At 73.0% G+C, this 57,104-nt stretch carries 46 protein-coding genes, 1 pseudogene and 1 riboswitch (2 of these 48 only partly in view); of the genes and pseudogenes, 11 read left to right on the forward strand and 36 right to left on the reverse strand.

Annotated features, from left to right (window positions below):
- From ilvN to ACF09E_RS16245, 4 genes are all read right to left on the reverse strand, one after another.
- Positions 1-193, reverse strand: the 5' portion of a protein-coding gene (gene ilvN / locus ACF09E_RS16230; RefSeq protein ID WP_266897003.1) for an acetolactate synthase small subunit. Its footprint begins 335 nt before the window's first position; 193 of the gene's 528 nt are visible here — the first part of the coding sequence; its start codon is at positions 191-193; its stop codon lies off the left edge, out of view.
- Between the two features lie 41 nt (positions 194-234).
- The gene (locus ACF09E_RS16235) at positions 235-2,085 is read right to left on the reverse strand and encodes an acetolactate synthase large subunit (protein ID WP_392205777.1); all 1,851 of its coding nucleotides are present in this window, start codon (positions 2,083-2,085) and stop codon (positions 235-237) included.
- Between the two features lie 215 nt (positions 2,086-2,300).
- Positions 2,301-5,141: a putative bifunctional diguanylate cyclase/phosphodiesterase gene (locus ACF09E_RS16240; RefSeq protein ID WP_392206110.1), complete on the reverse strand. Its 2,841-nt coding sequence runs from the start codon at positions 5,139-5,141 to the stop codon at positions 2,301-2,303.
- A gap of 808 nt (positions 5,142-5,949) precedes the next feature.
- Positions 5,950-6,915: a 2-hydroxyacid dehydrogenase gene (locus ACF09E_RS16245; RefSeq protein WP_392205778.1), complete on the reverse strand. Its 966-nt coding sequence runs from the start codon at positions 6,913-6,915 to the stop codon at positions 5,950-5,952.
- 75 nt (positions 6,916-6,990) lie between these two features.
- On the opposite strand from ACF09E_RS16245, the gene ACF09E_RS16250 reads away from it, so the two are divergent.
- From ACF09E_RS16250 to ACF09E_RS16260, 3 genes and pseudogenes are all read left to right on the forward strand, one after another.
- Positions 6,991-8,013 carry an aldo/keto reductase gene (locus ACF09E_RS16250; RefSeq protein WP_392205779.1) on the forward strand — a complete coding sequence of 341 codons (1,023 nt, stop codon included), beginning with the start codon at positions 6,991-6,993 and terminating at the stop codon, positions 8,011-8,013.
- 100 nt (positions 8,014-8,113) lie between these two features.
- Positions 8,114-9,256, forward strand: a complete 1,143-nt coding sequence (locus ACF09E_RS16255) for a PQQ-dependent sugar dehydrogenase (RefSeq protein WP_392205780.1) — start codon at positions 8,114-8,116, stop codon at positions 9,254-9,256.
- A gap of 14 nt (positions 9,257-9,270) precedes the next feature.
- Positions 9,271-9,357 (forward strand): annotated as a pseudogene (locus tag ACF09E_RS16260) (hypothetical protein); the annotation flags it as partial.
- 146 nt (positions 9,358-9,503) lie between these two features.
- Here the strand turns inward: ACF09E_RS16260 and ACF09E_RS16265 are convergent.
- The 15 genes from ACF09E_RS16265 to ACF09E_RS16335 form a co-directional block, all read right to left on the reverse strand.
- On the reverse strand, positions 9,504-12,557 hold the full coding sequence (locus tag ACF09E_RS16265) for an AAA family ATPase (protein WP_392205781.1): 3,054 nt from the start codon (positions 12,555-12,557) through the stop codon (positions 9,504-9,506).
- Between the two features lie 7 nt (positions 12,558-12,564).
- Entirely contained in the window at positions 12,565-12,762 is a 198-nt protein-coding gene (locus ACF09E_RS16270; protein ID WP_392205782.1) for a hypothetical protein, read from the reverse strand.
- Between the two features lie 172 nt (positions 12,763-12,934).
- Positions 12,935-13,516: a hypothetical protein gene (locus ACF09E_RS16275; protein WP_392205783.1), complete on the reverse strand. Its 582-nt coding sequence runs from the start codon at positions 13,514-13,516 to the stop codon at positions 12,935-12,937.
- Between the two features lie 48 nt (positions 13,517-13,564).
- Positions 13,565-14,122 (reverse strand): GNAT family protein, encoded by a 558-nt coding sequence (locus tag ACF09E_RS16280; protein WP_361849263.1) that lies wholly within the window; start codon positions 14,120-14,122, stop codon positions 13,565-13,567.
- On the reverse strand, positions 14,100-16,352 hold the full coding sequence (locus ACF09E_RS16285) for an MMPL family transporter (RefSeq protein ID WP_392205784.1): 2,253 nt from the start codon (positions 16,350-16,352) through the stop codon (positions 14,100-14,102). Before ACF09E_RS16285 ends, ACF09E_RS16280 begins: the two co-directional genes overlap by 23 nt.
- Before the next feature lie 201 nt (positions 16,353-16,553).
- Positions 16,554-18,632: a phosphocholine-specific phospholipase C gene (locus ACF09E_RS16290; protein ID WP_392205785.1), complete on the reverse strand. Its 2,079-nt coding sequence runs from the start codon at positions 18,630-18,632 to the stop codon at positions 16,554-16,556.
- A gap of 412 nt (positions 18,633-19,044) precedes the next feature.
- On the reverse strand, positions 19,045-20,556 hold the full coding sequence (gatB, locus tag ACF09E_RS16295) for an Asp-tRNA(Asn)/Glu-tRNA(Gln) amidotransferase subunit GatB (protein WP_392205786.1): 1,512 nt from the start codon (positions 20,554-20,556) through the stop codon (positions 19,045-19,047).
- A 16-nt stretch (positions 20,557-20,572) separates the two neighbouring features.
- Complete coding sequence (locus ACF09E_RS16300) at positions 20,573-20,806, reverse strand: hypothetical protein (RefSeq protein ID WP_392206111.1); 234 nt, start codon at positions 20,804-20,806, stop codon at positions 20,573-20,575.
- Positions 20,807-20,811: 5 nt separating this feature from the next.
- The gene (gene gatA / locus ACF09E_RS16305) at positions 20,812-22,308 is read right to left on the reverse strand and encodes an Asp-tRNA(Asn)/Glu-tRNA(Gln) amidotransferase subunit GatA (RefSeq protein WP_392205787.1); all 1,497 of its coding nucleotides are present in this window, start codon (positions 22,306-22,308) and stop codon (positions 20,812-20,814) included.
- Positions 22,309-22,313: 5 nt separating this feature from the next.
- Entirely contained in the window at positions 22,314-22,610 is a 297-nt protein-coding gene (gene gatC / locus ACF09E_RS16310) for an Asp-tRNA(Asn)/Glu-tRNA(Gln) amidotransferase subunit GatC (protein ID WP_015036350.1), read from the reverse strand.
- A 105-nt stretch (positions 22,611-22,715) separates the two neighbouring features.
- Positions 22,716-24,830: a putative bifunctional diguanylate cyclase/phosphodiesterase gene (locus ACF09E_RS16315; RefSeq protein ID WP_392205788.1), complete on the reverse strand. Its 2,115-nt coding sequence runs from the start codon at positions 24,828-24,830 to the stop codon at positions 22,716-22,718.
- Positions 24,831-25,163: 333 nt separating this feature from the next.
- Positions 25,164-27,344, reverse strand: coding sequence for an NAD-dependent DNA ligase LigA (gene ligA / locus ACF09E_RS16320; RefSeq protein ID WP_392205789.1), 2,181 nt, complete (start codon positions 27,342-27,344; stop codon positions 25,164-25,166).
- Between the two features lie 32 nt (positions 27,345-27,376).
- The gene (locus tag ACF09E_RS16325; RefSeq protein ID WP_392205790.1) at positions 27,377-28,393 is read right to left on the reverse strand and encodes a methionine synthase; all 1,017 of its coding nucleotides are present in this window, start codon (positions 28,391-28,393) and stop codon (positions 27,377-27,379) included.
- Positions 28,394-28,395: 2 nt separating this feature from the next.
- The gene (locus ACF09E_RS16330; protein WP_392205791.1) at positions 28,396-29,094 is read right to left on the reverse strand and encodes an SDR family oxidoreductase; all 699 of its coding nucleotides are present in this window, start codon (positions 29,092-29,094) and stop codon (positions 28,396-28,398) included.
- Positions 29,095-29,101: 7 nt separating this feature from the next.
- Positions 29,102-29,641 (reverse strand): TIGR00730 family Rossman fold protein, encoded by a 540-nt coding sequence (locus ACF09E_RS16335; RefSeq protein ID WP_392205792.1) that lies wholly within the window; start codon positions 29,639-29,641, stop codon positions 29,102-29,104.
- Between the two features lie 97 nt (positions 29,642-29,738).
- Here ACF09E_RS16335 and ACF09E_RS16340 point away from each other — a divergent pair, with 97 nt between their 5' ends.
- Entirely contained in the window at positions 29,739-30,527 is a 789-nt protein-coding gene (locus ACF09E_RS16340; RefSeq protein WP_392205793.1) for an alpha/beta fold hydrolase, read from the forward strand.
- A 23-nt stretch (positions 30,528-30,550) separates the two neighbouring features.
- On the opposite strand, the gene mnmA is transcribed toward ACF09E_RS16340, so the two are convergent.
- Positions 30,551-31,702, reverse strand: coding sequence for a tRNA 2-thiouridine(34) synthase MnmA (mnmA, locus tag ACF09E_RS16345; protein WP_392205794.1), 1,152 nt, complete (start codon positions 31,700-31,702; stop codon positions 30,551-30,553).
- A gap of 61 nt (positions 31,703-31,763) precedes the next feature.
- On the opposite strand from mnmA, the gene ACF09E_RS16350 reads away from it, so the two are divergent.
- Entirely contained in the window at positions 31,764-32,459 is a 696-nt protein-coding gene (locus ACF09E_RS16350) for an N-acetylmuramoyl-L-alanine amidase (RefSeq protein WP_392205795.1), read from the forward strand.
- A gap of 154 nt (positions 32,460-32,613) precedes the next feature.
- On the opposite strand, the gene ACF09E_RS16355 is transcribed toward ACF09E_RS16350, so the two are convergent.
- The 11 genes from ACF09E_RS16355 to ACF09E_RS16405 form a co-directional block, all read right to left on the reverse strand.
- Positions 32,614-33,777 carry a cysteine desulfurase family protein gene (locus ACF09E_RS16355; RefSeq protein ID WP_392205796.1) on the reverse strand — a complete coding sequence of 388 codons (1,164 nt, stop codon included), beginning with the start codon at positions 33,775-33,777 and terminating at the stop codon, positions 32,614-32,616.
- 235 nt (positions 33,778-34,012) lie between these two features.
- On the reverse strand, positions 34,013-34,897 hold the full coding sequence (locus tag ACF09E_RS16360; RefSeq protein ID WP_392205797.1) for a thioesterase family protein: 885 nt from the start codon (positions 34,895-34,897) through the stop codon (positions 34,013-34,015).
- A gap of 23 nt (positions 34,898-34,920) precedes the next feature.
- The gene (locus ACF09E_RS16365; protein ID WP_361854046.1) at positions 34,921-35,598 is read right to left on the reverse strand and encodes a trimeric intracellular cation channel family protein; all 678 of its coding nucleotides are present in this window, start codon (positions 35,596-35,598) and stop codon (positions 34,921-34,923) included.
- Positions 35,599-35,928: 330 nt separating this feature from the next.
- Complete coding sequence (locus tag ACF09E_RS16370; RefSeq protein WP_392206112.1) at positions 35,929-37,140, reverse strand: ABC transporter ATP-binding protein; 1,212 nt, start codon at positions 37,138-37,140, stop codon at positions 35,929-35,931.
- Positions 37,141-37,148: 8 nt separating this feature from the next.
- On the reverse strand, positions 37,149-38,252 hold the full coding sequence (locus ACF09E_RS16375) for an ABC transporter ATP-binding protein (protein ID WP_392205798.1): 1,104 nt from the start codon (positions 38,250-38,252) through the stop codon (positions 37,149-37,151).
- The gene (locus ACF09E_RS16380) at positions 38,249-39,247 is read right to left on the reverse strand and encodes an ABC transporter permease (RefSeq protein WP_361854052.1); all 999 of its coding nucleotides are present in this window, start codon (positions 39,245-39,247) and stop codon (positions 38,249-38,251) included. The genes ACF09E_RS16375 and ACF09E_RS16380 overlap by 4 nt, the downstream gene beginning before the upstream one ends.
- 114 nt (positions 39,248-39,361) lie before the next feature.
- Positions 39,362-41,128, reverse strand: a complete 1,767-nt coding sequence (locus tag ACF09E_RS16385; RefSeq protein ID WP_392205799.1) for an ABC transporter substrate-binding protein — start codon at positions 41,126-41,128, stop codon at positions 39,362-39,364.
- A 109-nt stretch (positions 41,129-41,237) separates the two neighbouring features.
- Positions 41,238-42,263, reverse strand: coding sequence for an ABC transporter permease (locus tag ACF09E_RS16390; RefSeq protein WP_392205800.1), 1,026 nt, complete (start codon positions 42,261-42,263; stop codon positions 41,238-41,240).
- A 364-nt stretch (positions 42,264-42,627) separates the two neighbouring features.
- Positions 42,628-43,419, reverse strand: coding sequence for an enhanced serine sensitivity protein SseB C-terminal domain-containing protein (locus ACF09E_RS16395; RefSeq protein ID WP_392205801.1), 792 nt, complete (start codon positions 43,417-43,419; stop codon positions 42,628-42,630).
- Between the two features lie 86 nt (positions 43,420-43,505).
- Positions 43,506-44,246 (reverse strand): enhanced serine sensitivity protein SseB, encoded by a 741-nt coding sequence (locus ACF09E_RS16400; RefSeq protein ID WP_361854064.1) that lies wholly within the window; start codon positions 44,244-44,246, stop codon positions 43,506-43,508.
- 180 nt (positions 44,247-44,426) lie between these two features.
- Positions 44,427-45,089: an AAA family ATPase gene (locus tag ACF09E_RS16405; protein ID WP_392205802.1), complete on the reverse strand. Its 663-nt coding sequence runs from the start codon at positions 45,087-45,089 to the stop codon at positions 44,427-44,429.
- A 151-nt stretch (positions 45,090-45,240) separates the two neighbouring features.
- A riboswitch (glycine riboswitch) is annotated at positions 45,241-45,339 on the forward strand.
- Positions 45,340-45,525: 186 nt separating this feature from the next.
- Between ACF09E_RS16405 and gcvT the strand changes: the two genes are divergently transcribed.
- The 4 genes from gcvT to ACF09E_RS16425 all read left to right on the forward strand — a co-directional run bounded on the left by gcvT (position 45,526) and on the right by ACF09E_RS16425 (position 49,936).
- On the forward strand, positions 45,526-46,650 hold the full coding sequence (gene gcvT / locus ACF09E_RS16410; protein WP_392205803.1) for a glycine cleavage system aminomethyltransferase GcvT: 1,125 nt from the start codon (positions 45,526-45,528) through the stop codon (positions 46,648-46,650).
- Positions 46,651-46,727: 77 nt separating this feature from the next.
- On the forward strand, positions 46,728-47,105 hold the full coding sequence (gene gcvH / locus ACF09E_RS16415) for a glycine cleavage system protein GcvH (RefSeq protein WP_361854072.1): 378 nt from the start codon (positions 46,728-46,730) through the stop codon (positions 47,103-47,105).
- A 24-nt stretch (positions 47,106-47,129) separates the two neighbouring features.
- Positions 47,130-48,389, forward strand: a complete 1,260-nt coding sequence (gene glyA / locus ACF09E_RS16420) for a serine hydroxymethyltransferase (protein ID WP_392205804.1) — start codon at positions 47,130-47,132, stop codon at positions 48,387-48,389.
- A 161-nt stretch (positions 48,390-48,550) separates the two neighbouring features.
- Positions 48,551-49,936, forward strand: coding sequence for an L-serine ammonia-lyase (locus tag ACF09E_RS16425; RefSeq protein ID WP_392205805.1), 1,386 nt, complete (start codon positions 48,551-48,553; stop codon positions 49,934-49,936).
- Between the two features lie 79 nt (positions 49,937-50,015).
- Here ACF09E_RS16425 and ACF09E_RS16430 read toward each other — a convergent pair whose 3' ends face one another.
- Together ACF09E_RS16430 and ACF09E_RS16435 are read right to left on the reverse strand one after the other, a co-directional pair.
- Positions 50,016-50,255 carry a hypothetical protein gene (locus ACF09E_RS16430; RefSeq protein ID WP_392205806.1) on the reverse strand — a complete coding sequence of 80 codons (240 nt, stop codon included), beginning with the start codon at positions 50,253-50,255 and terminating at the stop codon, positions 50,016-50,018.
- A 151-nt stretch (positions 50,256-50,406) separates the two neighbouring features.
- Complete coding sequence (locus ACF09E_RS16435; protein ID WP_392205807.1) at positions 50,407-51,729, reverse strand: FAD-dependent monooxygenase; 1,323 nt, start codon at positions 51,727-51,729, stop codon at positions 50,407-50,409.
- 220 nt (positions 51,730-51,949) lie between these two features.
- Between ACF09E_RS16435 and ACF09E_RS16440 the strand changes: the two genes are divergently transcribed.
- Together ACF09E_RS16440 and ACF09E_RS16445 are read left to right on the forward strand one after the other, a co-directional pair.
- The gene (locus ACF09E_RS16440) at positions 51,950-52,939 is read left to right on the forward strand and encodes an ABC transporter ATP-binding protein (RefSeq protein WP_392205809.1); all 990 of its coding nucleotides are present in this window, start codon (positions 51,950-51,952) and stop codon (positions 52,937-52,939) included.
- Positions 52,936-53,769 (forward strand): ABC transporter permease, encoded by an 834-nt coding sequence (locus ACF09E_RS16445; RefSeq protein WP_392205810.1) that lies wholly within the window; start codon positions 52,936-52,938, stop codon positions 53,767-53,769. The genes ACF09E_RS16440 and ACF09E_RS16445 overlap by 4 nt, the downstream gene beginning before the upstream one ends.
- A gap of 73 nt (positions 53,770-53,842) precedes the next feature.
- On the opposite strand, the gene ACF09E_RS16450 is transcribed toward ACF09E_RS16445, so the two are convergent.
- The 3 genes in view from ACF09E_RS16450 to ACF09E_RS16460 are tightly spaced (at most 12 nt apart) and all read right to left on the reverse strand, a layout consistent with a single transcriptional unit that may run on beyond the window.
- Positions 53,843-54,793, reverse strand: a complete 951-nt coding sequence (locus ACF09E_RS16450) for a thiopeptide-type bacteriocin biosynthesis protein (RefSeq protein ID WP_392205811.1) — start codon at positions 54,791-54,793, stop codon at positions 53,843-53,845.
- 12 nt (positions 54,794-54,805) lie between these two features.
- Complete coding sequence (locus ACF09E_RS16455) at positions 54,806-56,368, reverse strand: hypothetical protein (protein WP_392205812.1); 1,563 nt, start codon at positions 56,366-56,368, stop codon at positions 54,806-54,808.
- Positions 56,365-57,104: the end of a TOMM precursor leader peptide-binding protein gene (locus tag ACF09E_RS16460; RefSeq protein WP_392205813.1), read on the reverse strand. 1,207 nt of this gene lie beyond the right edge of the window; the window shows 740 of its 1,947 coding nt (coding positions 1,208-1,947); its start codon lies beyond the right edge, outside the window; it ends in the stop codon at positions 56,365-56,367. Before ACF09E_RS16460 ends, ACF09E_RS16455 begins: the two co-directional genes overlap by 4 nt.

Consider the following 57,104-nt stretch of genomic DNA (forward strand, 5'->3'; position numbering starts at 1 on the left):
GCTTGGTCACCTGCTCCAGGGGCAGGTCCTCGACACTGACCACGATGGTGATGCGGGAGATGTCGGGGTGCTCGGTGATGCCGACGGCGAGGGAGTCGATGTTGAAGCCGCGGCGCGAGAACAGGGCGGCGATCCGGGCGAGGATGCCGGGCGTGTTCTCGACGAGAACGGAGAGCGTGTGCTTGGTGGACATGGTCTGGGTCTCTTCCTTTTCGCTCTGCTTCGTTCCGCGCTTCAGTCGTCTTCGCCGTCACCGAAGTCGGGGCGAACGCCCCGAGCGGCCATGACCTCGTCGTTCGAGGTGCCGGCGGCGACCATCGGCCAGACCTGGGCGTCCTCGTGGACGATGAAGTCGATGACGACCGGACGGTCGTTGATGGCGTTGGCCTCGGCGATGACCTTGTCCAGGTCCGCCGGGTCCTCGCAGCGCAGGGCGACGCAGCCCATGGCCTCGGACAGCTTGACGAAGTCGGGGACGCGGGTGCCCTTGTTCGCCTGGACGTCGTCCGGACCGGAGTGCAGGACGGTGTTCGAGTAGCGCTGGTTGTAGAAGAGGGTCTGCCACTGGCGGACCATCCCGAGGGCACCGTTGTTGATGATGGCGACCTTGATCGGGATGTTGTTCAGGGCGCAGGTGGTGAGCTCCTGGTTGGTCATCTGGAAGCAGCCGTCGCCGTCGATCGCCCAGACCGGGCGGTCGGGCATGCCGGCCTTGGCGCCCATCGCGGCGGGCACCGCGTACCCCATCGTGCCCAGGCCGCCGGAGTTCAGCCAGGTGGCCGGGCGCTGGTACTCGATGAAGTGGGCGGCCCACATCTGGTGCTGGCCGACGCCCGCGGCGAAGATCGTGTCGTCGGGGGTGAGCTCGCCGATGCGCTGGATGACCTGCTGCGGCGAGAGGCTGCCGTCGTCCGGCATGTCGTAGCCGAGCGGGTAGGTCTCGCGCCAGCGGTTCAGGTCGCTCCACCAGGCGGTGTAGTCGCCCTTGTTGCCCTCGCTGTGCTCCGCCTGGACGGCCTGGACCAGGTCGGCGATGACCTCGCGGGCGTCACCGACGATCGGGACGTCGGCGGCGCGGTTCTTGCCGATCTCGGCCGGGTCGATGTCCGCGTGGACGATCTTGGCGTACGGGGCGAAGCTGTCGAGCTTGCCGGTGACGCGGTCGTCGAAGCGGGCGCCGAGGGCGACGATCAGGTCGGCCTTCTGCAGCGCGGTGACGGCGGTGACCGCGCCGTGCATGCCGGGCATGCCGACGTGCAGCGGGTGGTTGTCCGGGAAGGCTCCCAGCGCCATCAGGGTGGTGGTGACCGGGGCGCCGGTGAGCTCGGCGAGGATCTTCAGCTCGGCGGTGGCGCCGGCCTTGATGACGCCGCCGCCGACGTACAGGACGGGGCGCTTGGCCGCGCTGATCAGCTTGGCGGCCTCACGGATCTGCTTGGCGTGCGGCTTGGTGACCGGGCGGTAGCCGGGCAGGTCGGTCTGCGGCGGCCAGCTGAAGGTGGTCTTCGCCTGGAGGGCGTCCTTGGCGATGTCGACCAGGACCGGGCCGGGACGGCCGGTGGAGGCGATGTGGAAGGCCTCGGCGATGGTCCGCGGGATGTCCTCGGCCTTGGTGACCAGGAAGTTGTGCTTGGTGATCGGCATCGTGATGCCGCAGATGTCCGCCTCCTGGAAGGCGTCCGTGCCGATCGCCTTGGAGGCGACCTGGCCGGTGATCGCGACGAGCGGGACCGAGTCCATGTGCGCGTCGGCGATCGGGGTGACGAGGTTGGTCGCACCGGGTCCCGAGGTCGCCATGCAGACGCCGACCTTGCCGGTCGCCTGGGCGTAGCCGGTGGCCGCGTGGCCCGCGCCCTGCTCGTGGCGGACCAGGATGTGGCGGACCTTCTTCGAGTCCATCAGCGGGTCGTAGGCCGGGAGGATGCAGCCACCGGGGAGACCGAAGATGGTGTCCGCGCCCACCTCTTCGAGAGAGCGGATGAGGGACTGCGCGCCCGTGACGTGCTCGACGGCGGTGGCGGCCTGAGCGCCGCTACGGGGCCGCGGCTGCGGATGGTGCCCGGTGGCCTGGTCGGTCATCAGCATCTCTTCTCGAAGCAGAGGGTTTTACGAGGGTTTGGGACGGCTTGGGGGTGAGCCAGTGCAACAAAAAACCCCTCGTGCCGTGAGGCAAGCGAGGGGAGCGCGTCGGGTGCGTTTCAAGCGGGGCCTACCGGGGCCCTGCTTCAGCCGACGCGCTTTCCAAGTACGAGAATTCGGGTGCGCATGGCAATGACCCTCCCTCTCAGCCCTCACCACTGTCAAGTGGGTGGGACGGGCGTCTCATTATTTGAGCGGAACGGGGGACGGTTTCCGGCCCGCACGGGGACCGCTCCGGGCAGCGGGTACGCGTCCCGTACGAGCGCCCTGCGCAGCCGGTACTCGTCGAGCGGGCCCGAGAAGGCCATGCCCTGGGCGTGGCTGCAGCCCATCGCCCGCAGGGCGACGACCTGCTCCGGTACGTCGACGCCCTCGGCGACGGTCCGGATGCCGAGCTCGTCGGCGATGCGGAGCACCCCGCGGGTGATCTTGCGGAGGCGGGCCGACTCCACGACGCCCTCGACGAGGCCCCGGTCCAGCTTCAGTATGTCGACGGGAAGCCTGCGGAGGGCGTTGATCGCCACATGTCCGCTGCCGAATCCGTCGAGGGCGATCCGCACGCCGAGGCGGCGCAGGGTGATCAGGCGTTGCTCCAGGTCGTCGAGCGGGATCCTGGGGTCGCTGTCGGCGAGCTCGACGATCAGCGAGCCGGAGGCCAGTCCGTGCCGGGTGAGCAGGGCCTCGATCGAGCCGAGCGGCAGGGAGCGGTCCATGAGGCGGCGGGCGGAGATCCGGATGGCGACGGGGACGCGGTGGCCGGCTCCGGCCCGCTCGGCGGCCTGCTCGACGGCCTCCTCCAGCAGCCAGCGCCCGAGCTCGGCGGTGCGCTCGGCGTCGTCGGTGACCCGGAGGTACTCGGCGGGGGTGAAGAGGATGCCCTGGGCCGAGCGCCAGCGCGCCTGGGCGCTGACGGCCGCGATCCGGCCGGTGGCGAGGTCGACGACCGGCTGGTGGAGCAGGGCGAACTCGCCGTCGTGGAGGGCGGTCCGCAGCCGGGCGGCGAGCTCGGTCCGGCGGACCACCTCGGCCTGCATCTGGGGGGCGTAGAGCTCGACGCGGTCCTTGCCCGCCGCCTTGGCGCGGTACATGGCCAGGTCGGCGTTGCGCAGGAGGTCGCCGGCCTCGATGCCGGGCTCGGCGAAGGCCACGCCGATGGAGGCGGCGACCCGGACCTCGGTGCCGCCGTCGACGCGGTAGGGGCGGGAGAGGGTGAGGCGGAGCCGGTCGGCGATCTCCTGGACCTGCTGCCGGCGGGCCGCCTGGTCGCGGCCGCCGTCGCCGAGGATGAGGGCGGCGAACTCGTCGCCGCCGAGCCGGGCGGCCGTGTCGCCGGCGCGGACGGAGTCGTGCAGCCGGCGGGCGGCCTGGACGAGGAGGTCGTCGCCGGCCTGGTGGCCGAGGCGGTCGTTGACGCCCTTGAAGCCGTCGAGGTCGATGAAGAGCACGGCGGTGCCCACGTCGGAGGCTCGGCGGCCGCCGAGCGCCTGCCGGACCCGCCGGGTGAAGAGCGCCCGGTTGGGCAGGTCGGTGAGCGGGTCGTGCTCGGCGTTGTGCTGCAACTGGGCCTGGAGCCGGACGCGTTCGGTGACGTCCCGGCTGTTGAAGATCAGTCCGCCCTGGTGCCGGTTGACCGTGGACTCGACGTTCAGCCAGTCGCCCCGGCCGGAGCGGAAGCGGCACTCGATCCGGGTCGTGGGCTCCTTGGCGGGCGAGGCGGCGAGGAAGCGCCGCACCTCGTGCACGACGGCGCCGAGGTCCTCGGGGTGGATCAGCGAGGCCAGCTCGGAGCCGATCAGCTCCTCGGCGTCCCGTCCGTAGACCCCGGTGGCCGCGGGGCTGACGTAGCGGAGGATCCCGTTCGGCGCGGCGATCATGATGACGTCGCTGGAGCCCTGCACGAGCGACCTGAAGTGGTTCTCCTTCTGCGCCAGTTCCTGGGTCAGGGCGATGTTGTCGAGGAGCATGATGCCCTGGCGCACGACGAGGGCGAGGACCACCGTGCAGCCGGTGAGGACGACGACCCGGTCGACCCGGCGCCCCTCCACGACGTTGTACAGGATGCCGAGCGTGCAGACCGCGGCGGCGAGGTAGGGCGTGAGCGCGGCGAGCGAGCCGGCGACCGGGCGGCTGTGCAGCCACTGGCCCCGCGCGGCGGCGACGGCGGTGTCCGGGAGCCGGCGCACCCCCCAGGGCGCGTAGGCGAGCAGCAGGGAGCCGGCGAACCAGCCGGCGTCGAGCAGCTGGCCCGAGGCGTAGTTCTCGCGCAGCAGCGGCGAGGTGAACAGGGCGTCGCAGAGCACGGTCAGGGCGAGGGCCGCGATCGCGGTGTTGGTCGCCGACCGGTTCGCCTGCGAGCGCCGGAAGTGGAGGACCAGGACCATGCTCACGAGGACGATGTCGAGCAGCGGATAGGCGAGCGACAGTGCCGCCTGGGACACCGGCTCGTTCTGGAAGTGGGCGGTACGGGCGAGGGCGAGGCTCCAGGACAGCGTGAGGAGCGAGCCCCCGATGAGCCAGGCGTCGAGCGCGAGGCAGACCCAGCCGGCCCGGGTGACGGGTTTCTTGGCGAGGACGAGGAGGCCGACGATGGCCGGCGGGGCGAAGAGTAAGAAGAAGAGGTCGGCGACGGAGGAGTCGGGCACCTCCGTGCGGAGCACGACCTCGTACCAGCCCCAGACGGCGTTGCCCGCGGAGGCCATGAAGGAGGAGAACGCGAAGAGCAGCCAGGCGGGGCGGGCGCTGCCGCGGTGGGCGCGCCCGTAGAGGAAGCAGGAGACCGCGGCGGTGAGGGCGGCGGCGCTGAGTCCGAAGTCGCCCATGAAGAGCGCGAGCCCGGGCGATCCCCAGCCGAGCGAGGCGCCGGTCGTGTAGCCCGCGCAGATCACCACCAGGGCGATCTGGGCGAGGAGCGATCCGAGGCGGGGCCGGTCGGGGTCCGGGTGGCCGGGTTCGGCGCCCGTGGCGGCGGGTCGCCGGTCGAGGACCGCTCCGGGGGCGGTCACCGGTCCCTCCGGAGCCGGGCCGCCGCACCCGGCGGCGTCGTGCGGCCGCGCCGGCGGCTCGTCGGCGCGGCCGGGCGCGTGCCCGTCGCAGTCGTGGGGGCCTGCGGGGTCCCGTACGACCGGGACGGCCCGCTCCGGCGGGGCGCCCGGTGCGCGGACCGCAGGGGCGACGGCCCTCCGCACGACGGCCGGCTCCAGCGCGGACGCCCCGCCGGAACCGCCGGAACCGCCGCTTTCTGCCGCCCCGACGGCGCCGGGGGCGCCGGGTGGCGTGGAGTCGCCAGGGGCCGCGGGGACGTCGTCCCCCACGGGGATCGTGAGCGGCGCGGCGGCGCGGGCGGCCGGGGCGCCGCCGGGTCGAGCGGCCGGGCCCGGCGGTTCGGCACCGCCGCCCCCGGCCGGACGGTCCGGCCCGGCCCCCGGTCCGGTTCCCGGCCCGGCGTGCGCGTCGGCCGCCGGCCCGGTGCCCTGCGGTTCGGGCGCTCGGGGCTCACGGTGCGGCGCGGCCTGGTCCGGCACGGAACACGCGAGGCCGGCGGCGAGGTCCGGAAGGCCCGCCGCCGGCGGCGTCGCCGCGTCGGATCGCCGGTCCTTCGGCCGTACTTCACCCGTCGCCCCCCTCGGAATCTGATGACCCGTCACTTCGCTCCCAGCGTCAGCCCGTACTCGACGCAGTCCCCCCGCTCCGGGACGATACACCAGGACGGTCACTCAGGGACAGGGTCGCAGTACTCTCCGTGACTACCGGGCGACGTGCAGGTGGCGCGTGTCGGAGGCGCGCGCCACCCGGCCGGCCCAGCACGGCCGCTCAGCCGGTGGTGAGCAGCGTGTTGGCCGGCTGCTCGCCCGCCGCGAACCGCCGCAGCTGCGTCGCGATCAGCCGCTTCGCCCGCGGCATGAAGGCCGAGGTGGACCCTCCGACGTGGGGGCTGATCAGGACACCCGGAGCGTGCCACAGGGGGTGTCCGGCCGGCAGCGGTTCCGGGTCGGTGACATCGAGTGCCGCCGTGATCCTGCCGCTCTCGACCTCCTTCAGCAGGGCCGCGGTGTCGACGACGGGACCGCGGGCCACGTTCACCAGGAGCGCCCCGTCCTTCATCCGGCCGAGGAACCCGGCGTCGGCGAGATGCCTGGTCGCGGGCGTGAGCGGGGTGGAGAGCACGACGACGTCGGCCTCCGGCAGGAGCGCCGGCAGCTCCGTCAGGGCGTGGACCTCGCCGCGCGCTGTGGTGCGTGCGGAGCGTGCGACGCGCGCCACCCGCGCGCACTCGAAGGGCGCGAGCCGGTCCTCGATGGCGGCGCCGATCGATCCGTACCCGACGATGAGGACCGACTTGTCGGCCAGGGCCGGGTAGAAGCCGGCCCGCCACCGCTCGGCGTCCTGGCCGCGCACGAAGCCGGGGATGCCGCGCAGCGAGGCCAGGATCAGGGCGAGCGTGAGTTCGGCGGTGCTGGCCTCGTGGACGCCCTTGGCGTTGCAGACGGCGACGCCCGCGGGCAGCGCGTCGAGCCCGGGGGTCACGTGGTCGATGCCGGCGGACAGCGTCTGCACGACCCGCAGCGAGGTCATCGCGGCCAGCGGCCGTACGGCGATCTCGGAGCCCTTCATGTACGGGACGACGTAGAAGGCGCAGCGCGCCGGGTCGGCCGGGAACTCCGGTCCGCCGTCCCAGAAGCGGTAGTCCAGGCCCGACGCGCCCGGCTCGGGGAGATCGTCGATCTCGTCCGCGGGAATCGGAAGCCACACGTCAGCGGTGGTGTTCTCGCATCTCATGACCGGGAGGCTATGCGAAGAATCCCGTGCGCCATTGGTTACTTTGGGGGACGGCACAGGGAGGGGTACCGGCAGGTGGAGCGCAGGACTATCGGGGCGACGGCGCTCGACGTGGGTGCGATCGGCCTGGGGTGCATGCCGATGAGCTGGGCGTACAGCCGTTCGGAACAGCGGGGGGACCGCTCGCTGCGGACCGTGCACGCGGCGCTGGACGCCGGGGTGAGCCTGCTCGACACCGCCGACATGTACGGGCCGTTCACCAACGAGCTTCTGGTGGGGCGGGTGTTGAAGGAGCGACGGGCGGACGCCTTCGTCTCGACGAAGTGCGGACTGCTCGTCGGCGACGGCGGCGAGCGCCGGCACGTGGTCGCCAACGGCAGGCCGGGGTACGTCCGTCGGGCGTGCGACGCCTCGCTGCGGCGCCTGCAGACCGATGTGATCGACCTGTACCAGCTGCACCGCGCGGACCCCGAGGTGCCGGTCGAGGAGACCTGGGGCGCGATGGCCGAGCTGGTCTCGGCCGGCAAGGTGCGGGCGCTCGGGCTCTGCGCGGTCGGCAGCCGCTCGGCCCGCCGGCGCGCGACCGGGCTCAGCCGCGACGGCTACGAGGGAACGATCCGCCAACTGGAGCGGATCCAGCAGGTGTTCCCGGTGGCGGCGGTGCAGGCGGAGCTGTCGGTGTGGTCCCAGGAGGCACTGCTCCGGCTGCTGCCGTGGTGCGCGGTGCGCGGGGTCGGCTTCCTGGCCGCGATGCCGCTGGGGAACGGCTTCCTGACCGGGACGCTGACCCCGGGCGGCGGCTTCGAGCCGGACGACCCGCGGGCCCGGCACCCGCGGTTCACGGCGGAGATGATGGCGGCGAACCAGCCGCTGGTGGCGGGGCTGCGGCGGGTGGCCGCGCGGCACGGTGCGGAGGTCACCCCGGCGCAGGTGGCGCTCGCCTGGGTGCTGGGCCGGGGGCGGCACGTCGTGCCGGTGCCGGGCACGAAGCGGGAGTCCTGGGCCGTGGAGAACGCCCGGGCGGCCGGACTCCGGCTGACCGCGGCCGACCTGGCGGAGATCGCGGCCCTGCCGGCGGCCCGGGGGTCCTGGGACTGACCGCGGCGCGGATCGGGCCGTGGCATCGGGAACCTGATCGCGTCGAGCGGTGTATCAAGGGTGAAGGGATGCCGCTCGACTCGTCGAAGGGGACCGCGCCATGAGCCGTCCTGCAGTTGTGAAGGCCCTGTGGGGCGCCGCCGTGCTGGTCCTGGTGGCGGGCTGCTCCTCGGGAGGTACGGAGGATCGGCCGGGCACGGCCCCGCCGACGTCGGCGACGGCGTCCGCCCCGGCGACGCCCGGCGGCTCGGCCGGCCCGTCCGCGACCGCGGGCGCGCGGGCGACGGTGACCGGCACGCTCACCGAGGGGCTCAGGTCGCCCTGGGGGCTCGCGGAGCTGCCCGACGGGGATCTGCTGGTGTCCTCGCGGGACGAGCGGACGATCACCCGGGTCGACGGGCGGACCGGGGCGAAGACCCCGCTCGGCGAGGTGCCCGGGGTGGTGCCGGGCGGCGAGGGCGGTCTGATGGGCCTCGCCGTGCGGGACGGCTGGGTGTACGCGTACCTGACGGCCGCGTCCGACAACCGCATCGTGCGCATGCGGTACGGAGGCGGGGACGGCGACCGCCTCGGCGCGCCCGAGCCCGTGCTGACCGGCATCCCCAAGGGTGCCGTGCACAACGGCGGGCGGATCGCGTTCGGGCCGGACCGGATGCTGTACGCGGGGACCGGGGAGACGGGACAGACCGGTCTGTCCCAGGACCGGGAGTCGCTCGGCGGGAAGATCCTGCGGATGACGCCGGAGGGCGAGCCGGCGCCCGGGAATCCCTTCCCCGGTTCGGTGGTCTATTCGTACGGACACCGGAACGTGCAGGGGATCGCCTGGGACGACGAGGGCCGGCTGTGGGCCGCCGAGTTCGGGCAGAACACCTGGGACGAGCTGAATCTGGTGGAGCCCGGGAAGAACTACGGCTGGCCGGAGGCGGAGGGGCGGGCCGGGAAGGCCGGGTTCGTGGACCCGGTGGCCCAGTGGCCGACCTCGGAGGCCTCCCCCAGCGGGATCGCGTACGCACGGGGCGCGATCTGGATGGCCGGGCTCAGAGGCGAGCGGCTGTGGCGGGTCCCGCTCGCCGGGGCGGACCGCTCGGGGGACCCCCAGGCGTTCCTCTCGGAGGAGTACGGACGCCTGCGCACGGTCCTCGCGGGGGGCGGCGGGCGGCTCTGGCTGGTGACCAGCGAAACCGACGGCCGGGGCACGCCCGGCTCCGGGGACGACAGGATTCTCCGGCTGGAGGTGCGCTGAAGGAGCCGGTGACCGTGCTCGACCCTTCGGCGGAGCTGTTCGCGCCCGGCCATAGGCACACCGAGGAGGAGCTCCGCGGGCAGGCGCTGACCAGGGAGGACCCGGGTGACGCCGACCCGTCCCGGGGGCCCATGGACCTCACGCCGGGCCGCGTGACGATACGGGCCCCCGCCGCCCGACGGCGGGGGAGGCGGCGACGGGCGGCGGGGCGGCCGGCGACACGGCGGAGGGCGGCGGGCCCGGTGGGTCAGAGGGGTGTGGCGAGGAGGTGGAGGCGGTGGGCCAGGGCGGCGGCCTCGCCCCGGCCTGAGACGCCGAGCTTGGCGAGGATGTTGGAGACGTGGACGCTCGCCGTCTTGGGCGAGATGAAGAGCTCCTCGGCGATCTGGCGGTTGGTGCGGCCGGCCGCGACGAGGCGCAGCACGTCCTGCTCCCGGGGGGTCAGGCCGAAGGTGTCGTCCGCCGGCTCCGCGGGGACCGTGGCCTGCTTCTCCTCGGTGAGGGAGAGGCGGGCGCGGGCCGCGAGGAGTTCCACGTCCTCGCGGAGCGGGCGGGCGCCGAGGCGGACCGCGGTCGCGCGGGCCTCCCGGAGCAGGGCCGTGGCCTCCTCGCGGCGGCCGCCCTCGACGAGCAGGGCGTCGGCGAGGCGGTGGCGGGCCCGGGCCAGCTGGTGCGGGCGTCCGAGCGGCTCGAAGGCGGCCACGACCTCGGCCCAGCGGGCCGCCGTCTCGCGGCCCTCGGCACGGGCGATCTCCTCGGAGACCTGCCGGGAGTACGCCTCCCAGACGGGGGCCGGGGTGGCGAGGGCGCGGACGCAGCGGCGGACGACGGCGAGCGCCTCGGCGCGGCCCTCGTCGGCGGCGGGCAGTCCCCTGCTGTCGGCCTCGGCCGTGACGGCGGTGAGGACGAGGGGCCAGCCGTAGCGGTGGGTGCTGGGCGGGAAGCCCGCCGCCACGGTGGCGGCGAGCCGGGTCCGGACGTCCTCGACGCGCCCCTCGGCCGCCGCGACGGCGATGTCGACCTGGGCCATCGGCAGGACGTACTGCGGGATGGTGTCGCAGCCGTAGGCGGCGCGGGCGTCGGCGAGGTGGCCGCGGGCAGCGTCGAGTTCGCCGCGGGCGACGGCGAGCTGGGCGAGGCGGAGGGAGGCGGAGCCGCGGGGCTTGCTGCTGGTGGCCGAGCGGACCAGCCGGGCGGCGATCTCTCCGGCCTCGTCCCAGCCGCCCAGGGAGAAGAGGGACTCGGCGCGGTTGGACTCGACCCAGCCGATGCTGTCGACGAGCCCGTAGGAGCGGGCGACGCGGATGCCGGTCTCGGCCAGTTCGACGGCTTCCGCCGAGCGGCCGAGGGATTCGAGGGCGGAGGAGATGTTGATGTGGGCGCGGGCGGTCTCGGTGAACTGGCCGAGGGTCGCGGTGCGTTCGCGTACCGCGTGCATCTCGGCGAGGCCCGCCTCGACGTCGCCGGCGGCGGTCATGAGGGTGCCGAGGGTGAGCCGGGCGTTGAGTTCGATCGACTCGGCGTTGACGAGCCGGGCGTACTCGACGGCGCGTTCGGCGGCGGTGAGGGCGTCCGGCCCGGGGTTGCGGAGCATGCCCCAGCCGGCGGCGCCGACGAGGACCACGGCGTGCACGGCGGACGGCGGGAGGCCCTTGACGAGTTCCTGGGCGCGGGCGATCTCCTCCCAGCCGTCGCCGCGGCCGAGGTTGGACTGGAGGCGGGCCCGTTCGGTCCAGAACCAGGCGGCGCGCAGGGGGTCGCCCGGCTCGGCGTCGTCGAGGACGCGGAGCGCGGTGCGGCAGATCTTCAGGGCGCGTTCGCGGTCGCCGCTGAGCCGGGCGGCGACGGCGGCCTCCGCGAGCAGGTCGAGGTAGCTGAGCGCGGCGGTCTCGGGGTCGCAGCCGCAGGCCGGGTAGGCCTCGGCGTAGTCCATCGGCCGGAGCGAGCCGCGGGTCTCGGCGGGGGCGTCCTCCCAGAGCTCCATGGCCCGTTCGAGCAGCCGGAGTTGTTCGGCGTAGGCGTGGCGCTTGCGAGTGGCGACGGAGGCGCTGAGGACGGCGGGCAGGGCCTTGGCGGGGTCGTGGGCGTGGTACCAGTACGTGGCCAGCCGGTTGGCGCGCTCGTCGGCCCGGACCAGGCCGGGTTCGGCCTCCAGGGCCTCGGCGTAGCGGCGGTTGAGGCGGGAGCGTTCGCCGGGGAGCAGATCGTCGCTGACGGCCTCGCGGACCAGGGAGTGGCGGAAGCGGTAGCCGTCGCCGTCGGGGACGGCGAGCAGGAGATTGGCGCCGACGGCGGCCCGCAGGGCCTCGATGAGGTCGTCCTCGGTGAGCCGGGCGACGGCGGCGAGGAGTCCGTACTCGACGGTGGAGCCGCCCTCGGCGACGATCCGGGCGATCCGCTGGGCGTCCTCGGGGAGCGTCTCGACCCGGACGAGCAGGAGGTCGCGCAGGGAGTCGCTGAGCTGGCCGGCGGCGCAGCCGGCCTCGTGGGAGACGACGAGTTCCTCGACGAAGAAGGCGTTGCCGTCGGAGCGTTCGAAGACCTCCTCGACGAGGGCGGGGTCGGGTTCGGCGGCGAGGATGCCGGTGAGCTGACGGTGCACCTCGGTGCGGGTGAAGCGGGCGAGTTCGATGCGGCGGATGGTGCGGAGCCGGTCGAGTTCGGCGAGGAGGGGGCGCAGCGGGTGGCGGCGGTGGATGTCGTCGGCGCGGTAGCTGGCGACGACCACGATGCGGCCGCGGCGCAGGGTGCGGAGCAGGTAGGTGAGGAGGTGCCGGGTGGAGGCGTCGGCCCAGTGCAGGTCCTCCAGGACGAGGACGACCGTGCGGTCTGCGGCGAGCCGTTCCAGGAGCCGTACGGTCAGTTCGAAGAGGCGGGCGGTGGAGTCCTCGTCCGGGGAGTCGTGGCTGCCGGGTTCGCCCAGTTCGGGCAGGAGGCGGGCGAGTTCCGCCTGCTGGCCCTCGGCGGCGGCGGAGAGCTCCTCGGGGAGGCGTCGGCGCAGCGAGCGCAGCGCGGCGGCGAAGGGGGCGAAGGGCAGTCCGTCGGCACCGAGCTCGACGCAGCCGCCGAGTGCGACGACGGCGCCCCGGGCGCAGGCCGTGTCGAGGAACTCCTCGATGAGCCGGGTCTTGCCGACGCCCGCCTCGCCGCCGATGAGCAGGGCCTGGGGCTCTCCCGCGGTCGCGCGGGAGAGCGCCTCGGTGAGGGCGGTGAGTTCGCCGGCGCGACCGACGAACACGGGGCTGACTGACCTGGTCTCCACGGCGCCGAGCATCGCACAGCCGTCCGCGCCGTCGCTCATACGGGGGTCACGCGGCCCGGACGAAGTGGCCGCGTCCGCCGTCTCCCACCCGCCCCTCCGCGTCCTGGCCTCCGCTGCGGCGGCCGAGGCGGCGCAGCCCCCGGGCGGAGCGTGCCGTCTCGGCGGCCTCGTGGGTGAGCCGCTGGACGGCGGCCTCGCGGACGAGCTGGGCGTGGTTCATGCGGTGGAGTTCGTACGCGAACATGGGGTGCTCCCTGGTTCTTCCGGTGTCGGCATCGCTCCTTGCGATGCCTCCACTGTCGTGTCCCAGGGGGTGCGGCCGCATCGGGCGTGTGCCGCATGTCCGGCGTACGGGGATCCTTAGGCGGGGTCGCGGGGGGCCTTAGGCGTTCCCCGCGTCCCTCGGGTATCCGGGGTCAGGATCCGGCGGTCGGCAGGCTCAGGAAGAGGTCGAAGTAGGTGCCGACCGACAGCAGGACGCCCAGTCCGCCGAGGACGGCGCCGGCGACGGCGACCGAGCGGACCCAGGCGGGGCGCCCGGGGAGGACGAGCACGAGGACGGCGACGAGCAGGGCGATCAGCGCGAAGACGCCGTTGACCAGGGCGGTGCTGTGCCAGGCGTCGCCGTAGATCTCGGAGATCTGCTGGGCGGGGGTGCCGGATCCGGAGGTCTTGATCTGCCCGAGGAGGGTCTCGCGCTCGGAGACGACCTTGCCGGTCCAGGTGCCGGTGAGCGCGACGGCGCCGAGGGCGGCGGAGACGACGGCCGCGGCGGCGCCGCCGATGCCGGCGGAGGCCGGGGCGGCCGCCTCGGCGGACAGCTCGTCGGCGGCGGCGAGGCCGGCCTCGTCGTCGGGTGCGTCGGTCGCCGCGGCGGCGGGCTCGGAGTCCTGCTTGTCGAGGGCGACCGCGGCCGTCTCCTCGGCGGGCGCGGGCGCCTCGGCGGTCCCGGCCTCCGGTGTCTCGCCGGTCTTCTCTGTCGTCGTCTTGGTGTCCATGCGCGGCACGCTAGGCGCCCCGTATGAGAACCGTATGAGGAAGGCGGCTCAGGCGGCCTTGGCAGCGCGCCACTCGGGGGCGAGGACGGCCCAGACCTCGGTGTCGGCGCGGACGCCGCGGTGCGGGTAGTTCTCCCGGAGCACGCCCTCGCGGGTCATGCCGAGGCGGCGGGCGACGGCGATGCTCGGCCCGTTCTTCGCGGAGGCGTGCCATTCGACGCGGTGGATGCCGCGCTCCTCGATCGCCCAGTCGATGATGACCCGGCAGGCGCGGGTGACCAGGCCCTTCCCGGCGGCGGAGGGCTCCAGCCAGCAGCCCGCCTCGGCGGTGCCGTGGGTCGCGTCGAAGGTCCGGAAGAGGACGCCGCCGACGAGCGTGCCCCCGGTCCAGATGCCGTAGATGCGTCCGGTGTCGTGCGCGGCCTTCTCGGCGTACGCGTGGAGGAAGGAGCGGGCGGACGCGCTGTCCGTGACGACGTCGGGGAGGACGATGTGCTCGCCGATGAACGCGCGTCCGCGGTCCATGTGGGCGAGGAACTCCTCGGCCTGGGCGGGCTCCAGGGGCCTCAGTTCGGCGCCGTCGTCACCCAGCGATATCGCGAACATCGTCGTTCCTCTCCTCTGCGGCCGGAACCGCTGCCACGGCCGTCACACGCTGAGCCGGTATCCTCCCACGCGCGTCGGCGGCCTCGCGGCACTCCGGGGTCTCGATGCTGATGCGGGGCAGCAGATTGTCGAGCCACCTGGGCAGCCACCAGTTCGCCCCGCCGAGCAGGTGCATGAGGGCGGGGACCAGCAGGGTCCGCAGGACGAAGGCGTCGAGGGCGACGGCCGCCGCGAGCGCGATGCCGAACATCGCGATGACCCGGTCGCCGGAGAGGACGAAGGCGAGGAAGACCGCGATCATGATCACGGCGGCGGAGTTGATGACGCGGCTGGTCTCGGCGAGGCCGACCCGCACCGCCCGCCGGTTGTCGCCGGTCTCCAGCCACTCCTCGTACATCCGGCTGACCAGGAAGACCTGGTAGTCCATGGAGAGTCCGAAGAGGACCGAGACCATGATCACCGGGAGGAAGGGCTCGATCGGCCCGGCGCTGCCGAGGCCGAGGAGTTCGCTGCCCCAGCCCCACTGGAAGACCGCCACGACGACCCCGAAGGCGCCGGCGACGGCGGCGACGTTCATGGCGGCGGCCTTGAGCGGGATGCCGAGGGAGCGGAAGGCCACCAGGAGGAGCAGGCACCCGAGGGCGATGACGACCCCCACGAAGAGCGGCAGCTTGCCGATGATGATCTCGGCGAAGTCGTCGTACGAGGCGGTGACACCGCCGACGTGCACGTCGAGCGAGGTCCCGTTCTCGGCGGTCGGGAGGACGTCGGTGCGGAGCCGGTCGACGAGTTCGCTGGTGGCCTTGGACTGGGGCGAGGAGTCGGGCACGACGGTGAGGACGGCGGTGTCGCCCGAGCTGTTGTAGGTCACCGGGGAGACGGACGCGACGCCCTTGGTGGCCGACAGGGCGGCGGGCAGCTGGTCGAGGGCGATCCGGTCGTCGGCGCCGTCGAGCCCGGCGACCAGCGTGAGCGGGCCGTTCACCCCGGGTCCGAAGCCGTCGGCGATCAGGTCGTACGCCTGTCGCGTGGTCGCGGTGGCCGGGCCGTTGCCCTGGTCGGAGGTGCCCAGGTGGAGCGAGAGGGTGGGCAGCGCGAGGACGCCCATGACGACGGCGGCGACGAGCCCCAGGAGCTTGGGGTGCCGCTCGACGAAGGCGGACCAGCGGGCGGCGAAGCCGGTGGGCAGCTCGGGCTGCGGGCCGTGCTCGGCGAGGGTCCGGCGTTCGCGCCGGGACAGGGCCCGCATGCCGATGAGGGAGAGCAGGGCCGGCAGGAGGGTGACGGAGGCCGCGACCGTCAGGACGACGGTGAGGGAGGCGGCGATGGCGACGCCGTTGAGGAAGCTGAGCCGCAGGATCAGCATGCCGAGCAGGGCGATGCAGACGGTGGCACCGGCGAAGACGACGGCGCGGCCGGTGGTGGCGACGGCGGTCTCGGCGGCCTCGGCGACGGACAGCCCGCGTTTCAGTCCTCTGCGGTGCCGGGTGACGATGAACAGCGCGTAGTCGATGCCGACGCCGAGGCCGACGAGCATGCCGAGCATGGGGGCGAAGTCGGCGACGGTCATCAGATGGCCGAGGAGCACGATCCCGGAGTAGGCGATGCCGACGCTGACGAGCGCGGTCGCGATGGGGAGTGCGGAGGCGGCCAGGGAGCCGAAGGCGAGGAAGAGGACGACGGCCGCGACGGCGACGCCGACGACCTCGGCGATGTGCCCGCCGGGAGCCTCGGTGAGGGCGACGGCGCTGCCGCCCAGTTCGACCTCGAGACCGTCGCGCTCGGCGGCCTTCGCGGTGTCGACGAGGGCGCGGGCCTGCGTCTCGGGGATGTCGTCGGCCTGCTCGCGGAAGACGACGGTGGCGTAGGCGGTGTGCCCGTCCTCGCTGACCTGGCCCCGGGTGTCGCCGTAGGGGGACGTCACCGCGGCGATGCCGGGGAGTCCGGCGACCTCGTCGAGCATCGCGGTCATGCGCCGCTCGACGGCGTCGGCGCGGACGCTGCCCCGGTCCGTGTGCCAGACGATGGTGTCGCTGTCCCCGCCCAGGCCGTGGAAGCCGCGCTCCATGAGCGCGGTGGCACGGCCGGACTCGGTGCCGGGGACCTCGTAGTCGTTGGAGTACGCGCTGCCGGCGACGACGGCCGCGGTGCCCACCCCGAGGAGGGCGGCGAGCCACAGCAGGACGGCGACGAGGCGGTGCGTGACGCACCACCGTGCGATGGCTGCCAAAGGGGGTGCTCCCTGGGTGGTTCGAGGATCCTCAGCGGGAACAGCCCGAGAAGGAACGCTTCACCTGTGTGGGCCCACTCTCGCAGCCGAGCGAGATCGTTTGTCCGTTTCGTGTCGATGCTCACAGGGATGCCCGAAGGGTCGGGCCGGAGGTCCCGGACCTCGGTCCCGGCCCCCCGGGCAGCCGCTCACCGTGGGTGCTCAGCCGGAGACGCTGGCGCGGCCGTTCTCGATGTGGCCCATGAGCCGGCGGCGGAACCCGCCGGGGGCGGTGACCTCGACGTCGTACCAGCCGTGTGCGTCTGCGGCCGAGTGCACGACGGTACGGGTCCTCCCGGGCCGCACGGTGACCGTGCGGGTCCAGTCCCCCAGGTCGTCCTCGTCCACGTACCCGAGCGGCCTCACCGTGAAGGAGACGGGCGCCGGTCCGGTGTTCCGCACGGTGAGGTGCAGGTCGCGGTCGTGGTAGTCGATCCGGGAGGCCAGCTCGGCGCCGCCGGCCGCCGGTCCCTCGAACTCGCGGCGGAAGCCGTTGGGGCCGGTGATCGTGAAGCGGTAGCGCTCGCCGGGGACGGGCACGGTCCACTCCCCCGTGCCCTGGACGTCCTGGTGCTGCGGCACGGCGAACTCGCCCGCGTAGGGGTAGAGCGCGAAGTGCGCGCTGGCCTTCCCGGTGTTGCTGAGCGCCACCCGCACGGAACCGGCGGCGGAGGTGGCGGCGGCGTCCGGCTGGTACGGGAGCGGGCGGGCCCGGCGGACCCCGGGCTCCTGGACGGGCATCCGCTGCTCGGCCGGGGGCTGGGGCCGCCAGCGGCCGCTGAAGGGCGGGACCGGGCCCGGCTGCTCGACGTCGGGCTGCCGGTGCCCGCGCCGGAAGTCGAAGGCGGAGGTGAGGTCGCCGGTCACGGTCCGGCGCCAGGGGGTGATGTTCGGCTCGCGGACGCCGGTCAGCTTCTCCAGGAAGCGGATCACCGAGGTGTGGTCGAAGGTCTCGGAGCAGACGTAGCCGCCGACCGACCAGGGGGAGACGACGAGCAGCGGGACGCGGATGCCGAGCCCGGTCGGCTGCCCCTTCCAGCGCTCGTCCGTGTTCCCGGCCGGCGGGACCGGCGGCGGGACGTGGTCGAAGAAGCCGTCGTTCTCGTCGTAGTTGATCAGGACGACGGTGTGGCGCCAGACGTCCGGGTGCGCGCCGAGGGCGTCGAGCACCTTGTAGACGAGGGACGCGGAGGCGATCGGCGAGGAGGAGCCCGGGTGCTCGGAGTCGATCGCCGACGGCACGAGGTACGAGACCTCGGGGAGGGTGCCGGCGGCGACGTCGGCGCGGAAGGCGTCGGCGAGGGTGCCGCTCTCGACCCGGCGCAGCCCGCGCTCGAAGAGGGAGCGCTCGGCCGCGGTCAGGCCCGCCACGCCCTCCTCCAGGAGCCCGAGGAGGCGGGTGCGCTCGGCGGTGTCACCGGTGTCGCGGACGGCGGCGTAGAAGGACTCCATGAAGGTGTGTCCGCCGGTCCGGGCGAGCGCCTTGCGGGCGATCTTCTTGAAGGTGGTGAAGAACTCGATGTTGTTGTCGGTGAAGTTCTCCCACTCGGTGTACGTCTTCCAGCTGCGCCCGGCGGCTTCGAGCCGCTCGGCGTAGGTGGACCAGCCGTAGCCGGGGTGGGTGCCCTCGGCGTACGCGGCGTTGGTGACGGCCCGGCTGCCGTCGGCCTCGAAGCCGGTCCAGCCGGACCAGAGGTGGTTGCGGTTGGGGCTCGTCGAGGTGTGGATGGACGAGTGGTAGGCGTCGCAGACGGTGAACGTGTCGGCGAGCTCGTAGTGCAGCGGGATGTCCCGCCGGTCGTAGTACGCCATGGTCGCGGCGGTCTTCGCCGAGACCCAGCCGTCCATCCAGCCGTCGCGCCAGGCCTTGGCGCCGCCGCCCCAGGAGTGGTCGAGGTCCCCGATGTACTGGAGGTCCTTCTGCTGCGTCCGGGCGGCGCCGCGGATCGGGAAGGGCAGCACGGTCCGGCCGAGGGCGGCGGGCTGCTCGAACACGGGCCGGCCGGAGGGCAGCTCGACGGCGTTGCGGTCGGAGAAGCCGCGGACGCCGCGCAGGGTGCCGAAGTAGTGGTCGAAGGAACGGTTCTCCTGCATGAGGATCACCACGTGCCGCACGGCCGACAGACCACCCTGCGGCGGCCCCGCGGCGATCGCCTCCTGGAGCGAGGGCGGGAGCAGCGAGCCCGCCGCGGCGGCGCCGAGCGCACCTCCGCCCAGGGCGAGGAGCCTTCTGCGGGACATCCGGGACTTCTCGGGGGACAAGACCGACCTCCAGTCGACGGCCAATGGTTCGCCTTCGAGCCATTGGGTGGTACGCCGGGGACGGTAGTGACGCCGGGTGACGCGCGGAAGACCCGGCGGGGGCGCGGTGGTGAACGTCCAAGAGGCCGTGACAGGAGTCCAAGCGCGCCGGGCTGCCGCCGGGCACGGCCGCTGCCGGAGCCGGGCCGTCGCCGGACCACGGCCACTGCCGGAGCCGGGCCGTCGCCGGACCACGGCCGCTGCCGGAGCCGGGCTGCCGTCAGCGCCCCGGCTGTGGTCGGCACCCGGCGCCCGGCCGTCGTCAGGACCGGGCGTCCGGGCTCGGGACGTGGCACGGCCCCGCACCGGGACTCCGGTGCGGGGCCGTGCACAGATCCGTGCGCGCAGGGGATCAGCCCTCGCTGACGCCCAGCTTCTCCAGGATCAGGTCCTTCACGCGCGCCGCGTCCGCCTGGCCGCGGGTGGCCTTCATGACCGCGCCGACCAGGGCGCCGACCGCGGCGACCTTGCCGCCGCGGATCTTGTCGGCGATGGCCGCGTTGGCCGCGATGGCCTCCTCGACCGCCGTGCCGAGGGCGCCGTCGTCGGAGACGACCTTCAGACCGCGCTTCTCGACGACGTCGTCCGGGGTGCCCTCGCCGGCGAGGACGCCCTCGATGACCTGGCGGGCCAGCTTGTCGTTCAGATCGCCGGCGGCGACCAGGGCCGAGACCCGGGCCACGTCCGCCGGGGTGATCGCCAGCTCCTCCAGCGACACGCCCTGCTCGTTGGCGCTGCGGGCGAGCTCGCCCATCCACCACTTGCGGGCCGAGGCCGCGTCCGCGCCCGCCTCGATCGTCGCGACGATCGGCTCGACCGCGCCGGCGTTGAGGATGGACTGCATGTCGTGCTCCGACACGCCCCACTCCTCGCGCAGCCGGTTGCGGCGCACCCGGGGCAGCTCGGGCAGCGTGCCCCGCAGCTCCTCGACCCAGGCGCGGGCCGGGGCGACGGGCACGAGGTCGGGCTCCGGGAAGTACCGGTAATCCTCGGCGTTGTCCTTGATGCGGCCGGAGGTGGTGGAGCCGTCGTCCTCGTGGAAGTGACGGGTCTCCTGCACGATCGTGCCGCCGGAGGACAGCACCGCGGCGTGGCGCTGGATCTCGAAGCGGGCCGCCCGCTCCACCGAGCGGAGCGAGTTGACGTTCTTCGTCTCCGAGCGGGTGCCGAAGGTCTTGGTGCCGTGGGGACGCAGCGACAGGTTCACGTCGCAGCGCATCTGGCCCTTGTCCATCCGCGCCTCGGACACGCCGAGCGCGCGGATCAGCTCGCGCAGCTCGGCGACGTACGCCTTGGCGACCTCGGGGGCCCGCTCGCCCGCGCCCTCGATCGGCTTGGTGACGATCTCGATGAGCGGGATGCCGGCCCGGTTGTAGTCGAGCAGCGAGTGGGACGCGCCGTGGATACGGCCGGTGGCACCGCCGACGTGCAGCGACTTGCCGGTGTCCTCCTCCATGTGGGCGCGCTCGATCTCCACGCGGAAGACCTCGCCGTCCTCCAGCTGGACGTCCAGGTAGCCGTTGAAGGCGATCGGCTCGTCGTACTGGGAGGTCTGGAAGTTCTTCGGCATGTCCGGATAGAAGTAGTTCTTCCGGGCGAAGCGGCACCACTCGGCGATCTCGCAGTGCAGCGCGAGGCCGATCTTGACGGCCGACTCGACGCCGATCGCGTTCACGACGGGCAGCGAGCCGGGCAGGCCGAGGCAGGTCGGGCAGGTCTGCGAGTTGGGCTCCGCGCCCAGCTCGGTCGAGCAGCCGCAGAACATCTTCGTCTTGGTGCCGAGCTCGACATGGACCTCCAGGCCCATGACGGGGTCGTACTCGGCGAGCGCCGCTTCGTACGACAGCAGTTCAGTGACGGTCACGGTGAGACTTTCCCTCTCAGCCCAGCAGGACGTCGTCGTCGCCCAGGCGCTTCAGCTCCCGGTAGAGGATCGCCAGGCCGGTAACGATGGCGGCGGCGGACACGGCGGAGTCGATCAGCCGCAGCATGTCGTTGTCGTTGCGGGCCAGCCTGGCCTGCTTCGCGACGCTGACGGCGCCGAACGCGGTGGTCGCCAGCGAGACGTAGACGCCGGTCTTCGACTTCTTGAAGTTCTTGGCCTTCTTAGCCATGGCACTCACAGCGACGGAGCCTCCTCGAGCAGCGGGTGCCCCCACTTTTCCACGAAGGCGGCCTCGACGGCGGCGCCGACCTTGTACAGCCGGTCGTCCTTCATGGCGGGAGCGATGATCTGCAGGCCGACCGGCAGACCGTCCTCGGGCGCCAGGCCGCAGGGCAGCGACATGGCGGCGTTGCCGGCCAGGTTGGTCGGGATGGTGCACAGGTCCGCGAGGTACATCGCCATCGGGTCGTCGGCGCGCTCGCCGATCGGGAAGGCGGTGGTGGGGGTCGTCGGGGAGACGATGACGTCCACCTCCTCGAAGGCCTTCTCGAACTCGCGGGTGATGAGGGTCCGGACCTTCTGGGCCGAGCCGTAGTACGCGTCGTAGTAGCCGGAGCTGAGCGCGTACGTGCCGAGGATGATGCGGCGCTTGACCTCGTCGCCGAACCCGGCCTCGCGGGTGAGGGCGGTGACGTCCTCGGCGGACCGCGTGCCGTCGTCGCCGACCCGGAGGCCGTAGCGCATGGCGTCGAAGCGGGCCAGGTTGGAGGAGCACTCCGACGGCGCGATCAGGTAGTACGCCGAAAGGGCGAGGTCGAACGTCGGGCAGTCCAGCTCGACGATCTCGGCGCCCAGCTCCTTGAGCAGTTCGACGGACTCGTCGAAGCGCTGGACGACGCCGGCCTGGTACCCCTCGCCGCGGAACTGCTTGACGACGCCGACGCGCATGCCGGCCACCGAGCCGTTGCGCGCGGCCTCGACGACCTGCGGGACCGGGGCGTCGATGGAGGTCGAGTCGAGCGGGTCGTGCCCGGCGATCGCCTCGTGCAGGAGGGCCGCGTCCAGGACCGTGCGGGCGCAGGGGCCGCCCTGGTCGAGGGAGGACGAGAAGGCCACCATGCCGTAGCGGGAGACCCCGCCGTAGGTCGGCTTGACGCCGACGGTGCCGGTGACGGCGGCGGGCTGGCGGATCGAACCGCCGGTGTCCGTGCCGATGGCGAGGGGGGCCTCGTACGCGGCGAGGGCCGCGGACGAGCCGCCGCCGGAGCCGCCGGGGATCCGGGTGAGGTCCCAGGGGTTGCCGGTCGGACCGTAGGCGCTGTTCTCGGTGGAGGACCCCATGGCGAACTCGTCCATGTTGGTCTTGCCGAGGATGACGACGTCGGCGGCCTTCAGGTTCTTGACCAGGGTCGCGTCGTACGGCGGGATCCAGCCCTCGAGGATCTTCGAGCCCACGGTGGTCGGCATGCCGGCGGTGGTGAAGATGTCCTTGAGTGCGAGCGGCACACCGGCGAGCGGGCCGAGCTTCTCGCCGCGGGCCCGCTTCTCGTCGACGGCACGGGCCTGGGCGAGCGCGCCCTCGCGGTCGACGTGCAGGAAGGCGTGGACCTTCTCGTCGACGGCCTCGATGCGGGCGAGGTGGGCCTCGGCGACCTCGACGGCGGTCAGCTCGCCGGCGGCGATCCTCGCGGCGATCTCGGCCGCGGTGAGCTTGATGATGTTGTCCGTCATGGCGGTTAGTCCTCCCCCAGGATCTGCGGCACCTTGAAACGCTGCTGCTCCTGGGCCGGAGCGCCGGAGAGCGCCTGCTCGGGGGTGAGCGACGGACGGACCTCGTCCGCGCGCATGACATTGGTCAGCGGCAGCGGGTGGGAGGTCGGCGGGACGTCTTGGTCGGCGACCTCGGAGACGCGGGCGACCGCGCCGATGATGTCGTCGAGCTGGCCGGCGAAGTGATCGAGTTCTTCGCCCTTCAGCTCCAGACGCGCCAGCCGTGCGAGGTGGGCGACCTCCTCGCGCGTGATGCCAGGCATGCGGATCCTCACGGGGTGAGCTTGATGGTGTGGGCCCATCCTATGGGGCCGGTGCCGCTGCCCGTGAAACGGTTTGCCCGGGGCGGCGCCCCGGGCGGACACGGGCTACGGAACGGCCTGGCCGGAGGGGTGGTCCACGGCGACCTCGGCGGCGATGTCGGCGGGTCGGCGCCAGCCGTGCTCGCCGCGGGCGAGCAGCCAGGCGGTGGCCTCGCCGGGCGGCATCGCGGCGGCGACCAGCCAGCCCTGGACGGCGTCGCAGCCCAGGTCGCGCAGGCGCTCCCAGGTCTCGTCGTCCTCGACGCCCTCGGCGACAACGAGGAGCCCGAGGGAGTGGGCGAGGTCGACGGTGCAGCGGACGATCTCGGCGTCCTCGGTGTCGACGGCGAGCCGGGCGACGAAGGAGCGGTCGATCTTCAGTTCGCTGACCGGGAGCCGGCGCAGGTGGACGAGGGAGGAGTAGCCGGTGCCGAAGTCGTCGAGGGACATCTTGACGCCGTGGCCGGTGAGGCCGTTGAGCGTGTCGGCGGCCCGCTGGGGGTCCTCCAGGAGGACGTGCTCCGTTATCTCCAGCTGGAGCGCGCCGGCCGGGACTCCGTGGCGGGCGAGCCGGGCGGCGACGGCGCCGGCGAAGCCGGGGGTGTGGACGTCGCGCGGCGAGACGTTGACGGCGACCGGTACGTCGAGCCCCTGGGCGCGCCAGCGGGCGACCTGGGCGAGGGCGGTCTCCAGGACGTACTCGGTGAGGTGGGGCATGAGTCCGGAGGACTCGGCGATGGCGATGAACTCGTCGGGCGGGACCTTGCCGCGCTCGGGGTGGACCCAGCGGACGAGGGCTTCGAGTCCGGCGACCTGGCCGTCGAAGCGGACCTTGGGCTGGTAGTGGAGCTCGACCTCGCCGGCGTCGAGCGCGCGGCGCAGGTCGCCGAGGAGGCCGAGCCGGTCGGGGGTGTTGGAGTCGCGCTTGGACTCGTAGACCTCGACGCCGGTGCGGTCCCGCTTGGCCTGGTACATGGCGACGTCGGCACGGCGCAGCAGGCCTTCGGCGTCGAGGGCGTGGTCGGGGAAGACGGCGACGCCGGCGCTGGCCTCCAGGACGAGGGTGAGTCCGTCGAGGTCGAGCGGGGAGGAGAGTTCGGCGACGAGGTGGCGGGCGACCCGCTGGGCGCTGGTGGTGGAGTCGGCGGTGGGCAGCAGGACGGCGAACTCGTCGCCGCCGAGCCGGGCGGCCTCGGCGCCGCGGGGCAGGGCGTGGCGGAGCCGGTCGGCGATCTGCAGGAGCAGCCGGTCGCCCGCGAGGTGTCCGAGGGTGTCGTTGACCGACCGGAAGCGGTCGAGGTCGATCAGTACGAGGGCGGCGCGGGCTCCCTCGCCTTCGGCCTCCTCCAGGGCGGTCCAGGCCCGTTCGAGGAGCCACTGGCGGTTGGGGAGTCCGGTGAGCGGGTCGCGCAGCTGTTCCTCGGCGCGGGCCCGGGCGATCCACAGGGTGGAGTCGAGGGCGATGAGGGGGACGGCGAAGAGGGGCAGCAGGACCGGCCGGGTGGCGGCGACGACGCAGATCAGCGGGGCGATGCCGAGCAGGGCGACGGCGACGAGGCCCTGCCTCAGGAGCGCGGTGCGGGCGACGGTGGGCAGTCCGCGGGTCTGGGGGGCCAGCGTGTACCACAGGAGGAGCCGGGTCACCACGAGGTAGGTGGCGGCGGCGAGGACGACTTCCGGGAGGTCCCCGATGGTCCAGTCGAGGGGCTGCCAGGGCCGTTCGACGGTCGGGACGTCGCCGAAGAGGGCGAGGACGAGGGCGGCGGCGGCGACCCCGAGGACGTCGGCGGCGCCGTGCAGCAGGCCCTGTCGCCAGCGGTGCCTGCGGGCGGCGCCGACCAGGGTGACCACGGTCATCGAGACGAGTCCGGCCGGCACCCAGCCGTAGAGCAGGAGGACGGCGAGGGTGAGGGCGGCGCCCGAGCCCGTGCCGCCCCACCAGCGGTCGCGGCCGAGGGCGACCAGGTGGCCGACGATGAGGCCGGTGAGGAGCGCGAGGGACCAGCCGGTGACTCCGCCGGGGAAGAGGCCGCTGCCGGCGCTCAGGCCCTGTTGGAGGCCGACGACGAGCACGACGGCGGCGATGCCCACCACGGCTGCGGGCAGCCGGGAGGTGAAGCCCGGGGACCCCGTACGGCCGTGCGGCCGTGGGACCGGGGCGGCGCTCTCGGTCGGTTCCATTCCCGTCCCTCTCACAGGCGGCGGTGCCGTCGGTGTGCGATGCGCCGCGGTCAGGCGGCTGTCCGTCGTCCGGCCGTCCGTCGTCCGGGCCGCCGCCGGGCGGTCGGACGTCGTGCCACGGGGCCGTCGTCCTGGCGCCGCGACCGGCAGAACCCTCGCGCGGTCGTGCAGGACCGGGCGCACGGTCACCACATTAGGCCGCCGAGGGCGTCGACGGGCAGCGCTCTCCCTGTCTTGCCCGAATGCGACCTGGCCACCCGTAACGATCTGGTATGCGCCGAACGGGTGACCGTCGCACGGACTTCGGGCGGGTCGGGGGCGGGCCGCGGGCGGCTACTCGGCGACCGGGACGGCGGCCTCCCGAGCGGCCTCGGGTCCTTGTTCGAGCAGGATGCCGAAGCCGTCCTCGTCGAGAACCGGAACCTTCAGTTGCATGGCCTTGTCGTACTTCGAACCAGGGTTTTCGCCGACGACCACGAAGGCGGTCTTCTTCGAAACGGAACCGGTCACCTTCGCACCGAGGCTCTGGAGGGACTCTTTTGCGCCATCCCTGGTGAACTTCTCCAGGGTTCCGGTCACCACGACCGTGAGGCCCTCCAGCGGACGCGGGCCGACCTCCTCCCCCGCGCCCTCGTCCTCGAGACTGACCCCGGCGGCACGCCACTTGCGCACGATCTCGCGGTGCCACTCCTCGGCGAACCACTGCTTCACCGCGGCCGCGATGATCCCGCCGACCCCGTCGACCGCGGCCAGCTCCTCCTCGCTCGCCTGCTCGATCCGCTCCAGGGAGCGGAACTCGCGGGCCAGCGCCTCGGCCGCGACCGGCCCCACGTGCCGGATCGACAGGCCGTTGATGAAGCGGGCCAGCGGGCGGGTCTTCGCCGCCGCGATGTTCTCCAGCATCGCCACGGCGTTCTTCTTCGGCTCGCCCTTCTGGTTGGCGAAGACCGTGACGATCTTCTCCTCGCCGGTCTTCGGGTCCCGCTTGGGCAGTCCGCTGTCCGGGTCCAGCACGTACGCCTTGATCGGCAGCAGCTGCTCCATCGTCAGGTCGAAGAGGTCGCCCTCGTCCACCAGCGGGGGCTCGGCGGGCTCCAGGGGGCGGGTGAGCGCCGCCGCGGCCACCGCGCCGAAGTTCTCGATGTCCAGGCACTGGCGTCCGGCGAGGAAGAAGAGGCGCTCGCGCAGCTGGGCCGGGCAGGTCCGGGCGTTCGGACAGCGGAGGTCGATGTCGCCCTCCTTCATCGGCTTCAGCGGCGTCCCGCACTCCGGGCACTCGGCGGGCATCACGAACTCCCGCTCGCTGCCGTCCCGCAGGTCGGCGACCGGCCCGAGGATCTCGGGGATCACGTCGCCGGCCTTGCGCAGCACCACGGTGTCGCCGATCAGCACGCCCTTGGCCTTCACCACCTCCTGGTTGTGGAGGGTGGCGAACTCGACCTCGGACCCGGCCACGGTCACCGGCTCGACCTGGGCGTACGGCGTGACGCGGCCGGTGCGGCCGACGCCGACCTTGATGTCGATCAGCCTGGTGTTGACCTCCTCCGGCGCGTACTTCCAGGCGATGGCCCAGCGCGGGGCGCGCGCGGTGGAGCCGAGCCGGCCCTGGAGGGGGATCTCGTCGAGCTTGACGACGACCCCGTCGATCTCGTGCTCGACGGAGTGGCGGTTCTCCCCGAAGTACGCGATGAACTCCCGCACCTCGGCGAGCGAGCCGACCACCTTGTTGTGCCGGGCGGTGGGCAGCCCCCACTCGCGCAGCAGCTCGTACGCGTGGGAGAGGCAGTCGATGTCGAAGCCCTCGCGGGCGCCGATGCCGTGCACGACCATGTGCAGCGGGCGGGAGGCGGTGACCTTCGGGTCCTTCTGGCGCAGCGAGCCCGCCGCCGCGTTCCTCGGGTTGGCGAAGGGCTTGTCGCCGGCCTCCACCAGGCGGGCGTTGAGCCCCTGGAAGTCCTCCATGGGGAAGTAGACCTCGCCGCGGATCTCCACGAGGGCCGGGATCCGGTCCCCGTGCAGCCGCTCCGGGATGTCGGCGATCGTCCGGACGTTGGGCGTGATGTCCTCGCCGGTGCGGCCGTCGCCGCGGGTGGCGGCCCGGGTGAGCCGGCCGTGCTCGTACGTCAGGTTGACCGCGAGGCCGTCGACCTTGAGCTCGCACAGGTAGTGGTAGCCGGGGCCGCCGACGTCCCGCGCGATCCGCTCGGCCCAGGCGGCCAGTTCGGCCTCGTCGAAGGCGTTGTCGAGGGAGAGCATCCGCTCGCGGTGCTCGACGGCGGTGAACTCGGTCTCGTACTGCCCCGCGACCTTCTGCGTCGGCGAGTCCGGGGTGCGCAGCTCCGGGTACTCCTCCTCCAGCGCCTCCAGGGCGCGCAGGAGCCGGTCGAAGTCGCCGTCGCTGATGACCGGCTGGTCCTTCACGTAGTACCGGAAGCGGTGCTCCTCGACCTGTTCGGCCAGGTCGGCGTGCTTCTCCCGTGCCTCGGCGGGCAGGGCCCCCTGTTCGACTGCCACCTTCGTCCGTCCTCCCGTGCCTCGAAACCCGGTCACTCTGGGTTGTCCGCGAGCGATCTCGCCGCCCGGGCGCAGTGGGCGAGCGCCGCGCGGGCGTAGGCGGGCGAAGCGCCCGCGAGCCCGCACGTCGGGGTGACGACCACGGACTCCGCGAGAGTCCCCGGATTCAGCCCCAGCCTGCGCCACAGCGTCCTGACACCCATGACGCTACCGCCCGGGTCGGACAATGGGCCGTCGGTGGACGCCACCACACCGGCGAAGAGCCGGGTGCCGGCCTCCACGGCCTCTCCGATCGTCTCCTCGTCACGCTCGGTGAGCAGGGAGAAGTCGAACGAGACGCCCGCCGCCCCGGCCCGCCGCAGGAGCGCGAACGGCACGTCGGGGGCGCAGGAGTGGACGATCACCGGCCCGTCGTGGACGGCGAGCACCTCGCGCAGCGCGCTCTCCACGACCTGCCGGTCGACGGCCCGGTGGGTGCGGTAGCCGCTGGCGGTGCGGACCTGGCCGCGCAGGACGGCCGTGAGCGAGGGCTCGTCGAGCTGGAGGACGATCCGGGCGCCCGGGATCCGCTTGCGCAGGTCCGCGAGGTGCCCGTGGAGGCCCTCGGCGAGCGAGCCGACGAGGTCGCGGCAGGCGCCGGGGTCGCCGAGCGCGGCCTCGCCGCCGCGCAGCTCCAGGGCGGCGGCGAGGGTCCAGGGGCCCACCGCCTGCACCTTGAGCGGGCCCTCGTACCCCTGGGTGAACTCCTCCAGGGCGTCCAGGTCCTCGCCCATCCAGGAGCGGGCGCGGCGGGTGTCGCGGCCGGGGCGGTCGCTGATCCGCCAGCCGCTGGGCTCCACGTGCGCGTAGAGGTCGACGAGCATCCCGATGGTGCGGCCGATCATGTCGGCGCCGGGGCCGCGGGCGGGCAGCTCCGCGAGGAACGGGAAGTCCTCGAAGGAGCCCGTGACGGTCTTGGCGGTCTCCCGGGCGTCGCCGCCCGGCATGGAGCCGACGCCGGTGGCGGGTCCCCAGAGCGGGCGGTCGTCCTCGGTCTGCGTCTCGCCCATGTCTAGCGTCCCGGACGAACGGTGAGGTCGTTGATCTCCGCGTCGCGCGGGAGGTCGACGGCGGTGAGGATCGCCGTCGCGACCGACTCGGGGTCGATCCACCGGGAGGGGTCGTACTCCTTGCCCTCCTGGGAGTGGACCTTGGCCTGCATGGGGCTCGCGGTGCGGCCCGGGTAGACGGAGGTCACCCGCACGCCGTTGGCGTGTTCCTCGTGGCGCAGGGAGTCGGCGAGGGCCTTGAGGCCGTGCTTGGAGGCGGCGTACGCGCCCCACTCGGCGTGCGCGGCGAGGCCGGCGCCCGAGTTCACGAAGACGACGTGGCCCTGGGAGACCCGCAGCTGGGGCAGGAGGTGGCGGGTCAGCTCGGCCGGGGCGACCAGGTTGACGTCGAGCTGGTGGTGCCAGGTCTTGGGGGTGAGGTCCCCGATCGGCCCGAGGTCGACGACGCCCGCGATGTGCAGCAGGGTGTCCACCCGTTCCGGCATGGTCTGGTGCGAGAACGCCCAGGAGAGCCGGTCCGGGTCCGCCAGGTCTCCGACGAGCGTCCGGGCGCCGGGGAACAGGGCGGCGAGTTCCTTGGCCCGCCCCGCGTCGCGGGCGTGGAGCACGAGGTCGTCCCCGCGCGCGTGGAGGCGGCGCGCGACGGCCGCGCCGATGCCGGAACCGGCTCCGGTGATCACATGTGTAGCCATGGTCACCATGCTCGCATCAGCGGGCGGCGATGTTCTCCTCCAGGTGGGCGAGGGCCGTGGGGGCGTCGTCGGCGAAGAGGGCGAGGTCGGCGAGGGGGATCGGCAGGAATCCCTCCTCCTCCATCCGGCGGAACTGGGTCTTCAGTCCGTCGTAGAAGCCCGCGGTGTTGAGGACGACGACCGGCTTGCGGTGCTTGCCGTGCTTCTTCAGCTCCAGGATCTCGGTGGCCTCGTCGAGGGTGCCGGTGCCGCCGACCATGACGACGATCGCGTCGGACTTGGCGAGGAGCAGCGCCTTGCGCTCGGCGAGGTCGCGGGCGACGACCATCTCGTCGGCACCGGGGCGGGCCTTGTGGGCGAGGAAGTCGACGGAGACGCCGACGAGTCGGCCGCCGGCCTCCTGGACGCCGTCGGCGACGACCTTCATCAGACCGGTGTCGGAGCCGCCCCAGACCAGGGTGTGGCCGGCCTTGCCGAGGAGGCGCGCGAAGTCGCGGGCGGGGGTCGTGTAGCGCTCGTCGAGATCGGCCGCTGAGAGGAAGACGCAGATGTTCATGGCCCCACCGTAGGCCCTGACCAGGGACTTCAGAATCTCTCCGGGAAATCCCGTCGCGGGGCGATGAGTTCGGGCGGCGGCTCCGGTCTCACCTGCCATGGATGAGGTGAGCACCCCGCCGGCCGGGGTTCGGGGACGGGTCGTGTCGCGGGACGGGACGCCGATCGCGTACGAGCGGTACGGGGAGGGGCCGCCGCTGGTCCTGGTGAGCGGGGCGCTGGGCACGGCGGCGGGCGAGCGGCTGCTGGGCGGGTTGCTGGCCCGGCGCTTCTCGGTCGTGGCGTACGACCGGCGGGGGCGCGGCGACAGCGGCGACGGCGGGCCGTACGCGGTGGAGCGGGAGGTCGAGGACCTGGCCGCGGTGGTCGGGGCGGCGGGCCCGGGAGCGGCCCTGCACGGGACGGGGACCGGTGGCGCGCTGGTCCTCGCCGCGGTGGCCGCCGGACTGCCGGCCGGGGCGGTGTCGGTCTTCGAGCCGCCGTACTCGGCGGCGGCGGCCGAACGGCGGCGGCGGGTGGCGGAGCTGCTCGGCGCGGGCCGTCCCGCCGAGGCGCTCGACCTGTTCCTGGCGGAGTCGACGGTGCCGGCGGAGCTTCGGCCCGGGCTCGCGGAGCTGGCGCACACCCTCGCGTACGACGTCGCCGTCCTCGGCGACGGGACGGTCCCGGAGGGTCTCCTCGCCCGGATCCGGGCGCGCGTCCTGGTGGTCGACGGGGGCGCGAGCCCGGCGGGCACCCGGCAGGCGGCCCGCGCGGTGACGGAGTCCCTCCCCCGGGCCCGCCACCGCACCCTGACGGGCCAGACCCACGACGTGGCCCCGCACGTGCTGGCCCCGGTCCTGGAGGAGTTCCTCACGGAGGACCGGGAACCGGCGGAGGCGGCTTGACCGCCTAGGGGGTGTCTCGTCGATCAGGCCGGGGTCGCCGTCGGTTCCGGGGTGCGGCGGGTCGTCGTCGCGATCGTGGCCGAGCCGACCACGCGGGTGCCGTCGTAGAGGACGATCGCCTGTCCCGGGGCGACCCCGCGGACCGGCTCGTCGAAGGCGACCGTCAGTTCGCCGTCCTCCAGGGCGGCCGTCACCGCCGTTTCGCCGCCGTGGGCGCGGAGCTGGGCCGTGTAGCGGCCCTCGCCCTCGGGCGCGGTGCCGCACCAGCGGGGCTTGATCGCCGTCAGCGCCGTGACGTCCAGGGCCTCGACCGGGCCGACCGTGACCGTGTTGTTCACCGGCGAGATGTCCAGCACGTAGCGCGGCTTGCCGTCCGCGGCCGGGTGGCCGATCCGCAGGCCCTTGCGCTGGCCGATGGTGAAGCCGTACGCGCCCTCGTGGCTGCCGACCTTCGTACCGGACTCGTCGACGATGTCGCCCTCCGCCTTGCCCAGGCGGGAGGCGAGGAAGCCCTGGGTGTCGCCGTCGGCGATGAAGCAGATGTCGTGGCTGTCGGGCTTCTTCGCGACGGCGAGGCCGCGCCGCTCCGCCTCCGCACGGATCTCGTCCTTGGTGGTGAGGGTGTCGCCCAGCGGGAACATCGCGTGCGCCAGCTGCTTCTCGTCGAGGACGCCGAGCACGTACGACTGGTCCTTCGCCATGTCGGAGGCGCGGTGCAGCTCGCGGGTGCCGTCCTCGTTCAGGACGACGGTCGCGTAGTGACCGGTGCAGACGGCGTCGAAGCCGAGGGCGAGCGCCTTGTCGAGCAGCGCCGCGAACTTGATCTTCTCGTTGCAGCGCAGGCACGGGTTGGGGGTGCGGCCCGCCTCGTACTCCGCGACGAAGTCGTCCACGACGTCCTCGCGGAAGCGCTCTGCGAGGTCCCACACGTAGAACGGGATGCCGATGACGTCGGCCGCCCTGCGTGCGTCGCGGGAGTCCTCGATCGTGCAGCAGCCGCGGGCTCCCGTGCGGAAGGACTGCGGGTTCGCGGAGAGGGCGAGGTGCACGCCGGTGACGTCGTGGCCGGCCTCGGCGGCGCGGGCCGCGGCGACGGCGGAGTCCACTCCGCCGGACATGGCGGCGAGTACCCGGAGGGGGCGGGTGCGGGGGTGCGGGGGCGGAGTCTGAGTCATAGCCCTACCAGGGTACGGGGCACCGGGAACCGCGGTCGCGGTAGTAAGCGTTCTCGGAGGCATGGGGAGCGAGACGAGTGGTGCGGGCAGGTCCGGCGGTTCCGGCGGGGACTCCGGTTCCGGCCGACGGGTGGGGCGGCGCGCGGTGCTGCTGGGCGGCGGGGTCGCCGTCCTGGGGACGGCGGTGCTGGCGCGGGACGAGCTGGCGCGCGCCTGGTGGCGGCTGCCGGGGATGGAGAAGAAGCGGGTCGAGGGGGAGCTGGACCACCGGGCGGCCGAGTGGACCTCGGCGTCGCGGGCGAACTGGCGGCGGGCCGACCGGCCGGACGACTACCGGATCGACCGGATCGTGATCCATGTCGTCCAGGGCAGCTACGCGACCGCCCTGAAGGTCTTCAAGGACCCGGGGCACGGGGCCGCCGCGCACTACGTGGTCCGCAAGGACGGGCACGTGGCACAGATGATCAGGGAGCTGGACGTGGCTTTCCACGCCGGGAACCGGGACATGAACGAGCGGAGCATCGGCATCGAGCACGAGGGCTTCGTCGACCGTCCGCAGGACTTCACGGCGGCGATGTACGCGGGATCGGCGCGGCTGGCGGCGGACATATGCGCCCGGTACGGCATCCCGGTGGACCGGGAGCACATCATCGGGCACGTCGAGGTCGAGGGCACCGACCACACCGACCCCGGCCCGCACTGGGACTGGGACCGCTATCTGAAGCTGGTGCGGGAGGCGTCCAAGGCGCGCGTCTGAGGCGGGGTGGGAGCGGGCCCCGGCTGCTCGGGCCGGTCAGGGGGCCCGGGGCGTCGTCCCCGGTCCCGGGCCGCGGTCCGGGCATGGGCCGCGCTCGGGTCGGTGGGCCCGCCGGGGCGCGTCCCGCGGCATGGGCCCGGGCGGGGGCCCCGGGTCAGCTGAGGCCCGCCGACCTGGCGCGTTCCACCGCGGGGCCGATGGCGTCCGCGACGGCCGCGACGTCCTCCTTGGTGGACGTGTGCCCGAAGGAGAAGCGCAGGGTGCCGCGGGCCAGGTCCGGGTCGGTTCCGGTGGCCAGGAGGACGTGGCTCGGCTGGGCGATGCCCGCGGTGCAGGCGGAGCCGGTGGAGCAGGCGATCCCGGCCGCGTCGAGCAGCAGGAGCAGCGAGTCGCCCTCGCAGCCCGGGAAGGTGAAGTGCGCGTTGGCGGGCAGCCGCTCGACGGGGTCGCCGCCGAGGATCACGTCGGGGACGAGCGCGCTGACCGCGGCGACCAGTTCGTCGCGCAGTGCGCCGATCTCCCGGGCGAACTCCTCGCGCCGCTCGGTGGCGAGCCGGGCGGCGACCGCGAAGGCGGCGACGGCCGGGACGTCGAGGGTGCCGGAGCGGACGTGCCGCTCCTGGCCGCCGCCGTGCAGCACGGGCACGGGGGTGTGCTCGCGGCCGAGGAGCAGGGCGCCGATGCCGTAGGGCCCGCCGATCTTGTGGCCGGAGACGGTCATCGCGGCGAGGCCCGACGCGGCGAAGTCGACCTCGGTCTGGCCGACGGCCTGGACGGCGTCGGCGTGCAGCGGCACCTCGAACTCGGCCGCGACATCGGCCAGTTCGCGTACCGGCATGACGGTGCCGATCTCGTTGTTGGCCCACATGACGGTGGCGAGCGCGACCGATGCCGGATCGCGGGCGATCGCCTCGCGCAGGGCCTCGGGGTGCACACGGCCGTACCGGTCGACCGGCAGGTACTCGACGTCGGCGCCCTCGTGGGCGGCGAGCCAGTCGACGGCGTCGAGCACGGCGTGGTGCTCGACCGGGCTGGCCAGGACGCGGGTCCGGCGGGGGTCGGCGTCGCGGCGGGACCAGTAGAGGCCCTTCACGGCGAGGTTGTCGGCCTCGGTGCCGCCGGAGGTGAAGACGACCTCGCTCGGCCGCGCGCCGAGCGCGGCGGCGAGGGTCTCGCGCCCCTCCTCGACGGTCCGCCGGGCCCGCCGTCCGGCGGCGTGGAGGGAGGAGGCGTTGCCCGTGACGGCGAGCTGGGCGGTCATCGCCTCGATCGCCTCGGGCAGCATGGGCGTGGTCGCGGCGTGGTCGAGGTAAGCCATGGTGGGTCGATTCTACGAGCCCGTGCCCGCTGCCCCGGCGGGTGGCCGGTTTACGCCGCCGGGCGCGGTGGCCGGCGGGGCCGGGACGGCTGCCGTGCCGGGGGCCCGGACGCGGCCGGTCGGTCGCGTCCGGGTCCGGCTTCGCCGGCTCCGGGCCGTACGCGCTCCGGGGTGTGCGGGCCCCGGGCGTCCGGCCCCTGTCGTGTTCCGGCCCGGGGTCGGGGCCGGAACCGCGTCAGGCGCGCGGGGCGCGGGCCAGCTGACGGGACTGCGCGACCAGGCGGTCGGCGCTGTCCCAGACCTCCGCGTCCTCCTCCAGGAAGCCTCCGGCGAGGTTGCGGGTGGTGATGGAGACCCGCAGCGGGCCCGGGGCGGGGCGGCAGCGGATGTGGGTGGTGAGCTCGACGGTCGGGGTCCAGCCCTTCAGTCCCAGCTCGAAGGAGGTCGGCGGCAGCGCGTCGACCGTGAGGAGCAGCGACAGGGCGTCCGGCTCGCGGCCGTCCGCGAGGCCGAACCAGGCCCGCATCTCGCCCTTCCCGGAGGGCGCGCCGATCGCCCAGCCGACGCAGGCCGGGTCGAGCCGCAGGTCGAGCCGGTCGGCGATCGCCGAGGAGCCGGGGATGGCCGGGGTGGGTCCGTCGGCGGCGCTGAAGCAGTTCTCGACGGCCGCCATCGCGGGGAGGGCCGCGGTGGTGCGGACCTCGTCGGAGAGGGTGTCCAGGTCGCCGTAGGAGGCGAGGACCCGGATGCGCTCGACCTCGGTGCCGTCCTCGGCGTACTGGAAGAGGGAGGCCTGGCCGGTGGAGAGCGTGCGGCCGGTGCGGACGGTCTCCGTCCTGATCACCGCGGGGCCCGGCACGGACGGCGTGAGGTAGTGCGCCGAGATCGTGAACGGGTCGGGGTGCGGGAGGTGGTCGCCGAGGGCGCGGCCGAGCAGAGCGAGGAGGTAGCCGCCGTTGACGGCGTGGATGATGGTCCAGCCCGCGGAGAGTTCGGCGTCGTAGACGCCGGGCTCCCGGAGGACGACGGCGGTGTCGCGGTCGAACTCGTACGTGCGCTCGTCCTCGCGCCCGCTGTCGTGCCCGCTCGTGGCGGCGGGGGTCTCGATGCTCGTGCTCATGCTTCCGACGGTACCCCAGGTAGCTACTGAGCGGTAGCTTTTTCCGGTTCCTCGCGTGCGGAGGACCGGCGGTGCCAGGCCCGGGGCGCGCGCCAGTGGTAGCGCATCGCGAGCAGGCGGAGCAGGAAGGCGGTGAGGACGGCGGCGCCGCTGGTCCAGGCGTTGAGCAGGTCGAAGCGGATGCAAAGCGCGACCATCGCGGCGCCGACGATCGCGGGGACGGCGTACAGGTCACGGTCCCAGCGCAGCAGCGACGGCACCTCGTTGGCGAGCACGTCGCGCAGGACACCGCCGCCGACGGCCGTCGCGAGGCCCAGCGCGGCGGAGGAGGTGAGGCCGAGACCGTAGTCGTACGCCTTCGTCGTACCGGTCACGCAGAACAGGCCGAGGCCGGCGGCGTCGAAGACGTTCACCGCGTTCTGGGTGCGCTCGACCTCGGGGTGGAGGAAGAAGACGAGGCCCGCGGCGATCAGCGGCATGAGGAAGTAGCCGAGATCGGTGAAGGCGGCGGGCGGTACCGCGCCGATGACCAGGTCGCGGAAGAGACCGCCGCCGAGGGCGGTGACCTCGGCGAGCACGGCGATGCCGAAGACGTCGAAGTTCTTGCGGACGGCGAGGAGGGCGCCGGAGATGGCGAAGACGAAGATGCCGACGAGGTCGAGGGCGTGTTGGACGGAGGGGGTGAACAGGTCGTGGAGCACCGGCCCATTGTCCCGGTAGTCCCCACCGGTCCCGCCCCACACCGCGGGCTCCCCGCCCGCGGGCGTGTCCCCGGGTACGGCGGGGAACTCCCCCGCCCCGCCCCTTCCCGAAACCCTGACGGGACCGGGGCTCCGCCCCCGGACCCCCGACGCCGGCGGCCCCGCGGACGCGGCTCGCCCGGCGGGGCGGGAGGCGGCGGAAGCCGGCCCGCCCCCGGCAGGACCCCGGTCCGAGGACCGGCGCCCGGCGTTCCGCAGCGGTCCCGCCGCCCGGGTCCCCGTAAGCGCGAAGGCCCCCGGTGCCCTTGGGCACCGGGGGCCTCCCCCGCGTCACGCCTTCGGCGCGTCGCCCTCGGCAGCGGGCTCCGGCGTCGCGGCCGGAGCCTCCGGCTTCCGCTCGGCCTCCGTCGACTCCGGCGCCGTCTCGGCCGGCTTCTCCACGGCCGTCGGCTCCGACGCCGTCTCCGTCTTCTCCGGCGTCACCGGCGCCACCGACGTCTCCGTCTTCACGGGTGCCGTCGTCACCTCCAGGGACTCCCTCGCCCCCGGGATCGTCAGCGCGTCCGCGTTCTCCGGGTGGTGGCAGGCCACCCGCTGGCCCGGACGGAGTTCGACCAGCGGGGGCTCCTGCGTGCGGCAGACGTCCGTCGCCTTCCAGCAGCGGGTGTTGAAGCGGCAGCCCGGCGGCGGGGCGATCGGGGACGGGACGTCGCCGGTCAGCAGGATGCGGTCGCTCTTCGCGCCCCTGCGGCGGGGGTCCGGGATCGGGACCGCCGACATGAGGGCGCGGGTGTACGGGTGCATCGGGTTCTCGTAGAGGGACTTGCGGTCCGCGAGTTCCACGATCTTGCCGAGGTACATCACCGCGATACGGTCCGACACGTGCCGGATGACCGACAGGTCGTGCGCGATGATCACGTACGTGAGGCCGAGCTCCTCCTGGAGGTCGTCCAGGAGGTTGACCACCTGCGCCTGGATGGAGACGTCCAGGGCCGAGACCGGCTCGTCCGCCACCACCAGCTTCGGCTTCAGGGCCAGGGCGCGGGCGATGCCGATGCGCTGGCGCTGGCCGCCGGAGAACTCGTGCGGGTAGCGGTTGTAGTGCTCCGGGTTGAGCCCGACCAGTCCGAGCAGGCGCTGGACCTCCTTCTTCACGCCGCCCTCGGGCTCGACGCCCTGGAGCTTGAAGGGGGCCGAGACGATCGTGCCGACCGTGTGGCGCGGGTTCAGCGAACCGTACGGATCCTGGAAGATCATCTGGATGTCCCGGCGGAACGGACGCATGCCCGAGACGCCGAGGTGCGAGATGTCCTTGCCCTGGAACTCGACGGTGCCGCCGGTCGGTTCGAGCAGCCGGGTGATCAGCCGGCCCATCGTGGACTTGCCGCAGCCGGACTCGCCGACGACGCCGAGCGTCTCACCGGGCAGGACCTCGAAGTCGATCCCGTCGACCGCCTTGACCGCGCCGGTCTGCCGCTGGAGAAGCCCCTTCTTGATGGGGAAGTGCTTCTTCAGGCCGGTGACCTTGAGGAGGGGTTCCATGGTCTCGCTCACAGTTTCGGCGCAATCTCTTCGGTCCAGATACGGGTCCGCTCCTCCTGCGGCATGTGGCAGGCCGAGAAGTGGCGGTCCCCGGCCGGCGCCAGCTCCGGTCGCAGGGTGCGCGTGACGCCGCCCTTGGGGACGTCCGCGTACGGGCAGCGGGGGTTGAAGGCGCAGCCGTCCGGGATGTTGATGAGGCTGGGCGGGTTGCCCTTCACCGGGATGAGCCGGTCGGTCTGGTCGCGGTCGATCCTCGGCATCGAGCCGAGCAGGCCCCAGGTGTAGGGGTGCTGCGGCTCGTAGAAGACGGACTCGGCCGGTCCGCGCTCGACGCAGCGCCCGCCGTACATCACGAGGATGTCGTCGGCGAGCTCGGCGACGACGCCGAGGTCGTGGGTGATGATGACGACCGCGGAGCCGAACTCCTTCTGGAGGTCCCGCATCAGGTCGAGGATCTGGGCCTGCACGGTCACGTCGAGCGCGGTGGTCGGCTCGTCGGCGATGAGCAGGGCCGGGTTGTTGACGAGCGCCATGGCGATCATCGCGCGCTGGCGCATGCCGCCGGAGAACTCGTGCGGGTAGTTGTCGAACCGCTTGGCGGGCTCGGGGATGCCGACCCGGTCGAGGAGTTCGACGGCCCGCTTGCGCGCCGTCTTCTTGTCGACGTCGTGGTGGACGCGGTACGCCTCCACGATCTGGTTGCCGACCGTGTAGTACGGGTGCATCGCGGACAGCGGGTCCTGGAAGATCATGGCCATGTCGCGGCCGCGCATCCTGCGGACCTCGTCCGGGTCGGCCGAGAGCAGCTCGCGTCCGTCGAGCCAGATCTCGCCGGAGATGCGGGCCTTCTGCCGGCCGTACTGGCCGACGGTGTGGAGGCCCATGATGCCGAGCGAGGTGACCGACTTCCCGGAGCCGGACTCGCCCACGATGCCGAGGGTCTTGCCCTTCTCCAGCTGGAAGCTGAGCCCGTCGACCGACTTGACCAGACCGTCGTCGGTCGGGAAGTGGATCTTCAGGTCGCGCACGTCGAGGAAGGCGTCGGAGGGGGCGGACCCGGTGCCGACGGGTTCTCCCACCGCCGCGCCGGTCTTCGTCAGCTTGTCCGTCATGCGAGCCTCACTCGGGGGTCGATCACCGCGTACAGGAGGTCCACGACGAGGTTGGCGAGGACGACGCAGGCCGCGGTGATCAGCGTGACGGCCAGGATCAGCGGCAGGTCGCGCTCGCTGACGCCCTTGATGGCGAGTCCGCCGAGGCCGTGGAGGCTGAACGCGGTCTCGGTCAGGATCGCGCCGCCGACGAGGGCGCCGAGGTCCATGCCGAAGATGGTCAGGATGGGGGTCATGGTGGAGCGCATGGCGTGCTTGCCGAGCACGACCGGCTCCGGGAGGCCCTTGGCCCGCGCGGTGCGGATGTAGTCCTCGCCGAGGACCTCCAGCATGGTGGCGCGGGTGAGCCGCGCGTACATCGCCGCGTACAGGAAGGCGAGGGTCACCCAGGGCAGGAGCAGGCCGCCGAACCAGCCGCCGAAGGACTCGGTGATCGGCGTGTACGAGGCGTTGAGCCAGCCCAGTTGGGTACGGAAGATCAGCATCGCCAGCATGGCGGTGAAGAAGATGGGGAGCGAGACGCCGGCCAGCGCGGTGATCATGGCGGCGCGGTCGATGATCGTGCCCCGCTTGAGGGCGGAGACGACGCCGGTGGAGACGCCCAGCACCAGCCAGAGCACCGCGGCGCCGATGACCATGGAGAGGGTGACGGGGAAGGCGTCGACCAGCATCTCCGAGACGTCCTGCTCGGTGCGGAACGAGTAGCCGAAGCAGGGCGCCGCGCAGTGGATGGTGTCGCCGCCGCCGGTGTAGTCGCGACCGACGAAGATGCCGGAGACGAAGTGCCAGAACTGCACCAGGATCGGCTCGTCCAGGCCCAGCTTCTGCCGGACGGCCTCGATGGATGCCGGATCCGCCTGCTTGCCGACGAACATCGCGGCAGGGTCGCTGCCGGTCAGCTTGGGTATGAGGAAGAAGATGCTGAGCGTCACGAGCGTGACGACGAGCAGCATCACGACGACCGCGAAGAGTCGCCGGACTATGTATGCAAGCATGCGGTCGGCCGGTCGGCGGCCGGGGGACCCGATCGGGTCCCCCGGCCGCCGCCCTCGGCCATCACCTGCCCTTCGGACCTGGCGGCGGGTGGTGCGCCGGTGGAACGGGTCGGATTACTTGACGACGCCGAGCGACGCGTAGTCGTAGCGGCCGTTGTAGGCGTCCGCCGTGTAGACGTTGGTCAGCCGGGAGCTGCGCCAGATGATGTTCTTCTCGTGAGTGAAGGGCAGGTAGACCGCGGCCTCCGACACCTTCGTGTTGATCTGCTTGTAGAGCTCGCCGGCCTTGACCGGGTCGGTCTCCTTCAGCGCCTGGTCGAACAGGCCGTTGACGGCCTTGTCGTTCAGCTCCGAGAAGTTGTTGTTGCCGCTCTGGAGGATGAAGCGACCGTCGACGAGCGGCTGGAGGAAGCCCTGGCCGGACGGGAAGTCGGCGCCCCAGCCCATGATGATGATGCCGTAGCCCTTGTCCTTGACGACCTTCGGCGAACCGATGATGCCGGACGTCTGGGCGCCGTCGAACTGGTCGATCTCGGCCTCGATGCCGACGGCCTTCAGCGACTGCTGGAGGGACTCGGCAGTCGCGATCTCGATCTTCTTGTTGTTGCGGACCGCGATCGTGGTCTTGAAGCCGTTCGGCTTGCCGCACTTCTTGAGCGCGTCCTTGGCCTTGGCCAGGTCCGGGGCGCCGCCGAGCTTGCCGTACGGGTCGGCCTTCGGGTCGGCACCCTTGATCGCCGGCGGAAGCATGTTGGTGGCGATGTCGCCACCGGCCTGCGGGCCGCCGCGGGCGGTCTGGAGGGACTTGGAGTCGGCCGCGTAGATGATGGCCTTGCGGCACTCGATGTTGGGGATCACCGTCTGCGGGAAGACCGCGTAGCGGATGAAGCCCGTCTGCGGGTTGTCGACGTTGCCCTTGTGCTGCTGGAGCACCTTCTGGCGGGCCGAGGCACCGACGCCGGTGGCGTTGATGTCGAGGTCGTACTCGCCCTCGACCAGGCGGTTGTCCATGTCGTCGGCGTTCGTGGTGAACGTGACGCTGACCTTGTCCGGCAGGGCCTTGCGGACGGTGTCCGTCTTGGCGTCCCACTTGTCGTTGCGGACGAGCTTGATGGACTTGTTCGGGGTGTACGAGTCCCACTTGTACGGGCCGGAGGAGAAGGGCTTCAGGCCGTACTTGGCCTTGGTGTCCTTGTCCTGGCGGACCGGGGAGGCGGCGGGCATGGCCAGCATCTGCAGGAAGTCGCCGTTGGCGACCGGCAGCTTGAAGATGATGGTCTTGTCGTCCGGGGTCTCGATCGCCTTCAGGCCGAGCTTGTCCGCGGAGGTGTCCTTGTAGGGGCCCTTGTACTCGCCCTTGGGGTCGAGGACCTGCTGGAGGTAGATCGGGCCGCCGGAGATGACGTCCTGGGCCCAGATGCGCTCGATGCCGTACTTGATGTCCTTGGAGGTGATCGGCTTGCCGTCCTCCCAGGTCACCCCGTCCTTCAGCGTGAAGGTGTAGGTGAGGCCGTCGGCCGAGACCTTGCCGGCGTCGGTGGCGAGGTCCGGGACGAGCTCGGTGGAGGCGGCGCCCGGCTCGGCCTTGAAGGTGACCAGCTGACGGGTGTAGTAGCGCGCGAAGTCCCACACGAAGCCGTAGTAGCCGCGCTGCGGGTCCCACGAGTCGGCCTCCTGCGAGCCGATGAACTTGAGCTCGCCGCCCTTCTTGTCGGAGGCGTTGGCGACCTTGTTCACACCGGCGTTGAAGCCGGGCGCACCGCCCTTGCCCTTGTCGCCGCTGCCGCCGCCGTTGCCGCCGCCGCACGCGGTGGTGACGACCATCGTGGCCGCCGCGAGCAGCGCGCCCGCGGCGATTCTGCGCTGAGAGCTCTTCAGCATGGGTCCAGCAACCTCCGGGATAGTGGCGGCCGTACGGCGGTCCGCCGATTGGGGTTCAGCCTCCTGTCGCCAGCGGCAGGGGCGGGTCGTGCGGGTCGTCGGCGAACGGTCAGCGGGAGCCCTTCGGGTCGAGCGCGTCACGCACGCCGTCGCCGAAGAGGTTGAACGCCAGGACGGTGATGAAGATCGCGAAGCCGGGGATCACCATGAACAGCGGGTCCGACTCGTAGGTGGTGATGGCCGTCGACAGCATCTGTCCCCAGGAGGCCGTGGGCGGCTTGACACCCGCGCCGAGGAAGCTGAGCGCCGCTTCGGTGAGGATGTTGGTGGGGATCATGAGGGTCGCGTAGACCGTGATCGGGGCGATCAGGTTCGGCAGCAGCTCGCGGCGGAGGATGTAGAGGCGGCCGGCGCCGAGGCTCTGGGCGGCCTCGACGTACTCGCGGTTGCGCAGCGAGAGGGTCTGGCCGCGGACGATGCGGCCGACGTACGGCCAGCCGAAGAAGCCGATGACGAGCACCAGGGCGGCGATGCGGACGCCGGAGCCGTCGAGGCCGAGGAGCTGGTTCGGCAGGACGGAGACGAGGGCGATCGTGAAGAGCAGCTGCGGGAAGGCGAGCATCACGTCCATGACCCGGCTGAGGGCCGCGTCGACCCAGCCGCCGAAGTAGCCGGCGATGATGCCGAGGACCGTGCCGAGGACGACGGCGAAGACCGCCGCGAGGAAGGCGACGAGGAGCGAGATCCGGGCGCCGTAGACGATACGGCTGAAGACGTCGCGGCCGTTGACGGGCTCGACTCCGAAGAGGAAGTCGGAACTGACGCCGCCCCAGGAGCCGATCGGGGTGCCGAACAGGGGGTCGATCTGGTCCTCGTGGAACTCGTCCGGCGGGTGGCCGAGGAGGCCGACGATGACCGGCGCGAAGATCGCGACGAGGATGAGGAAGACGACGACGAAGGCGCCCGCGAGGGCCAGTTTGTCGCGCTTGAGCCGGGTCCAGGCGATCTGCCAGGGCGAGCGGCCCTCGATCGCCTTGGCGGGGGCGCCGGCCTCGGGGAAGCCGGGGGCGACGGGCGCGCCATCGACGGTGGCGGTCGCCTCGCCCGCACTCTTCTCGTGCAGTGGTGCCGTCATCGTGGTGAGGACCCCTCTCGGCCGCCGGTAGCCGGCCCTTGCCCGCCGCGGGTAGCGGCTCGGTGGAACAACCTGCCGGGCGACCTGCTCGAAAGGAGCCGAACGCCCGGTGTTCCGGGGAGTCTTCAATGTGCTTGTGATCACCCGCCAGCCCTGACGAGGAATGTTTGCTCAAACGTGATGCGGTGCTGCGACTTCCGTTATCCGGACGTCGGGGGCGCCTGAGCGGACCATCTCGGGGCCTCTTCCCCTCAATCGGACATGTCCCCTCAACTATGCGTTCGAGCTCCTGAATTGGGGCGAACGAAAGCCTCCGGAGCGGACTCCGGAGGCTGATGGGGAAGGAGGGGAGAAGGTGTACGTCTCAGTATCCGGACGGCGCGGGCGGGGGGTATCCGTAGCCCGGGGCGGGCGCCCCGCCGCGTCCGGCGTGCGCCTCGCGGTCGTAGAACGGGCGCCCGTTGGCGCGCAGCCAGAGGGCCACCGGGTCGTACCCGTCGGAGAGGGCGACCGTGGAGACGGGCAGCCCGTCGGGTACGGCGCCGATGGACTGGCGCATCATCGACCGGACGGTGTCGACGGCGGCCGCCGAGGTGTCGTACAGGTCGAGGCCGATGGCGAGGTACGGGGAGCCGAGCGCGGGCTGCACCCAGCCGCGGCGCAGCGCCCGGACGGCGGGGGTGCGGTGCGCGTTCTGCGTGAGCAGGGCGTAGAACTGCGGGATCTCCAGGGTGGGCTCGGTGACCCGGAGCGGCCCGGCGGGCATCCGGTCGAGGCCGGTGGCGATCCGGCGGAGGTCGGCCCAGGGGATGCCGACACCGCCGCCGGGGGCGTGCGGATTGAGCCAGACGCCCCAGCGGTCGGGGTAGAGGGCGCGGGCGATCTCCCGGCCGGTGACGAGCTCGTGGGCGCGGTGCCAGCCGGAGGCGGCCAGTTCCTGCGCGGAGGTGACGCAGGGCGCGTAGCCGAAGCCGTCGACCTCCATGTTCCCGTACTGGGCGTCGGACGAGCCGGGCGAGCCCTGCCAGAGCAGCATCCACAGCTCGCCGTCGGCGAGGGCGTGCAGCAGCTGCTCGTACGCGTCGTAGCGTCCGGGTGCCACCTGGCGCAGCATGTGCTCGACCTGTCCGGTCGCCGCGGTGCCTGACGCGCTCACCCTGGGTCCTGCCCCTCTTCCGTCGCCGTCGCTGTTGCCGACGTCTGTGCCTGCTGTCGAGAAGTTCAGCTTAAACAGGCCGTCCGTCACACGGCGGCGCGCTGGTAGAAGGGGCGCACCCGCTCCAGCATCCAGTCGCCGACCGGGTCCTGTGCCATGTCGAGCAGGATGAGGTTGACCGGCCAGGCGCACTCGACGCGGCCGAGGGCGCGGCCGAGGGCGTCCAGGGGCGCGTTGCGGTCGACGCCGTCCCAGGCCGCGAGCTGCACGCCGATGAAGAGGGCGGGTTCGGTGCCCTCGACGCTGGCGAGGGCCCGGCGGGCGGTGGTGACGACGCCGGTGGCCTCGAACTCGGCGGAGGCGGCGGCGAGGAAGTCGACCGGGTCGTCCTGCCAGTCGGGCTCGAAGAGCCGGACGCGGCCGCCGGTGGCGGGCCCGTCGAGCGGGGTGCGGCCGACGCGGCACAGCTCGGCGACGGCCGGCGGGGGCAGCGGGACGCCGACGACGCCGCCGGGGTTCACGGCGATGCCGAGCTGCGGGGGCAGGCCGCGGGCGAAGTCACGGGCAGGGGCGACGGTGAACGACATGTGGCCGCCGACGCAGGCGAGGAACTGCTCCTCGGAGCTGAAGACGGGGACGTAGGCCGCGCCGTCGATCTCCATGGTGGCGAGGTCGAGGTTCGGGCTGTCGGGTCCGCCGCCGTTGGGCAGGGGCACCCAGACCGGGCTGCGGCCGAGGACCTCGACCAGGCGGGCGCCCGCCGCGGGGTTGCCGAGTGAGGCGGCAAGGACCTCTTCGAGCTCGTTGCCCGGCCACGTCACGTCCACGGTCGCGTTTCCCCTTCTCGCACGGCCTGCCGTACCGGCCGCCCCGGCAGCACCCTAACGCCGCCCCGGCGCCGCCGTGGCCAAAAGAAGCGGTACGGACACTCCGGGACAGGGGCGTACGTCACAGCGGCCCGGGCCGCGGCGGGCGGTCGCGCGCCGCCGGGGCCCGGGCCGCCCGCCTCAGGCCGCCTGGCGGAAGCCGATCGTCCGCAGGAGGTCCGCCGCGTCCCGGTCGAGCAGGGTCGCGGAGGCGCAGCCGTGCGGCAGCCGGCCGGACTCCGCTGCGGCGACGAGCCGGGCGACGGCCCGCCGGTGCCGGGCGAAGGCGTACGCGGAGACGCCCCGGCCGCGGGCCCGCTGGCCCGCGCGGGCGGTGTCCGGGTCCACGTCGAGGAGGACCAGGTGGAGGGCGCGGCCGCGGCGCCGGGCCTCCCGGGCGAGCCAGCCCCGGACCCAGGACTGGGTGCCGCAGTCGTGCACGATCACCCCGGCGCCGGAGCGCAGGGCGCGGTGCAGGCCCGCGTAGTGCGCGATGCGGACCAGGGGGCGGTAGACGGCGTACGGCAGGAGGCGGGGCATGCGGGCCTCCCAGCGCTCCCGGGTGTCCTGCGAGTCGATGCCGGCGCCGTCGGCCGCGCGTCGCATCAGGGTGGACTTGCCGCTGCCGGGCAGGCCGGAGACGACCACCAGGTCGCCGGGGGCGAAGGTGAGGGCGCGGGGGCCGCGGCCGCCGCGCTCGCGCAGGTCGCGCAGGAGCCGTCCGCGGCCGCGGGTGCGCGCGCGGGCCCGCTGGGACGGTATGCCGGTACTTCGGGCATATGCGCCGGTGTGCTCGTACCTCATCGCTTCTCCCCCTGCCGGGCCCGGGAAGACCCTTGCCCACAAAGTGTAAAGAAGCGGTAATGGGACACAAGCGATGTGCCACGCCGACCTCGCGTGCAATGATGTGCGCGCCAGGCGCGCACAGTCGCCGCACAATCGCATACCGGCCGCTCGAATCCGCGCGGGAGAGTTCCGGACGCCAGGCGTGTCCGGACGCCGAAGGAGCAAGACCCTCCCTTGAATCTCTCAGGCCCCGTACCGCGTGGATGAGGCAGATCTGAAAAGCGGGACACCGTGCCGTGTCCCCACCCAAGGTGCAAGCCGACCTCTCGGTGCCGGTCTCCCGGCGACGAGATGCTCTCGGTGAACCTCTCAGGTTCCATGACAGATGGGGAGGACGTCCTCGCCCGTCATGTGTTTCGTCACCGATCACGCCCTTGGGACCCGGGAGCCACCCATGAGCACTGCCCCCCGTCTGACCGCCCTCGATGCCCTGCATCGTTCGCTGGGCGCGACCATGACCGACTTCGCCGGCTGGGACATGCCGCTCCGGTACGGCAGCGAGCGGGACGAGCACGTCGCCGTCCGCACCCGGGCGGGCCTGTTCGACCTCTCCCACATGGGCGAGATCACGGTCACCGGCCCGCGGGCCGTCGAGCTCCTCGACCACGCCCTGGTCGGCAACATCTCCACGGTGGGCGTGGGCCGCGCCCGCTACACGATGATCTGCCAGGAGGACGGCGGGATCCTCGACGACCTGATCGTGTACCGCCTCGGCGAGACGGAGTACATGGTCGTCGCCAACGCCTCCAACGCGCAGACCGTCCTGGACGCGCTCACGGCCCGCGCGGAGGGCTTCGACGCCGAGGTCCGGGACGACCGCGACGCCTACGCCCTGATCGCGGTCCAGGGCCCGGAGTCCCCCGGCATCCTGAAGTCGCTCACGGACGCCGACCTGGACGGTCTGAAGTACTACGCCGGCCTGCCGGGCACGGTCGCCGGGGTGCCCGCGCTGATCGCCCGTACCGGCTACACCGGCGAGGACGGCTTCGAGCTGTTCCTGAAGCCCGAGCACGCCGAGCAGGTCTGGGTGGCGCTGACCGAGGCCGGCGCGCCGGTCGGTCTGATTCCCTGCGGCCTGTCCTGCCGCGACACGCTCCGCCTGGAGGCGGGCATGCCGCTGTACGGCCACGAGCTGACCACCGCGCTGACCCCCTTCGACGCGGGTCTGGGCCGGGTCGTGAAGTTCGAGAAGACGACGAACGACGGCCGCTTCGTCGGCCGAGAGGCGCTGGAGAAGGCCGCCGAGCGTGCCGAGACCGCCCCGCCGCGCAAGCTCGTCGGTCTGGTCGCCGAGGGCCGCCGGGTCCCGCGGGCCGGCTTCTCGGTGGTCAAGGACGGCGTGGTGATCGGCGAGGTCACCTCCGGCGCCCCCTCCCCCACCCTCGGAAAGCCGATCGCCATGGCGTACGTGGACGCGGCGCACGCCGAGCCCGGCACCCAGGGTGTAGGTGTGGACGTCCGGGGCACCCACGAGCCCTACGAGGTCGTGGCACTGCCGTTCTACAAGCGCCAGAAGTGACGCGTCCGTCTCACTTCGCGTCTCATCCCGCAAGACCCTCGTTCATCAGCACTCCCCCGATCCAGGAGAATCAGGCCATGAGCAACCCCCAGCAGCTGCGCTACACCAAGGAGCACGAGTGGCTGTCGGCCGCCGAGGACGGTGTCGCGACCGTCGGCATCACGGAGTTCGCCGCCAACGCGCTCGGTGACGTCGTCTACGCCCAGCTCCCGGAGGTCGGCTCCACGATCACCGCGGGCGAGTCCTGCGGCGAGCTGGAGTCCACCAAGTCGGTCAGCGACCTGTACGCCCCGGTGACGGGCGAGATCGTCGAGGCCAACCAGGACGTCGTGGACGACCCGTCCCTCGTGAACACCGCTCCGTTCGAGGGTGGCTGGCTGTTCAAGGTACGCCTCACGGGCGAGCCGGAGGACCTGCTCACCGCCGACGAGTACGCCGCGTTCACCGCCGGCTAACCCGACACCCCTAGGGATCGATTCATGTCGCTTCTGAACACTCCCCTCCACGAGCTGGACCCGGACGTCGCCGCCGCCGTCGACGCCGAGCTCCGCCGTCAGCAGTCCACCCTCGAGATGATCGCGTCGGAGAACTTCGCTCCGGTCGCCGTCATGGAGGCGCAGGGCTCCGTCCTCACCAACAAGTACGCCGAGGGCTACCCGGGCCGCCGCTACTACGGCGGCTGCGAGCACGTCGACGTGGCCGAGCAGATCGCGATCGACCGGATCAAGGACCTGTTCGGCGCCGAGTACGCCAACGTCCAGCCGCACTCCGGCGCCTCCGCGAACCAGGCCGCCCTCTTCGCGATCGCCCAGCCCGGCGACACGATCCTGGGTCTGGACCTGGCGCACGGCGGCCACCTGACCCACGGCATGCGCCTGAACTTCTCGGGCAAGCAGTTCGACGTGGTCGCGTACCACGTGGACGAGGCCGGTCTGGTCGACATGGCCGAGGTCGAGCGCCTCGCCAAGGAGCACCGCCCCAAGGTGATCATCGCGGGCTGGTCCGCCTACCCGCGCCAGCTGGACTTCGCCGAGTTCCGCCGGATCGCCGACGAGGTCGAGGCCTACCTGTGGGTCGACATGGCCCACTTCGCGGGTCTGGTCGCGGCCGGTCTGCACCCGAACCCGGTCGAGTACGCGGACGTGGTGACCTCCACCACGCACAAGACGCTCGGCGGCCCCCGCGGCGGCATCATCCTGGCGAAGAAGGAGTTCGCGAAGAAGCTGAACTCCTCGGTCTTCCCCGGATTCCAGGGCGGCCCGCTGGAGCACGTGATCGCGGCCAAGGCCGTCTCCTTCAAGGTCGCGGCCTCGGAGGAGTTCAAGGAGCGCCAGCAGCGCACCCTGGACGGCGCCCGCATCATCGCCGAGCGCCTGGTCCAGGACGACGTCACCGCCCACGGTGTCTCCGTCCTGTCCGGCGGCACGGACGTCCACCTGCTCCTCGTCGACCTGCGCGACAGCGAGCTGGACGGCCAGCAGGCCGAGGACCGCCTCCACGAGGTGGGCATCACGGTCAACCGGAACGCCGTTCCGAACGACCCGCGCCCGCCGATGGTCACCTCCGGTCTGCGCATCGGCACGCCGGCGCTCGCCACCCGCGGTTTCCAGGCCGAGGACTTCGCCGAGGTCGCCGACATCATCGCGGAGACCCTGAAGCCCGGCTTCGACGCCGAGTCCCTCAAGGCGCGGGTCACCGCGCTGGCGGACAAGCACCCGCTGTACCCCGGCCTGAAGTAGTTTCGTACGCTTTTGTTCGACCGGAACCCTGGGGCACCGCGCACACTGGACGGTGAGCGCGGTGCCCCACCCCATGTCCCCGCGCTGTACCGCACGTCCTTCTTCGCGCTTCTCTGCTCCACCCCGGCAGACAACGGCGTCTAGCCCCACAAGGAGTCTTCGTGGCCATCTCGGTCTTCGACCTGTTCTCGATCGGCATCGGCCCGTCGAGCTCCCACACGGTGGGTCCGATGCGAGCCGCCCGGATGTTCGCCCGCCGCCTGAAGAACGAGGGCCTGTTGGCCCACACCGCCCGCATCCGGGCGGAGCTGTACGGCTCCCTGGGTGCGACCGGCCACGGCCACGGGACCCCGAAGGCGGTCCTGCTGGGCCTGGAGGGCAGCTCGCCCCGCACGGTGAACGTGGAGACGGCCGACGACGAGGTCGAGCGGATCAAGTCGAGCGGCCGGATCAACCTGCTCGGCGCGCACGAGATCCCCTTCGACTTCGACGCCGACCTGATCCTGCACCGGCGCAAGGCGCTGCCGTACCACGCCAACGGCATGACGATCTTCGCGTACGACGCCGAGGGCGCCCCGGTCCTGGAGAAGACGTACTACTCGGTCGGCGGCGGCTTCGTCGTGGACGAGGACGCCGTCCAGGGCGAGAACCCGATCGTCCCGGACGACACCGTCCTGAAGTACCCCTTCCGCACCGGCGACGAGCTGCTCCGCCTCGCGAAGGAGACGGGCCTGTCGATCTCCGCGCTGATGCTGGAGAACGAGAAGGCCTGGCGCACCGAGGACGAGATCCGCGCGGGCCTGCTGGAGATCTGGCGGGTCATGCAGTCCTGCGTCTCGCGCGGCATGTCCCGCGAGGGCATCCTGCCCGGCGGTCTGAAGGTGCGCCGGCGCGCCGCGAACCTGGCCCGCAAGCTGCGCTCCGAGGGCGACCCCAAGATGCACGCCATGGAGTGGATCACCCTCTACGCGATGGCCGTGAACGAGGAGAACGCGGCGGGCGGCCGGGTGGTCACCGCCCCGACGAACGGCGCGGCCGGCATCATCCCCGCCGTCCTGCACTACTACACGAACTTCGGGGCGGGAGCCGCCTCGGAAGAGGAGAAGGAAGACGGCATCGTCCGCTTCATGCTGGCGGCCGGCGCGGTCGGCATGCTCTTCAAGGAGAACGCCTCGATCTCCGGCGCCGAGGTCGGCTGCCAGGGCGAGGTCGGCTCGGCCTGCTCGATGGCGGCGGGCGCGCTCGCCGAGGTCCTCGGCGGCACGCCGGAGCAGGTGGAGAACGCGGCCGAGATCGGAATGGAGCACAACCTGGGCCTGACCTGCGACCCGGTCGGCGGCCTGGTGCAGATCCCGTGCATCGAGCGCAACGGCATGGCGGCGGTCAAGGCCGTCACGGCGGCGAAGATGTCGATGCGCGGCGACGGCAGCCACCTGGTCTCCCTCGACAAGGTCATCAAGACCATGAAGGAGACCGGCGCGGACATGAGCGTCAAGTACAAGGAGACCGCGCGGGGCGGGCTCGCGGTGAACATCATCGAGTGCTGAACCGATTCTCCGGGCGGGCCCCCGGCCGGTGGGCGGTCCCCGGGCCGGGCGGCCGCCGCCGCCCGGGCCGGGGGCCGGGTCAGTAGCGCACCCAGAGGACGTAGACGTCCGGGCGCGACGGGGCGAAGGGCTCGCAGAGGAAGAGCGCGCCCCAGAGCGGACGGCCCGCGACGCCGGCCGCCTGGCACTCGGCGTACGAGGAGTGGTGGCTGCGCGGGTAGAAGCCGGGACCCGCGGCCTCGGCGGTGCCCGCGGTGCCGAGCGCGAGCGCTCCGGCCGTGGCCGCGGTGGCGAGTACGGCTGCGATGCGACGGTTCATGGCATGTCCTCCTGAAAACGCCGGGATGCCCCGGCGGAGTGCGTGACGATGCGATGTGAAGCGTTGCGGTGCGGTATGTGCCGGCTGCGCAGCCGGGTCGAACGTACCGTCGCGGGCAGGGCCGCACAATAGGTCCAGACCAATAACCTGATCACGCCGGGGTCGGCACCACGCTCCTGCCCGTCTCGTGCGCGTACAGCATCGCCCGGTCCCGGAGGGACGCGTGGACCGCCATGCGCGCGTCCCGGCGCCGCTGGGCCGGGCCGTCCGGCAGGTGCAGGATCCCGGCGTTGCCGCGCGAGCCGCGCTGGATCTCCGCCGTGCGGGGGATCCGGAGCGCCTGGTAGCGGTCGAGCCGGGCCGCCGTCGTCGAGGACGCCGGATCGGCCAGGCAGGCCGCCAGGTCCATCGCGTCCTCGATCGCCTGGTTCGCGCCCTGCGCCATGAACGGCAGCATCGGATGGGCCGCGTCGCCGAGCAGGGTCAGCCGGCGCGAGGACCACACGTCCAGCGGCGGCCGGTCGTGCAGCGCCCACTGGAGGGTCGACTCCACGGCGCCCACGACGTCCGCGACCAGACCGGTCCAGCCGCCGAAGACCCGGCGCAGCGCCTCCGGGTCGCCCGGCACCGACCAGGACTCGCCCGGGGACTGCGCCATCGGCACCGTCGCCGCGAAGCTCAGGTACTCCCCCGCCGCGACCGGGTAGCACACGAAGTGCCCGCCCGGGCCGAGCCAGAGGCGCACCAGAGGCGCGCGGGCCTCGTCCGGCAGCCGGTCCACGGGCACCAGGCCCCGGTAGATGCCGAGACCCGAGAACTCGGGCTCGTCGCGGCGGAACGCCTCGCGGACGGTGGAGTGGATGCCGTCGGCGCCCACGACCAGCTCCGCCCCGCGGACGGTGCCGTCCTCGAAGGACAGCCGCACGCCGCCGTCCGGCCCGTCCGCCTCCCGCGCCCCGCTCAGGCGCTCGCCCAGCTTCAGGCTGCCCCCGTCGACGAGGGTCAGGAGCGCGTCGTGCAGGTGGGCCCGGTGCACCGTGTAGTACGGGGCTCCGAACATCCGCTCGCACTCCGCGCCCAGGGGCGTCCGGGCGATCGGCCGCCCGCTCCACCCCCGTACCTCCATGGCCTCGATCGCCACCGCCCGCTCGCGCAGGGCAGGGCCGAGGCCGAGCCGCAGCAGCGGCCGCACGGCGTTGGGCGAGAGCTGGACTCCCGCCCCCACCTCCGCGAGCCGCCGCGTCTGCTCGTACACCGTGTACGGAACTCCCATGGAGGAGAGCGCACCGGCCAGCGTCAGTCCGCCGATGCCGGCACCGACCACCGAGACGTGCGGCCGCTCCTCCGCTCCCCACTCGTCCAGATCCCCGAACCGCACCTTTGAGACCGCCTTCCGTGTCGCTGCTGTGTCGGCACCGTCGGCGCCACCGGCCGCGGAATCCCGCGGCCCGGCCGTCCGCCGCACCCCGAGCATGGGTCGCCCACCGGCCCCCGGCAACGCGGGTCACGCCCCCCTCTGACAACTGTCGCGGCTTCCATGACGTCCGTCACCGCCGCCCCTCCGGGGCCCGGCCGGGCCCCCGGCCCGCGCCTAACGTCGAGGCGGCGCCCCGGAGTCCGTCTGCGGGCGACGACCCCACGACGTCCCACCACCACACCGGGAGGCACACAGTGACACGAGCCGAGGGACCGCGGTGACCGCCGCGGTGGCCGTGGAAGGCCTGCACAAGCGGTACGGCGACCACGAGGCCGTGCGCGGCGTCGACTTCAGCGTCGCCGAGGGCGAGATCTTCGCCCTGCTCGGGCCGAACGGCGCGGGCAAGACCACCACCCTGGAGATCCTGGAGGGCTTCCGGGAGCGCGACGGCGGCCGGGTCGAGGTCCTCGGCCGCGACCCCGGCGTCAAGGCGGACGGCCACTGGCTGCGCGGCCAGGTCGGCCTCGTCCTCCAGGACATCGCCGTGGAGCCCTATCTGTCGGTGCGGGAGACGGTGGCCCGCAACGCGGGCTACTACCCGGACCCGCGGAACGTCGACGAACTCCTCGACCTCGTCGGCCTGGAGGAGAAGAAGGGCGCCAAGGTCAAGGACCTGTCGGGGGGCCAGAAGCGCCGGCTCGACCTGGCGCTCGGCGTCGTCGGCCGGCCCAGGCTGCTGTTCCTCGACGAGCCGACGACCGGCTTCGACCCCAACGCCCGCCGGGGCGCCTGGGACGTCGTGCGCAACCTCCGCGACGACGGCACGACCATCGTCCTCACCACCCACTACATGGACGAGGCGCAGGCGCTGGCCGATTCGGTCGTGGTCATCGCCGAGGGCCGGATCGTCGCCTCCGGCACCCCTGACACCCTGGGCGGCCGCGACAGCGCCCAGACCCGGATCCGCTTCGCGCTCCCGCCCGGCGCCGCGCTCGCCGACGTTCCCCTGCAGGTGAGCGACGTGGAGGACGGCCTGGTGACGGCCGAGACGACCGAGGCGACGGCCGCGCTGCACCGGCTGACCGGCTGGGCGCTCGACCGGGGTGCGACGCTCGACCGGCTGACCGTCGAGCAGCCGACGCTCGAGGACGTCTACCTGAGCCTGACCAGCGAGTACGTACAGCAGGAAGCCTCCTCGCCGTCGTCCGCGCGGGAGCGCAAGGCGCCCGCGGGACGAGGCCGCCGACCCGGACGGAGCCGCTCATGACCACCTTGATCCCCCCGAGCACCGAGACGACCGCCCCGGCGGTCCCGGCGGCCCGCGCGGACGCCCCGCGCGAACGGAACCCGCTGGCCCTGCTGGGCCATCAGATCCGTTACGAGCAGCTGTCGTTCTGGCGCAACCCGCAGTCGATGGTCTTCACGTTCGTCCTGCCCATCGTGATCATCAGCATCTTCGGGGCCGTGTTCAGCGGCAGCGAGGGCGAGGACTTCTTCTTCGGCCTGACCGGCATGCAGTACTACACGCCGGTGATCGCCGCCGTGTCCGTACTCGGGGCCTGCTACGGCCAGTTGGCGATCGTGCTGGCGATGCGCCGGCAGACCGGCGTGCTGAAGCGGCTGCACGCCACGCCGCTGCCGGCCTGGGTCTACTTCGCCGGTCTGCTCGTGCACTGCGTCGTCGTGAGCATCGTCGACGTCGCGCTCGTCTTCGGCATCGGCGCGCTCTACGGCGTGGACCTGCCCACCCACTGGGGCGCGGTCCTGGTCACCCTCGTCCTCGGCGCGGCCAGCTTCTGCGCGCTGGGCGTCGGCGTGGCCTCGCTGATCAAGAACTCGGAGGCGGCCCCGGCCGTCGTGCAGTTCATCCAGTTCCCGCTGGTCTTCATCTCGGGCAGCTACTTCCCGATCCACGCCGAGCTGCTGAACACGATCGCGGGCCTGCTGCCCGTGAAGCCGTTCAACGACGCCATGCTGGCGCTCTTCACCCAGGACGCCGGCTTCCAGTGGCGCGACCTGGCGGTCCTCGCCGCCTGGGGCGTGATCGGAGCCCTGATCGCCGTCCGCAGCTTCCGCTGGGACCCGCGCCCCGAGTAGGCGGGCGAGCACCACGAAAAGGCCCGACCGGCGACCGGTCGGGCCTTTCGTGTTCCCCGTGGGGGGGCTTAGGTCAGACGTTCCGCGGTACGGGGGCGCCCTCCGGCAGGGGGAAGGCGCGGGCCAGGACGGCGTAGGTGCGCAGCTCCTCCAGGAGGCTCAGGCCGAGCCGGTTGTGGAGCATGTGCGCGTGCGAGAAGAGGACCATGCCCGGGTGGGCCGGCGACTGGGCGCGGATCTCGTCCGCGTGGGCGGCGATCCGGGCGTGCCAGTCGGCGAAGGGGCCGTGGGCGTCCGGGTCGAGGGCGACCGTCCCCTCGACCCGGGTGACGGTGTCGAGGAGTTCGGCCGGGTGGCCCGCCTCGGCGGCCCAGGCGCGCCAGGCGCCGAGGCCGTGGGCGTAGTAGTACGCGCGTTCCGCCGGGTCCCCGAGGGCGGCCGCGACGGCGACGGTGCCGCGCAGGGCGAGCAGGGCCCGCTGCCGCTCGTCGCCCACCCGGGGCAGGGCGGCGAGGACGAGGCGGCTGGACAGGGTGAAGAGGGACTCGGCGGCGGGCATCAGGGCCCGGCCGCCGTAGCGGTCGAACTCCGGCTCGTAGACCGCCGGGTGGACGCCGGGCGGCAGCAGGGCCTTCACGGAGGTGTTCTCGCCGGTCTCGCCGGCGGCGGCGAGCCGCTCGGCCCCGCTGCGGTAGGCGGCGGGGTCGAGCGGCTCCTCGCCCGGCGCGGGCGCTCCGGCGACGGCCAGGCGTGCGGCGAGCGCGGCCGCCACGCGGGTGCGTGCGGCCCCGTCGAGGTCGCCCACGCGGAGCCGGAGGTGCGGGCCGGACTGCCAGTAGCGGATGAAGAACCAGGGCGTGCCGGGGGCGAGTTCGCGGACGGTGGGACCGATGACGTCGGTGACGACCCGGTCGTGTGCCGACCGGGCCGTCGTGCCGAGGTGGAGGTGCCAGGCGGTCCATGCGGTCGCCGGCGCCGCGGGCGGCGGGGCGGTGGCCGCAGCGGGGGTCGGGGTCGGGGTCACGGGGACGCTCCTTCAGAGTCTGAGGTCGAGCAGCGCGCCGCCGGTGTCCTGCGGTACTCCCACGACCACGGACAGGACGATCATCTCGTCGGGTGCGAGGCCGAGGACGCGCTGGGTGGGAATCTCCTTGAAGGCCCGCACGGGGCGGGCGAAGAGGCCGGAGGCGGCGGCGGACAGGCAGAGTCCGTGCGCGGCCCAGCCGGCGGCGTGCTGGACGGCGCCCCAGCCGGCGGTCCCGAGGCGCGCGAAGAGCTCCCGGGTCCGTACGGACAGGAACACGGTCAGGGGGGCGTGGCGGATGCCGCAGCCGTTGACGGGCGAGACGCCGTAGCCGTACTGCTCCTCCAGGCGCTCGGGTGCGGTCGGGTCGGCGCGCAGGAGGTGCGCGGCGCCGTCCCGGAGCCGGTGGACGCCGTCGGTCCGCCCGTCGACGCCCTGGACGACGGCGGTGACGGTCAGCATCGCGAAGGCCGCGGCGAGTTCGGTGCCGGGCGGCGGTACGGAGAGCCAGCGGGCGGCGCTGTCGAGTGCCTCGGCGGGCACGTCGGCGCGGCGTCCGCTCATGCCGTGCAGGGCCCTCGGCATGCGTCCGGAGTGGCGCCGCCACAGCAGCTCGGCCCAGTCCGGCGCGGTCGCCGACGGGCCGAGGCCGGCCGGGACGGCGGTGGTGAGCGGGGCGGGGGCGGGGTCGTAGGTCTGTTCCCGGTTGACGCGGATCAGCGCGTCGAGGGCGGGGTCGGTGCGGGCGAGGTGGGCCGGCGGCCCGGGGACGGGGACCGTGCCGCCGGGCGGCGCTCCCCCGCCGTCGACTTCCACGACGAACGGCAGGGACCAGGCCCAGGCGTCGTCGAGGCCGAGCGCGGGCAGGAGCGCGTGGGCGTCCGGGCCGGGGAGCCGGAGCCTGGCCGGCACGTCGAAGAGTTCGAGACCGAGGCTCAACGCCCGCAGCACGAAGCCCAGTTCGATCGCGATGAGGGAGCCGCGGAACCACTGGTAGGCGGGCGGCACGCTCGTGTACCGGCCGGTGAGGACGATGTTGCCCGCGGGGGCCTCCCGGGTGCCGGTGAGGGCGTGCCGGTCCGGTTCGAGGAGGCGCCACGGCATGCCCGCGCCCCCGTCCACGAAGGCGTGGACGGGGAACAGGCAGCGCGGCGAGGCGTACGGCCGGTGGTCGTTGTAGGGGTTCTCGGGCTCTCTCCGCTGGGGCCCGAAGGCGGTGACGAGGGCGCGGCCGAGCCGGTCCCCGACCGGTTCGGCCGCGCCCGGCCCCCGTGGACCGCCGGGCGGCGGCCCGGGGTGGGGCAGCGCCGCGAGCCGGTCGTGGGTGCCGAGCGGCAGGGTCTCGCGCGGGCCGCCCCCGCGCGGCGGCGGGGGCGGTACGTGGGTGTCGGGCGGTGGTTGCGGGACCCAGGTCCACGGGGGTGCCCCGGGTGCGTCGTCGCCCGCCCCGTAGGCGTACCAGAGGGGTTCGCGGGCGATGCTGTTGTCGCCCTCGGGGCCTGGCAGGTCGACGGGGCCGCGGCGGGGCGGCGCCTCCGCGCCGGCGGCCGCGCGGGGGGCCGTCGGGGCGGTCACGGGAACGGGTGGGGGTCGAGGGGGATCGCCCGGTGCTCCTGCCCGGTGCCGCGCAGGGCGGCGGTGAGCCGGGGCAGTCCGGCGAGCCGCTGCTGGGCGTGGCCGAAGCACATCGGGACGATGCCGGGGACGACCGCGCGGGCCACGTGGATGCCGGCGTCGGCGTGTTCGCGGCTGGTCTGGTCGACGAGGACGATCCGGTCGAGCCCGGCCTCGGCGAACAGTCCGCGGACGAAGTCCAGGGCGCCCCGCACGTCCCCGCCGGAGCCCCGCGCCATGCGGCCCGGCCAGTCGGGGAAGGCCTCGTCGAGCGTGACCCGGGGTCCCCCGAGCGCGGCGGTGGCGCGGGCGGCGGTCTCGGGCAGCGAGGAGAAACGGACGTGGTCCTCCAGCTCCTGGACCAGCCAGGGGTCCTCGACCATCGGTTCGACGGTCTCGCGGGTCCAGTCGACCGGGTTGGTGACGAGCTGGGCGACCTCGCGCAGGGCGCCCCGGATCGCGGACTGCGGGTCGGCGCCGGAGCCGGCCGAGGAGAAGGTGGCGGGGAAGGGGTTGAGGCGGTTGACCGCGAGCACCCAGACGACCGGCAGGCCGATGTCCCGGGTGGCGACGAGGAGGTGCACGTCGAAGCCGCGGGACTCCATCAGCTCGATCATAGCCCGGCTGGTGGGGTCGGTGAGGGAGGAGTTCGGGATGGTCGGCAGGGGCGCGGCCCGGTGCCAGGAGAGCAGGAAGG

Source organism: Streptomyces sp. NPDC014891, assembly GCF_043081085.1.
Classification (GTDB): domain Bacteria; phylum Actinomycetota; class Actinomycetes; order Streptomycetales; family Streptomycetaceae; genus Streptomyces.

Bases quoted from the DNA above. Each gene is read 5' to 3' on its own strand.
- ACF09E_RS16235 (WP_392205777.1), bottom strand. From the start codon at position 2,085: ATGCTGATGACCGACCAGGCCACCGGGCACCATCCGCAGCCGCGGCCC.
- ACF09E_RS16245 (WP_392205778.1), bottom strand. From the start codon at position 6,915: ATGAGATGCGAGAACACCACCGCTGACGTGTGGCTTCCGATTCCCGCG.
- ACF09E_RS16255 (WP_392205780.1), top strand. From the start codon at position 8,114: ATGAGCCGTCCTGCAGTTGTGAAGGCCCTGTGGGGCGCCGCCGTGCTG.
- ACF09E_RS16265 (WP_392205781.1), bottom strand. From the start codon at position 12,557: ATGAGCGACGGCGCGGACGGCTGTGCGATGCTCGGCGCCGTGGAGACC.
- ACF09E_RS16270 (WP_392205782.1), bottom strand. From the start codon at position 12,762: ATGTTCGCGTACGAACTCCACCGCATGAACCACGCCCAGCTCGTCCGC.
- ACF09E_RS16275 (WP_392205783.1), bottom strand. From the start codon at position 13,516: ATGGACACCAAGACGACGACAGAGAAGACCGGCGAGACACCGGAGGCC.
- ACF09E_RS16280 (WP_361849263.1), bottom strand. From the start codon at position 14,122: ATGTTCGCGATATCGCTGGGTGACGACGGCGCCGAACTGAGGCCCCTG.
- ACF09E_RS16290 (WP_392205785.1), bottom strand. From the start codon at position 18,632: ATGTCCCGCAGAAGGCTCCTCGCCCTGGGCGGAGGTGCGCTCGGCGCC.
- ACF09E_RS16300 (WP_392206111.1), bottom strand. From the start codon at position 20,806: ATGGCTAAGAAGGCCAAGAACTTCAAGAAGTCGAAGACCGGCGTCTAC.
- gatA (WP_392205787.1), bottom strand. From the start codon at position 22,308: ATGACGGACAACATCATCAAGCTCACCGCGGCCGAGATCGCCGCGAGG.
- gatC (WP_015036350.1), bottom strand. From the start codon at position 22,610: ATGCCTGGCATCACGCGCGAGGAGGTCGCCCACCTCGCACGGCTGGCG.
- ACF09E_RS16315 (WP_392205788.1), bottom strand. From the start codon at position 24,830: ATGGAACCGACCGAGAGCGCCGCCCCGGTCCCACGGCCGCACGGCCGT.
- ACF09E_RS16325 (WP_392205790.1), bottom strand. From the start codon at position 28,393: ATGGGCGAGACGCAGACCGAGGACGACCGCCCGCTCTGGGGACCCGCC.
- ACF09E_RS16330 (WP_392205791.1), bottom strand. From the start codon at position 29,094: ATGGTGACCATGGCTACACATGTGATCACCGGAGCCGGTTCCGGCATC.
- ACF09E_RS16335 (WP_392205792.1), bottom strand. From the start codon at position 29,641: ATGAACATCTGCGTCTTCCTCTCAGCGGCCGATCTCGACGAGCGCTAC.
- ACF09E_RS16340 (WP_392205793.1), top strand. From the start codon at position 29,739: ATGGATGAGGTGAGCACCCCGCCGGCCGGGGTTCGGGGACGGGTCGTG.
- mnmA (WP_392205794.1), bottom strand. From the start codon at position 31,702: ATGACTCAGACTCCGCCCCCGCACCCCCGCACCCGCCCCCTCCGGGTA.
- ACF09E_RS16350 (WP_392205795.1), top strand. From the start codon at position 31,764: ATGGGGAGCGAGACGAGTGGTGCGGGCAGGTCCGGCGGTTCCGGCGGG.
- ACF09E_RS16355 (WP_392205796.1), bottom strand. From the start codon at position 33,777: ATGGCTTACCTCGACCACGCCGCGACCACGCCCATGCTGCCCGAGGCG.
- ACF09E_RS16360 (WP_392205797.1), bottom strand. From the start codon at position 34,897: ATGAGCACGAGCATCGAGACCCCCGCCGCCACGAGCGGGCACGACAGC.
- ACF09E_RS16370 (WP_392206112.1), bottom strand. From the start codon at position 37,140: ATGGAACCCCTCCTCAAGGTCACCGGCCTGAAGAAGCACTTCCCCATC.
- ACF09E_RS16375 (WP_392205798.1), bottom strand. From the start codon at position 38,252: ATGACGGACAAGCTGACGAAGACCGGCGCGGCGGTGGGAGAACCCGTC.
- ACF09E_RS16380 (WP_361854052.1), bottom strand. From the start codon at position 39,247: ATGCTTGCATACATAGTCCGGCGACTCTTCGCGGTCGTCGTGATGCTG.
- ACF09E_RS16385 (WP_392205799.1), bottom strand. From the start codon at position 41,128: ATGCTGAAGAGCTCTCAGCGCAGAATCGCCGCGGGCGCGCTGCTCGCG.
- ACF09E_RS16390 (WP_392205800.1), bottom strand. From the start codon at position 42,263: ATGACGGCACCACTGCACGAGAAGAGTGCGGGCGAGGCGACCGCCACC.
- ACF09E_RS16405 (WP_392205802.1), bottom strand. From the start codon at position 45,089: ATGAGGTACGAGCACACCGGCGCATATGCCCGAAGTACCGGCATACCG.
- gcvT (WP_392205803.1), top strand. From the start codon at position 45,526: ATGAGCACTGCCCCCCGTCTGACCGCCCTCGATGCCCTGCATCGTTCG.
- gcvH (WP_361854072.1), top strand. From the start codon at position 46,728: ATGAGCAACCCCCAGCAGCTGCGCTACACCAAGGAGCACGAGTGGCTG.
- glyA (WP_392205804.1), top strand. From the start codon at position 47,130: ATGTCGCTTCTGAACACTCCCCTCCACGAGCTGGACCCGGACGTCGCC.
- ACF09E_RS16430 (WP_392205806.1), bottom strand. From the start codon at position 50,255: ATGAACCGTCGCATCGCAGCCGTACTCGCCACCGCGGCCACGGCCGGA.
- ACF09E_RS16435 (WP_392205807.1), bottom strand. From the start codon at position 51,729: ATGCTCGGGGTGCGGCGGACGGCCGGGCCGCGGGATTCCGCGGCCGGT.
- ACF09E_RS16445 (WP_392205810.1), top strand. From the start codon at position 52,936: ATGACCACCTTGATCCCCCCGAGCACCGAGACGACCGCCCCGGCGGTC.